This is a genomic window from Elioraea rosea (assembly GCF_007644105.1).
GTDB lineage: Bacteria > Pseudomonadota > Alphaproteobacteria > Acetobacterales > Acetobacteraceae > Elioraea_A > Elioraea_A rosea.
The window spans coordinates 55741-111682 of record NZ_VFAC01000009.1; the positions used below are offsets into that span (position 1 = coordinate 55741).

Here is a 55942-nt window from a genome sequence, read left to right on the forward strand (position 1 = left end):
AGGAGGAGGAGGTCTTCTACGCGCTGATCAAGCGCACGCTGACCGAGAAGCCGGGCTGGTTTGCGAAGCTCGCAGCCGACATCCGCGGCGTCTCGGAGGAGACGACCACAGGTGTGCACCGCCTCTACCTGATGGAGAAGGACGGCAGGCTCCTGTTCCCCGCCTTCAACGTGAACGACAGCGTCACGAAATCGAAATTCGACAACCTCTACGGCTGCCGCGAGAGCCTGGTCGACGGCATTCGCCGCGGTACTGACGTGATGATGGCCGGCAAGGTCGCGGTGGTCGCCGGGTTTGGCGATGTCGGCAAGGGCTCGGCCGCCTCGCTGCGCAACGCCGGCTGCCGTGTGATTGTGACCGAGATCGACCCGATCTGCGCGCTCCAGGCGGCGATGGAGGGCTACGAGGTGGTGACGATGGAGGAAGCGGCGCCGCGCGCCGACATCTTCGTCACCGCCACCGGCAACGTCGATGTCATCACGATCGACCACATGCGCGCGATGAAGGACCGGGCGATCGTCTGCAACATCGGCCATTTCGACAGCGAGATCCAGGTCGCGGCGCTGAAAAACTTCACATGGCACAACGTCAAGCCGCAAGTCGACGAGATCGAGTTCCCCGGCGGCAAGCGCATCATCCTGCTGTCCGAGGGGCGTCTCGTGAACCTTGGCAACGCGACCGGCCACCCGAGCTTCGTGATGTCGTCCTCCTTCTCGAACCAGACGCTGGCGCAGATCGAGCTCTGGACCAACCCGGGCAAGTACGAGCGGAAGGTCTACGTGCTGCCGAAGCGGCTCGACGAGAAGGTGGCGATGTTGCACCTCGCGAAGCTCGGCGCGAAGCTGACGGTAATGAGTAAGAAGCAGTCCGACTACATCGGCGTCCCGCAGAACGGGCCATACAAGCCGGAAACATACCGATACTGAGAATGGCCGTGGGCCTGGCGGCCGCATCAATGTTGCAGTGGCCGCGTGATGATGTCGGCATTGGACGGACTTTGTAGCGTGGTCACGGTGACAACCATTGCTGCGCTGTTTGCGACGGAGTTACTATTGGGCCTGATGGTGATGTTGCCCGTGCTTGTTGCGCCCCAAGTGTTCAAGGTGCTCGATACAGCTTCCGCTGGACGTTTCCTGCGGCAGTTTTTCCCAAGCTACTACACATACTGCGGTAGTCTCGCAGCTGCCTCCGCTCTTGCTTTGCTGCCTTTGGCTTGGGAGGCGGCGGTGGTGATGGGAACCGTCACGATGGGGTTCGTCTTCGCACGCCAAGCCCTCATGCCGCGGATCAACGCGTATCGAGACATTGAACTGGCTGGCGATAGGTCGGCCAAGAAGCCCTTTGCTCGGTTGCACGGTCTATCGGTCATCCTCAACATCGGGCAGATGCTTCTGACGGCAGCGGTTCTCGCCGGTTTCGGGTTTGGTGCCTGGTAGCCATCCCGCCCTATTCATGGGGGCTTCGTTCGGATAAGCAGGTTTGCGTCTGGCGTTATCGCCATTGACCGAATAAGGGGAACGCAAGAGATGAAGCGCCGTATCTTGTTTGCGCGCGGCGCGGCTGCCGCCGCTGCCACAACTGTCCTCGCCGCGCCTGCGGTCGCGCAAGCGACGCCGGACGTTCGTTGGCGGCTCTCGAGTGCATTCCCACGCACGTTCGATGCGCTTTTCGGGCCTGCTGATCTGATCGCCCGCCAGGTCGCGGCGATGACAGACAACAAGTTTCAGATTCGCGTCTTTCCCGCCGGAGAGATCGTTCCTCCGTTTTCGACCCTGGATGCCGCGCAGAACGGCACAGTCGAGGCGACGCACGTTCCGAATTACTACTTCATCGGCAAGGACCCGACGCTAGCGTTCGAAACGGCATTGCCATTCGGCATGACGTATAGACAGCACAACGCCTGGTACTATCACGGCGGCGGCCAGGCTCTCCTGCGTGATGTCATGAAGGAGTACAACGTCGTTTCGATCCTTGCTGGAAACACCGGCGCGCAGATGGGAGGGTTTTTCCGAAAGGAACTGCGTACGTCCGCCGACCTGCAGGGTCTCAAGTTTCGCATCGCTGGTTTGGGTGGCCAGATCATGGCCAAGCTCGGCGCCACGCCACAGCAGCTCGCTCTCGGAGAGGTCTATTCTGCGCTTGAGCGCGGAACGATCGATGCCGCCGAATTCGTCGGTCCGTACGACGATGAGCGCCTCGGTCTGGTTCGCGTCGCCCCCTACTACTATTTCCCGGGCTTCTGGGAAGCCAGCGCAGCACTCTCGCTCAACATTCATCTGCCGGCGTGGGAGGCTCTGCCCTCTGCCTACAAGGCCGCTCTTGAGAGCGCCTGCGCGCACGCGAATGCTGACATGGTGGCAAAGTACGACGCAGTGAACGCTGCTGCTTTGCGTCGTCTTGTTGCTGCCGGTGCTCAATTGCGGCCGTTCCCACGCGAGATCATGGCTGAGGCTTGGAAGGCGGCGCACGCTATCTACGATGAAACGGCCCAAGCAAACCCAAAGTTCGCCCGCGTCTATGAACACTGGAAGGCTTTCCGCGATGAACAGTTCCTCTGGTTCCGTGTGGCGGAGTTGAGCTATGCGAACTTTGCCTTCACCGCGGCGCAGACCGTTCGGTAGGCACGCATCGTCAGCCGGCAAATAACATTGCGGATAGAAGGGGCGGTCGTTCGGCCGCCCTTTTTCGATTCCGCGATCTGCTTCAGTCGAACTTGAAGGGAACTTCTTCTCCAGCAGGAGCGGATGGCACTTCGATCGAGACTGAGCCTGGATCAACGGTCGGTCCGCTCCCGATGAACGACGTCACCGTCTCCGGCCAGACGACGACGATAGCCACGAGCAGAAGCTGCAGCAGCAGGAATGGGATGGCGCCAAGATAGATTTCGCGCGTCTTCACCGAGCTCGGCGTGACGGAGCGAACGTAAAACAGCGCGAAGCCGAACGGTGGGTGCATGAATGACGTCTGCATATTCACGCAAAGCATGACACCAAACCAAATGAGGTCTATTTCCAGCGCTTTCGCAGTCGGCAAAAGAAGCGGCAATATGATGAACGCGATCTCAAAAAAATCCAGGAAGAATGCAAGTAGGAAGATGAATATATTCACGAATATGAGGAAGCCTGTTTGTCCACCGGGAAGGTCGCGGAGCAGGTCTTCGAGCCAGTGCCCGCCTTCGACGCCGGCAAAAACCAAGCTGAATACGGTTGCACCGATGAGGATGTAGACGACCATCGCCGTGATCCGCATGGTCGTCGCCATACCCTGCCAGAGCAGAGACGACGTCAAACGTCGGTTTGCTAACGCAAGTGCGATAGCTCCCACGGTACCCATCGCGCCCGCTTCGGTCGGGGTCGCGAGGCCCAGGAAGATGGTTCCCAGAACAAGAAAGATCAGGCCGAGCGATGGAATGATCGCCTGCAGGATTGTCCATCCGAGCGCGAATCCACGAAGCGTGCGGGCCGATTCCGGGAGCGGCGGCATCCTGTTCGGCGTAGTCAGCGCCACGAGCCACGTGTAGCCGAGGAAGAGCGCAGTTTGGAGGAGCGATGGTCCGATCGCGCCGAGGTACATATCGCCCACCGGCTTCCCAAGAACCTCGGCCAGGACGATCAGTACGAGTGAAGGTGGGATGACTTGAGTGATGGTCCCTGACGCCGCGATCACCCCCGTTGCATAGCGGGCGTCATAGCCTGTTCGAAGCATCGCCGGCATCGCAATCATGCCCATGGCGAGCACCGACGCAGCGACTGTCCCTGTTATTGCACCGAGGACGGCGCCGACGAGGATCACGGCGTAGCCGAGTCCGCCAGGAAGGGAACCGAAGAGCTGACCCATGCCTTCCAGCAGATCCTCCGCGAGCCCCGACCGCTCCAGGATCGCGCCCATCAATGTGAAAAAGGGAATGGCAAGCAGCAGTTCGTTCGCGAGGATCCCGAACACTCGCGGGGGTAGCCCCTGCAGGAATGCCGGCTGAAAGAAGCCGAGTTCGATGCCAATCAGCGCGAACGACAGACCGCAGGCGATCAAGCTGAACGCGACGGGAAAGCCAATGATGAGAAACACGATTAGGCCCGCGAACATGAGCGGTGCCATCAGATCGTAGGTCAGGAGGCTCGCCATGCGCGCTCTACTGAATAGGGCGATTATAGGACGTATCGAGAGTATAGGCCCCGGCAAGAGCGGCGACTCGCTTGGCCAGTTCCGCAAGCCCTTGCACAACCAGCAATGCAAAGCCGACGGGCAACAGGAACTTCACCGGCCACCGGAGAAGACCTCCCGGGTTGTTCGAGATCTCATTTCGCACCCAGCTTTCCCAGAAAAACGGCCAGGACAGCCAGGCGAGCAGGACCATGCCGGGAAGCAGGAAGAGCGCGATGCCGAAGAGATCGATCCAGATCCGCCCACGCTCGCCGGCCATTGCATACAGCAAGTCGACCCGAACGTGGCCACCTCGGCGGAGGGTTTCCGCTGCGCCGAGCAGCGCCATGACGGCGAAGAGGTACCACTGGGCTTCAAGCCAGGCATTGGACGTCAGCCCAAGAGCGTATCGGCTGGCTGCGTTGCCAGCGGAAATCAAGCAGGCAGCCAGAACCGCCGCGGTCGCCAGTGCCCCGCAGGCCGCGCTGATCCCGTCAGCAGCTCGAGCGAACGCCGTAAGGGCACGCATGCCGCCCGTGCCCGACTTCAGCTCGTCTCGCGCTCGAAGCGAGCCTTTGTCTCAGCGTTTGGTGGATAAAGGCCTGGAAGAGGCAGGCCCTTCTCCACTTCATTCATGATCCACCCTTCCAGCTTCTCCTGAGCCGCAGCTTCCCGGGTGACTTCAGCCAGGATGCCTGCTGGGACAAGGACAGCCCCGTCGTCATCCGCCACGACGACGTCATCGGGGAACACGGCCACGCCGCCGCATCCAACAGGCTCCTGCCAGTTGACAAAAGTGAGTGCTGCAACCGACGGAGGCGCCGCCTCGCCGCTGCACCAGACTGGCAGGTTGGTTCCGCGGACACCCGCCCCGTCCCGTACCGCCCCTTCCGTAATCAAGGCGGCAACGCCCCTCTTTGCCATCCTGGCGCACAGGATATCGCCGAAGATGCCCGCCTCAACGATACCTTCCGTGCCAGCGACCACGACGCATCCCTCTGGCATTGCCTCGATAGCGCCGCGCGTCGAGCGCGGAGAGGACCAGCTTTCGGGAGTCGCAAGGTCCTCGCGAGCCGGAATGAAGCGGAGCGTAAAGGCGGGCCCAACAACTCGCCTCTGGCCGGTTCGCAAGGGCCGAGGACCGCGCATCCATGTCTTGCGGAGGCCCTTCTTCAGCAGAACAGTCGTGAGCGTAGCGGTCGTCACCTGCGCCAGCGTTTCACGGATCTCGACGGTGAGGGTCATAGGGGGCTCCACGTGACGTGCTTGTGCGCGAGGCATCAGCACGTCGAGCGCCTGCTTGCAAGGCCGCTCTTGCATGGCCCGTGCGCACGCCAACCTCACAGTCATGCACCTGACCCGGCGCATGATGCCTTTCATGATCCTCGCGCCAGTGGTGGCGCGTGGCGAGGATCAGCTCTGGCGGTCGATTCGGGATGGCCAAACTGCCGTCATCATGCGCCACGCCATCGCTCCTGGAACCGGCGACCCGCCCGACTTCCAGGCCGATGACTGCTCAACGCAGCGCAACCTCAGTGATGAGGGGCGCAGCCAGGCACGGCGCGTCGGTGCCTTGTTCCGTCAGAACGGCGTTGTGTCGGCTCACGTTCTCACGAGCGCTTGGTGTAGGGTGCGCGAAACAGCCGAACTGCTCGAGATCGGTTCGGTGAAACTCGAGCCGGCCTTGGACAGCTTCTTCGCGAAACGCGATGCGGGATCAGCAAGGACGGAAGCAGTTCGCGCGATCTTGGCCCGGTGGTCCGGCAGCGCGCTGGTGCTGGTAACCCATCAGGTCAACATCACTGCGTTGACCGGCGTTTATCCCGCTTCTGGTGAGATCATTTTCGTGCGTACGCACGCGTCGGCTGAAGTGCTTGGTCGGGTCCGCACGTGACAGGGCGGCTGCCGGCTGCTACCTCGCACGCCGGCTTGCTTCGACGACACCTCAAGGACTTCGTCGCACATGGACCTGTCGCCGGCGCTTGCGGCTCTTCTGCTCGGGATCGTTGAGGGTCTGACAGAGTTCGTTCCTGTCTCCTCTACCGGGCACCTGATCCTCTTCATTGATCTGCTAGGCTTCGCTGCGCCGCCGGGTCGGAGCTTCGAGATCGTGATTCAGCTCGGAGCGGTGCTGGCAGTCATGGTCATCTACGCTCGAAAGCTCTTCGGGATCGCAGTAGGGGTTTTTGGATCAGGGCCTCCTGCGCAGGAAGCACGTGCGTACGCATCCAATGTGATCATGGCGTTCCTCCCGGCGATGGTTCTGGGCGCGACGCTTCACGGGATCATCACTGAAAGATTGTTCGACCCTTACGTCGTTTGTTTCGCACTTATCGCTGGAGGCATTGCGATAATTCTGATCGAACGTTTCCGACCGACGGCCCATGTCGAGAGTGTGTCTGCGATAGGGTGGAAGCGATCTCTACTGATCGGCTTCGCTCAGGCACTGGCGATGATACCGGGTACTTCACGATCCGGCGCGACGATCATCGGCGCTCTTCTGGTTGGCATCGCACGCCCGGCGGCAGCGGAGTTCAGCTTTGTTCTCGCCATACCCACGATGCTCGCTGCAGCCGTATACAGCCTCTATAAGACTTGGTCTGATATTTCCTTTGATGGTGCGGCGCTGATTGCGATCGGGTTCGTCTCGGCATTCGTAGTTGCGTTGATAGTGGTTCGTGTCGTGCTGGCTGTAATTGCACGGATCGGTTTCACGCCATTTGGCTATTATAGGATCGGTGTTGGCCTCGTCATGCTTGGCGTCCTGCTCACACGCTGAGTTAATGCTTTAGTTCCTCCAACGTCTTGTATAGGTCGAGTGCCTCAGGGTTCGCGAGCGCCTCAGCATTCTTCACCGGGCGTCCATGCACCACATCACGAACGGCGAGCTCGGTAATTTTCCCCGACCGAGTTCGGGGAATATCTGTGACGGCGATGATCTTCGCCGGGACATGTCGTGGCGACGCGTTACGGCGAATGATGGATCGAATGCGCTCTCGGAGAGGATCATCAAGAACGATGCCATCGTTCAGCCTGACGAACAGGATGACGCGGACATCGTTCTGCCAATCCTGGCCTATGACGAGCGCTTCAATGATCTCCGGAAGTGTTTCCACGAGCCGATAGATCTCGGCTGTCCCAATTCGAACGCCGCCCGGATTAAGGACAGCATCTGAACGCCCAGTGATGACGAGTCCAGTCGTTCCGTCCTCATGCGGGATCAGTTCGCACCAATCACCATGGTGCCAGACCCCGGGAAACCGTTCGAAATACGCCGCCCGATATCGGGTGCCATCCGGGTCGTCCCAAAAGCCGATCGGCATCGATGGGAAGGGCTTCGTGCACACCAGCTCTCCCTTCGTACCTCTTGCCGGAGCGCCGTGCTCATCAAACACCTCGACGGCGCACCCAAGCGCTCGTGTGGCGATCTCGCCTCGGCGAACCGGGCCTTCAGGATTTCCGAGCGCGAAACAGCCAACGATATCCGTTCCGCCTGAAATAGACGCAACGGAGACATCCGACTTTATATCGCGATATACATAGTCAAAATTTTCGGGGCTCAATGGGCTCCCGGTTGAAAGTATCATCCTTAGATCTACGAGAGCATGACTGTCTATCGGGCGCATGGAACGTTTGTGAATTGCATCGATATACTTGGCTGACGTGCCAAATATCGTTGCGCCCTCTCGGTCGGCGATGTCAAAAAGCGCATTCGGAGTAGGATGAAAGGGGTTCCCGTCAAACTGAAGAAGTGTTGCGCCTGCGAGCAGGCCGGAAACCTGCCAGTTCCACATCATCCATCCCATCGTCGTATAGTAGAATAATCTATCTTCTGGCTTTAGGTCGGTGTGCAGCAGATGTTCGCACGCATGCTTGATGAGGGACCGCCCAGCTCCATGAATGATGCACTTCGGCTTTCCTGTCGTGCCGGACGAATACAGGATGTAAAGCGGATGATCGAACGGAAGCTGCTCAAACGAGGGAGGCGCATTCCGGTGCGGAGAAAGCCATTCGTCCCAAGAAATGGCTCCCGGGATCGCCATCGCCTCATTGTCGCCAATGTACGGTACAATAATCAAACGCTCGACCGAACTGAGCCCGCGCACAATTTCCGTAATTTTTGGCCCATTGCGGAATTCCTTTCCGCCATAACAGTACCCGTCAGCCGCGACCAGAATGCGGGGAGCGATCTGGCCGAACCGATCCAGCACCCCCGTCGGACCGAAATCCGGGGAGCATGAGGAGAAGGTTCCACCAGCAGCATTGGTGCCGAGCAAGGCAGCTATTCCATGGGGAATATTCGGCAAGTACACTGCGACCCTATCTCCGGATCTAAGTCCGGCCGAACGCAGCGCGTCGGCGAACGCGGCGACCTCGGCCCTTAGGCGATCGCGGCTCCAAGCGATTCGGCGCCCATCTTCTCCATTGAAGACGATGGCGTCTTTCGGCCCGGTGTGTCGAAGAAGGTTTTCTGCGTACGACAGGCGGGCTTGAGGGAAGAACCGGGCGCCAGGCATGAGATGAATGTTCTCGGCAGTTACCTCTCCGCGGTCGCCGACGAGGCGCGCGAACTCCCACACGGCCGACCAGAATGCGCCGATCTCCTCGACCGACCACCGCCAGAGAGACGGATAGTCAGGCACCGAAATGCCTCGCGTCTGCAACCATGTGCGGAATGCGAACAGATTGGTTGAGGCAACCCGCTCCGCGTCCGGTCGCCAAAGAATCTCTCCCACGCGTCCAGCAGATTCGAACGCAGGATCCATCGATCTCTCCCAAGCCATATCGATCGGGCCTGTCGGCCGGTGTCTGAGTGTTGTGCTTCCTGCATGTGTCAGGCAAGGCGCTTGGCCCTTGCCGCGGTGCGCGGCAATGGCTAGAAGCGGCGTTCCCGACGGCGGGCTTCGGCTCGCGCAAAGGCATGGGGCCGTAGCTCAGTTGGGAGAGCGCGTGAATGGCATTCACGAGGTCAGGGGTTCGATTCCCCTCGGCTCCACCAAACCCTTGGTCCTCATCGACATAGGCTCTGACTGCGCAAAGCGTGCAGGTTCAAGAAACCACTCGCCATGATCATGTTTCGCACCTCCCCGTCACGGCGTCAGTCGGGCATTAACGATATACAACTTTGGGTTGCATCATGCGGGCAGTGCGGAGCGGTGAAATCAGGCTTTGGTGTCCGCGAGAATTATATCTGAGGCCTTCTCGCCGATCATGATGGCTGCGGCATTCGTATTGCCCGAGACCAGAGTGGGCATGATTGCGCAATCAGCGACTCTGAGGCCATCGACGCCGCGTACGCGAAGGCCGGAATCGACGACAGCGCGCGGGTCACTGCCCATCCGGCAGGTGCTGGTTGGGTGGTAGACGGTACTGGCCTTGGCCCTGATATGGGCCATTAACGCATCGTCGGTTACCGCATCAGGTCCAGGCTCAACTTCAGCCGCAAAGTATGGGCGCAAAGGCGGTGCATGCATGATGGCTCGTAGCCTCTTCAGTCCGGCAAGCATTGTGGCCCGGTCAGTCTCCGCCGAAAGGTAGTTCATTCGAATTTCAGGAACGGCACCGGGGTCGGACGACGTGATCCGCACCGTCCCTCGGCTCTCGGGGCGCAACTGGCATACGTGCGCCATGAATCCCGGGAACGGGTGGAGGCTGTCGCCCATCTTGTCCGTGCTGAAGGGGATGAAGTGTACCTGCACATCCGGGCTAGCGAGTCGGGCATCGGTTCGGAAGAAGGCACCAGCATGGCCCGCCGCGATCGTGAGCCAGCCGGATCGAGTCAGAAGCCATTCAAGCCCGAGCCGCACCTTGCCGATCATGCTCGTCGTCATGTCATTCAGGGTTATTGGCTTGGTGCAACGGACTACGCATCGAGCCTGCAGATGATCCTGCAAATCGGAGCCCACTCCCGGCATATCGTGGATCACCGGGATGCCGTGGCTGCTCAGCAACTCGGCGGGGCCGAGCCCTGAACGTTGCAGGATCGTGGGCGATCCGTACGCGCCGGCGGCGAGGATGATCTCGCGTCGCGCATGGACAACCTGCCTGATGCCTCCGCGCCGAAAGACGACCCCGGTCGCGCGCCCATCCGAGAGGATGACCCGATCGGTCAAGGCATCGGTGAACACCTTGAGGTTCTGGCGCTTGCGCGCCGGGTGAAGATAGGCAACGGCGGCGCTGCACCGGCGACCATTGCGCGATGTTGTTTGAAAATAGCCGACGCCCTCCTGTACCAGACCATTGAAATCCCTAGTCCGCGGAAGTCCTTCATGCTCTGCGGCAGCGATAAAGGCTTCGGTCAGCTCGTGCGTATGAGGGTCAGAGACGCCGAGCGGTCCGTCGCCTCCGTGCTGGTCGTCCGCGCCACGGATGTTCCCTTCGGCGCGGCGGAAGTAGTGCAGGACATCGTCTGCCGACCATCCCGAGTTACCAAGCTGGCGCCAATGCTCAAAATCCTCGCGCTGACCGCGGATGTAGACGAGCCCGTTGATAGATGACGATCCACCCAGGACTTTCCCTCTTGGCTGATAGACACGCCTGCCATTGAGCTCGGATTCGGGGGCGGTTTCGAACATCCAGTTTACGCGGGGGTTGCGGAACAACTTCGCGTAGCCGAGCGGAAGGTGGATCCAGAAATCGCGATCCTCCGGCCCGGCCTCGAGGACGGCGACGCTGTGGAGCCCACCTGCCGACAGGCGATTGGCCAGAACGCACCCTGCACTTCCGGCACCGACGATGACAAAGTCGAATGCGCCGGCGTCATCGAGTTCCGTGCCCTGCATGGTGCGGTTGTCCTTCCTTAGTGCTGGGGGGCTCACTCGCCCCGTGGTCGGTATTGCGCCACAGTGCTAAGGCTCGCGCCAGACACGCGAAGCTTGACGACAGCGCATGGATGGATGGGAGGACGCGGACGATATGAACGGTGCCGAGAGCCTTGTGCACACTCTGCTGGCCAGTGGCGTAGACACGTGCTTCGCCAATCCCGGTACCTCGGAAATGCACTTCGTCGCCGCGCTCGATCGCGTACCTGGCATGCGGTGCGTGCTTGGCCTGTTCGAAGGTGTCGTCACTGGTGCAGCGGACGGCTATGCCCGCATGGCGGAGAAACCAGCCGCAACGCTGCTGCACTGCGGTCCCGGTCTGGCAAACGCTCTTTCGAACATCCACAACGCGCGGCGGGCGCGCTCACCAATGGTCAACATTGTCGGAGACCACGCGACTTACCATCGCCCATGGGACGCGCCCCTCACCTCCGACGTCGAGGGTGTGGCTCGGCCGTTCAGCGACTGGCTGAGAACCGGCCTGTCGGCAAGGAACATCGCGGCTGATGGCGCCGCCGCGGTGCAGGCCGCCCGCTCGGCACCTGGTCAGATCGCAACGCTGATCCTTCCTGCGAATACGGCCTGGGAGGAAGCCGATGATCCCGTAGCGCCACTTCCTGTCGCCGCTCCCACCGCCGCGTCGCCCCAGCAAGTTGAAACCGCGGCGCGCCTCCTGCAGCGTAACGGCTCGAAAGTCGTGCTGCTGTTGGCGGGGGCTGCTCTCCGTGAGGAGGGGCAACGTGCGGCATGGCGCATCGCCTCGGCCACCGGTGCCAAGGTGATGGCCCAGATGTCGAACGCGCGCATTGAGCGTGGTCAGGGCCGCTACCCGATTGAGCGGGTCCCGTACCCCGTCGATACGGCCCTTGCAGCACTGGCGCCCTACGCGACGTGCATCCTTGTCGGAGCAAAGCATCCGGTCGCCTTCTTCGCTTACCCGGGAAAGCCTGGGTCGCTTCTCCCAGAGGGTTGCGAGGTCCACGTCTTGGCCCGACCGGATCAGGACGTCGCTGCGGCCATCGAAGACCTTGCTGATCAGGTGGCCGCCGGAACCGCGGCTCCGATGCCGAACGACGGCCCGCGCCCAACCGCCCCCGGGGGTCCGATAACTTCGGAAGGGATCGCGAGGACAGTGGCAGCTCTGATGCCTGAGAATGCGATCATCGTCGACGAGGGCGTCACAACCGGGCGCGGCTTCTTCCCGGAAACACACAACGCGCCGAAGCACGATTGGCTCCAGCTTACCGGCGGCTCGATCGGAGAGGGGCTCCCGCTCGCTCTCGGCGCATCAATCGCGTGCCCGGAGCGTAAGGTGATCGGCCTCCAGGCTGATGGGTCGGCCATGTACACCCTTCAGGCGCTTTGGACCATGGCCAGAGAAGGCTGCGACGCGACGATCATCGTGTTTTCGAATCGGAAGTATGCGATCTTGCGTCAGGAACTGATGAATGTTGGTGCCAATCCCGGCCGAACTGCACTTGATATGCTCGACTTGGGGAATCCTGATCTTGACTGGGTCAAGTTGGCTGGTGGGATGGGTGTCGAAGGCGCCGTCGCCGGAGACTTGGACAGGCTTGCGGATCTCATGCGCCAAGCGATGGCTCGACGCGGCCCCTTCCTGATCGAGCTTCTGGTCCCCTGAGCCGGGGCTTGCGTGCTTCCTGTTACCACCCACGCATTGCTGGGCCATCTGGCGTTCTGCGCCATGCTTGCCCTTGTATCGGCCATCGTCGTCCGAGGAGTGATCGCTCTTCGCCTGATGGACGTTCCGAATACAAGGAGCGCCCATGAGCGCCCGACACCCAAAGGTGGTGGCCTGGGGATCGTGGTTGCAACATTGGTTGGGCTGTCGGTGCTCTACCTTCGGGCGGACACAGCACGCATAGCCGACCCGTATTTCATCGCCGTCATCGGGGGAGGTGCGGCAATCGCGGCAGTTTCGCTGGCCGATGATGCCCTTGATTTTTCGTTCTACTGGAAACTCGTTGCCCAGCTTTTTGCTGCCGGACTGCCCATCGGCTTCGGCTTATCGCTCGATCGTCTGTTTCTGCCATTCGTTGGCGAGGTTCCCCTCGGAGGCGCGGCAATTCCCTTTACCCTGCTGTGGATCGTCTTTGTGACAAACGCAATGAACTTCATCGACGGCTTGAACGGGCTTTGTGCGGGCATGGCAGCCATTGCGGCGGGCTTCCTTGCTGTCATCGCCCTTTCTGAAGGCGGCAGCTTTGTCTATGCAGCCTCGCTTTTTCTGTGCGCCGGATGTCTTGGCTTTCTTCCGTTCAACTTCCCATCGGCACGCATCTTTCTCGGCGATGTGGGAAGCCAATTTATCGGGTACATGCTGGCGATCCTTGCGGTCGCTGCGGCGCGCTTCGAAACCACGCAAGTCAGCTTTTTCATCGTTCCGCTGCTGATTGCAATGCCGCTGTTTGATGTGGTCTTCACGCTTTTTCGCCGTGCGCTCGCAGGCGAGGGACTAATCCACGCTCATCGCGGGCATCTGTACCAAATGCTGGACCGAACGGGCTATCCGCGTGCTGGCATCTCGCTCATTCATTGGGGATTCACCGCTGCGATGGGGCTCGTCGCATTCCAGTTCCTCCGCCTGACGCCGCCGCAGAAACTGATCCTCTACCTATTGGTGTTGGCGGCGCTCACTGTGTATGCGCTGTGGGTATCTGCACGGGCACGCCGGGCCGGAATCGTGAACTGGTCGCGCACGGTCCAGCGTCCGCCCATCAATTGACAGAAAAAACATTCCGTACCTACGCTTTAGACAGGACCGTCGAATGGCGTGAATGTCGGACGCGTAAAGGCCCGCATAGATGGGTCAGGTTAAATGAGGAGGAATCGTTCGCATGACAGGCACACCGAGACCTGGAGTTCAACGTCGCGGATTGCTGGCCGCGGCCGGCGCAGCCGCATTGTCGGCTCCAGCGCTCGCCCAAGGAGCACCGCGTGTCGCCCGCGTGTGGGGCGAGCCCGGACCATATGGTGGCGTTTTCGTTCAGGGAATGAACGAATGGGCTCAGCGGAACAATGCGAATGTCCGCTTTGAAGTCGAGCAGATCCCGTGGGACGGCGTTACGGTCAAATTGACAACCGACCTCGCAGCGCGGCGGCCACCGGCTCTCATCAGCGTGGAAAGTCCCATCGCGTACCAGCTCGCCGCCGAAGGCCTGCTCGAGCCTGTCGATGATGTCTGCCAACGCATAAACGCGCGGCAGCGGCTCGTGGACGGCTTCACCCTGGAGTCGTTCGGAGCTTGGAAGGGTACTCAATACGCGGTTCCCGTTCACCACCAAGCGTGCCTCCTTGTTGTTCAGAAGAACCTCATCGACGAGCTTGGGCTTGGTGACCCGGCATCATGGAACTGGGATAGCTTTGCGAACGCTGCAAAGGCCATCGCGGAAAAGAAGCCAGGCATGGCTGGCTACACGATGGCGCTCGGGCGGAACCTGTGTGCGGATTACCACATCACGCAATTCGTCTGGCAGGCGAATGGAATGACCTGGGATCCGTCAGCCAGCTTCCGAACGGTCTTCAACGGTGGGGGGACGGTTGAAGCGTTCGACTACATCCGGCGCCTGTTCTCATATATGCCGCGTAGCGCCGTCGAGTTTTCGTTCCTGCAAGTCGTCGACCAGCACGTGACGGGACGAACCGGCATGTCCGCGTATTGGGGGCGAACCATGGGACGGGCGGCCGAGGAAGCAAAACCGATCTTCGATGGAATGGAATACTATCTGAACCCGGCGCATCCGAGCACCGGCATGCGGTGGTCATGGACCGACATCAATGGTTGGATCATTCCGCGGCGCGATAATCCTTTCGTGGCCGAGACTAAAGAAGCCGTTACTTATGTATCAAACAATGTGGATTGGATGGTTCAATATAGCCAGAGTCTCATGCCGAACGTGGGTCCAGTGTTCAAGGACGTAGCGACCGCCCCCTCCATGTTGGCCCATCCCTTCTACCAATCGAAGGGGCGCAGCCTTGACGTAATCTTCACAGAGAGTGTCCCCCATCAATGCAATACCGGCTATGAACTGAAGAAGGGCATCAACCCCCTTGCCGGGATCGCTCATGGACGCAGCGTCTGGGCGCAGGCGGTGCAACGCATGCTGCTGAACAACGAGACGCCCCGACAGGCTGCGGATTGGGGCCAGCGGCAGTTTGAGGCAATCCGTTCGGACAACGCCAGGCTGATTGCCGGCTGACAATGCCGCTTCCCGCGGCCGGCATGGAAGGCAGCGCGACACACACGCGTCGCCGTTCGCGTGTTCGGCTCACCGACACTCACGTCGGTATCCTCTTCATGTTGCCGTTCGTCGTGACGGCTTCCGCGTTCATGATATGGCCGGTGATCGAGGCCATCCGGATGGCGTTTGTTTCGTATAATCCCCTTCGTCCGGATGACGTGACATTCGTCGGCTTCAGAAACTTCGAGGTCATCCTTGATGACCCACTCTTCTACGAAAGCTTTTGGCAGGCGATCGTTTGGACGGGGTGGTCCATCATTCTCCAAACGGCATTTGGTGTCGGGCTGGCTCTCTTGCTGCATACGCAGCTTCCGGGGATGGCCGCATTCCGGGGTCTATTGCTGTTCCCTTATATCGTTCCCACCGTCGTCATTGCGCTAAACTGGCGATGGATATTCAACAGCGAGATCGGCATCATCAACTACTTCCTGCTAGAGGCGGGACTCATATCGCAAAACATTGCGTGGCTCTCTACGCCCAATATGGCGATGGCGTCCGCAATCCTTCTTAACGTCTGGAAGTATACGCCCTTCGTGATCATTTGCGTGCTCGCAAGACTGCAGACCATACCAACAGAACTCTACGATGCAGCCAAAGTTGATGGCGCCGGCAGCATCAGAAGATTCCTCGACATTACCCTCCCAATGCTCAAAGAAGTTTTGGTTGTTGTCATCGTGTTTAGAACAATATGGACGTTTAATAAGTTTGAGGAAATATACCTCCTAACGCGTGGTGGCCCCGGCACATCTACGTTCAACCTAGCGGTATATGCATTCGAGCAGGGAATGGCCAATCTTCGGCTTGGTGTGGCGGCCGCTACCGGGGTGATCATGATTGTTCTGCTGCTGGTCGGAAGTGTCATATACGTGCGGTTGTCAGGATTTGGCTCCGAGGAGAAGTCTGCATGAATCTACGAGGACTGCTCGGAAGGTTTGTGCTGTATTCCCTGCTGGTGATTGTCACGACCATAGTTTGCTTCCCACTTATATGGGCCCTCTCCACATCCTTGAAGCCGAAGAGTGAGATTTTCGCGTGGCCTCCCACGCTTTGGCCAAACGAATGGACCCTCGAGAATTACTCGGCGCTTTTTGCTGGAAAGCAGGCTTACTTTCAGGGGGGCTCGGCTTCTGCGGGAGCTGTACCACCTTCCGCATTCTTCCTCGATTGGTTCATGAATTCGGTCATTGTCGCGGTCGGCACAACTGCGATCAGTACGATTGTTTCCACGCTTGCCGCGTACTCATTGACGCGGTTTCGCTTTCCGGGTCAGCGAGTGGTCCCGTACCTGGCTCTGGTGGGATATATGGTTCCATCGATCATCTTCGTGTTCCCAATGTTCTTGGTGATGGCCGATCTGAGTCTGACGGACACTCTGCTGTCTTTGGTCCTCGGTTATGTTTGCATCACGCTGCCCTTTTGCATGTGGCTGATGTGGGCCTTCTTCAGAGGCGTTCCGGTCGAGATCGAGGAGGCCGCGCTCGTCGATGGCGCGTCCCGGTTGCGCGTTTTCGTTGAGATAGTTCTCCCAACCGCATGGCCGGGCATCGTTGCGGCTGCGATCTTCACACTGATAGTGTCATGGAACGACTATCTGTTCGGACGGGTGTTCATGAACAGCATGGAGAACCTGCCGCTTACGGTCGGTGTCATGCATTTCTTCGACGGCACCCACGTCGACTGGGGGCTGATGATGGCGAGCTCAGTGCTGATGACGGTGCCGATGGCCGTGCTGTTTGCGTTGCTGCAACGCCATCTCGTGGCTGGCTTTGGTGCTGGAGCGGTCAAAGGATAGTCGAATGGAGGTACGCCTCGAGCGATTGTCGAAGTCCTTCGGGGCTAATGCCGTCCTGAAGGCCCTTGACCTTACGTTTCCGGAAAGGAAGTTCATCACGCTGCTTGGACCGTCTGGCTGCGGAAAAACGACGCTATTGCGCCTGATCTCCGGATTGGAGCGTGCCTCAAGCGGTTCGATTCACTTTGGCAGCGAACGCGTTGATCACCTGGCTCCTGCCGACCGAAACATCGCAATGGTCTTCCAGTCCTACGCGCTTTACCCAACGATGGACGTTGCGGCCAACATTGGGTACGGCCTCAAGGTCCGAGGGGTCCCGACGTCGGAGCGTGTCGATAAGGTCGGCGCGGTCGCGAAGGTTTTGGAGATTGCTCATCTGCTCGCTCGCAAACCGCGCGCTCTGTCGGGCGGCCAACGGCAGCGCGTCGCGTTGGGGCGGGCTATGGTCCGAAAACCCGACATCTTCCTGATGGATGAGCCTTTATCCAATCTGGATGCCAAGCTACGCGCAACGATGCGTGGAGAGCTCAAGCGGTTTCATCTCGACCTGCAGACGACGTCTATCTATGTCACGCACGATCAGCTTGAAGCGATGACTATGTCGGATCTCGTCGCTGTCATGAATGAGGGCGTTGTCCAGCAATTCGCAACGCCGGAAGAAGTATACGATCGCCCCGTGAACCTGTTCGTTGCAGGATTCATCGGCAGCCCGCCCATGAACTTCTGCGATGTGATCGTGACGGAGCAAGCCGGCCGCGCGGCACTCGTGCTTGCTGGGCGATCGTTTCCTTTGCCCGATCACTTCAATCTGTCGCGTTTGGAGGAAGGACGCAGGTTGGTGTTGGGTATCCGACCCCAAGACGTCGTGCTCGCCGAACGTGACGACCCTCATGCCATTCCGGGCTCGGTGTGGATGGTGGAACTGATCGGTAGCGAACGCCTCGTCGAGGTGGAGGTCGCTCCCAAAGTTCGGGTCTGCGCTGAGGTCAAAGCCGAGGTGAGGGCGGTCCTTGATTCGCCGGCAGCGGTTGCGTTCAACCCGGCGAAGATTCACCTGTTTGATCCGAAGACCGGGCTCGCCCTTCCGCGGTCGGATGGCCCTCTCTAAATATCGAGAAGTTTGGCTATCGCCGTATGGTCGGCGCCGGGGCCCAGCGCGGCTGCGGCCTCGGCCCAGCGTGCGGCCATCTCCTGGGCAAGAGGCGCGCTCACGCCGACACCCTGAGCCAATGAGGCGGCAGCGGCGACGTCCTTCGCCATGAGCCCGATGGCGAACCCGGCAGCAAACTTCCCCGAGGTGACCTGCTGCTTGAGCTTGTGCTCCGTACTGTTGTTCTTGCCCGTCGATGCGTTCAGCACGTCGACGAGGATGTCGGGGTCCAGCCCAAACCGGCGGCCAATCGCGAGCGCCTCGACGGCCGCCACGAGGCCAGCGGCGGAGACATAGTTGTTCAGCGCCTTCATCGCATGGCCTGCACCGAGAGCACCGCACCGGAAAACCGCACTGCCCATGCAGGAAAGCAGAGGGCTGACCCGCTCGACCGCGTCAGCATCGCCGCCGACCATGATCGCGAGCGTCGCATCGAGAGCCTTCTTCACTCCGCCTGACACTGGCGCATCGACGAGACCAAGTCCGCGCCGAGCGAGCTGGGCTCCGAGTTCTCGCGTGGCCAGCGGGTCTGACGAGGACATATCGACAATCACGGTGCCCGGAGCCACATCCTGCAGCGCGTCCCCCTCGAGCAGCACGGACCGAACGGCCCGCGCATCCGGTAGCATGGTGATGACGACCGCAGCGTCAGAGACTGTCTCCCGCGCGCCGGTGCCGATCGCTACGCCGGCACTATGTCGGGCGGCTTCCGACACGTCCCATCCCAGAACACTGTAGCCCTTGGCGGCAATATGCCTGGCCATCGGCGCGCCCATCGTGCCGAGTCCGATAAAGGCGATCTTCGCGGGAGCGACGATGGGCGCCGACATCGACGATCAGATTCCGCGTTCGGCGAAGACGCTCTGCGCCACCTTGAACGCATCCAGGCTTGCGGGGACGCCACAGTAGACGAACGCCTGAAGGCACACTTCCTTGATCTCCTCTTTGGTGATGCCGTTGTTCAGCGCACCGCCGATGTGGAGCTTCAACTCGTTCGGTCTGTTCAGAGCGATGAGCATCGCCAGGTTGAGGAAGCTTCGCGTCCTGCGATCGAGCCCAGGCCTGTTCCAGATGATCCCCCAGCAGTACTCGGTCGTGAACTCCTGGAAGGCCGTCATGAAGTCGTCGGCTTTAGCCAGCGACGACTCCACGTACTCCTTGCCGAGGACCGCCTTGCGGACCTCAAGGCCTTTGTCGAACAGCGTCTGATTGAAGAACGGGTCCTGCGGCATAGCGGTCTCCCTCGTGTGCGATCAGGCCGGTGTCAGGCCAAGGTTGGCGCGAAAACGGTTCTTCAGATACGCGCCGTCACGGGTGGGCAGCGTCTTCGGAAGCGGCTCCGAACCGACGACTATTCGAATGAAGCCTGGCCCCGAACCTGCCGCAAGCTTCGGCGCAAGCGTTCGCAGCGAAGCCTCGTCGGTGGCCGTTGCCGTCCACGCGAACCCACACGCGGCAGCGACTGCGGGGAGATCCGTGCCGAGGCTCGTATGGCTCTGCTGCATCCCGGTCTCTCCGAAGTGGCCATTATCGAGAACGGCCACCGTCAGATTGGCGGGCCTCTGCGCCGCGACCGTCGAGAGCGCACCGAGGCCCATGAGAGCCTCGCCATCCCCCGTCAGCACGAGCACCGGGCGCCTTGGCTGCGCAATCGCGAGGCCCAGCCCCATCATTGCCGCTCCCCCCATGGCGCCCCACAGGTAGAAGTTTCCGTCGTGATCCCCAGCGTCAAAGAGGTCATAGGCAGGCGTGCCGAGACCCGCGATCACCAGGAGATCCTTTGGCCGGTCATTCAGCAAGGCGCGAACGGCAGGCCGTCTGGCCAGCGGCGACGCGGTCATTTCCACACCTTCCGTCCAATCAGTCGCTGCCCGAGCAGGATTGCCACTGCCTGTTCGGCGCCGAACGCCAAGTCAGCCGCGGCTGCCACGACGTCACCCACCTCCTCGGGGCGTTCGACACGGAAGCAGCGCACACCCATGGCCGTCAGCACCGTCTCGGTCGCCCGGCTCATCGGAACCTGCCATGGGTTGAATTCGGCCCATTCGCCTCGCATGGTTACGAGAAGCAGCATCGGCAGCCGGCAATTCTCGACGAGCGAGAGCATGTTGATGCAGTTGCCGACGCCGGAGGACTGCATGAGCAGGGCCGCGCGCTCGCCCCCGAGCCAGGCCCCGGCGCATGCAGCGACGCCCTCCTCCTCGGTGGTGAGGACAACCGCGCGTATGTCTGGATCCCGGTGGGCGAGTTCGATTGCGCGGGCATGGCCGGCATCGGGCACGTAGTGGATCTGCCTGACGTCCGCAGCCTTCAGCGCGGCGAACACCGCATCCTTCCAGGCTACCGCTGCCGTATCCGACCCTTGGGTCATTGCATTCATCCTGTCTCTCCTCCGCGGCCGCACCTTCGCCTGGAACACACGCCTTGCCAACCCAACGCGGCTCGAGACGTCAGGATCAGGCGCGGCGGCACGCAGTACGTGCAGGCTGCGATTGACACGCGGCCGTGTGCGCAACGATGCTATCCCGGAAGGGCTGGGGACCATCGACAAGCCAGGCACGGGAGAACCGTCACACCGTGAACCGCGAAGCTGCCCTCGCTGCCATCAAGCTCCCGTTCCAGATCGTGATGGTCGGCGTTGCGATCATCCTTGTGCTGAAGGCGGCGCAATGGATCGACGTGCCGGGCGTTGGCACGCTCGCCGCTGCGCTCGATCGCGGTGAGGGCGTGGCAAACCTCGCTGCTTTGCTCGTCTTCCTCATTGGCATCTCCGTCGGCGTGTTCATGTGGTGGCTTGCCGGAAACTTCTTCCGACTGTTGCGGGACCCGACCATCCCGCCTGACCGGCTCGCCAACCTCAAGGACCTGCCGCTGGCGTTGCCGGAGGGCACGATCCGGGCGCTGCTCGCGCTGATTGTTGGCCTGATCGGCCTGCCACTGCTTCTCTTCGCCAACGCACTGAGGCTCGACGCCGCAATCGCCGGCTACATCAACGGCATCGTGATGAGCGTGTTCGCGTTCTATTTCGGCACCCGCTCCGGAGCTGGCGACGCGCAGACAGCGAGGCAGCTGGCCGGCACGTTGTCGACCGTCCAGGGAGAGGTTCGGGCTGCCGAGGCGCGGGCCAGCGCGGCCGAAGTCAGGGTCGGCACCGCCGCCGAGGACGCGACACGACCGACCAGGCTGCAGGACGGAATCGCCAAGGTCGACCGGCATCTCGCCGCAGCCGAGGTGCTCGTCAACGTGCTCGGCCCCGCCCTGCCAAAGGGGGTGCTGCCGGAGGGTGCGAGCGACCTCATCAAGCGTGCGCGCAGCGCCGCGGAGGGCGCACGCGCGATCGCAGGCGGCGAGATCTCCGAGGCCTCGGTTGGCGCGGTGCTCAAGGCGGGACAGGATCTCCTCGGCGGCTCGCCGGTCGGCAGCCTGCTGGGCAAGGCCGCAGGCGCGCTGCCCGGCATGGGCGCGCTCGGCCCCGTGGCCGGTGTCGCGATGGTGCTCGGTCTCGGCTGGCAGCTTGGCTCGGCCGAGTATCGGCGTTGGCGTGCGCGAATCCTTGCCGCGCCATACGAAGGAACGCTGATCGATTTCGGCGTGATCACTCCGAGTTCGGCAGAGATCCGCATGGAGCGCTGCGCGATCTTCACGCGCGTATTCGCCGAGAAGCGTCACGAGCCGGGGTTCTTCGCCACGCTTCTGGATATCGTCGCGCGCGACGATGCCGCTGACCGGCTCTGGACCATGTTCGGCGGGGATGCCGCATTGTTCGAGAGCCGCGAGGAGATGCAGGCGGGGCTGGACGAGTTCCGCCGCGCGTTGCTTGCCGAACAGGCCGCCAACGACGTGAAGCCCGACACCGTTGCAACGGTTGCTGCCACGCTCGGCGTTGCGCCGCCACCGATCGAGGCTGTGAACAAGGTGCTGGATGGCGGCGTGCTCAAGGACGCGACCGACGAAGAGAGGGCTGCTCTCGAGGCGCTCGTCATGATGGTTGGCAACCTGCGCGAGAAGAAGGTGGACCCCGCCTCGGTCATCGCCGATCTGCAGCGCGCCACGGCAGCCGAGGGAAGGGCGGGGCGATGATCTGCAGGGTGATCCTCGCCGCCGTCGTGCTTCTTGCCGGATGTCAGCAAGTGGGCCGTGTGCTGGATCCGGACGTTGCGCAGCTCGAACGGTATGATGCCGCGCGGAAGGAGGGTCGGCTCCGCGACATCGCCAACGAGCCCGTCGCCGCCTCCTGCACCGCTGAGAAGCAGGCTTGCGGTCGTCTCCACGCCATCCGTGCCGAGGCCTGTCTTTCCCTGGCCTTGGCCGATCGCGCGGCGGGAGCGGCCTGTCCTGCCGCGTCGCCGTCACGGCGAGCGGATCTCGACTGCGCCGCTTCCGAATACGCCGCAGCGATGGCGTCGACCGCCTCGGGCTTCACGCCTGCCGATCAGGGCGCGCATCGGCTCGGGCGGGCGCAGGCTCTCTACTGCCGCGCGGAGCTCGATACCGTCGCCTCCGGTGTCCCGTTCGCGCGCGAGTCGGCCCAGGTCGCCGCTGGGCTGCCGCCACCGAAGCGCGAAGCGATCGGCGGCTCCGCTGCACTTTTCCTCGCCCGACCCGGTGCGGGTGCCGACGCGGTTCGCTGCGAACGCGCGCGCGAGGCAGGCCGGCTTGCCACGGCCGGGCTGGCGGCCAATCCCGATGCCGAGGACCGGGCCCTGCTCAGCCGCCTTGCGAGCGATGCCGCCACCCGCCGCGCCAGCATCCCGGGATGCGGCCCATGACATCGACGCTTGCCCGCGAGCTGTCGTGGAAGTTCCCATTGATGCGTGGAGACGATGTGCGCGAGGTCCAGCGCGCCCTGATCCGGGACGGCTCGCTGATCGGCAGTGCAGACGGCATCTTCGGCCCCGCGACGCATGACGGCGTCGTCGCCTTCCAGCGAAAGCTGCGCGCGCGCAACCCGACAATCGATGTCGACGGCATCGTAGGCCGCGACACCTGGAGTGCGCTGTTCTCTAACCGCGCCTCCGCCGATCCCGTACCCCAGATCCGCGTCCCTCCATCGGCGATCGCCGATCAAGGGGACTGGCGCGATCTCATCCGCCCCTATGTCGAGCGCCTGTCGAAGCGGCACGGGGCGCCACAGCAGGCGCCCGGCGGGCAGACCTGGCGCCTGACGTCGCAGGGCATCGTAGTCGGTGATGAGACCAAGGCGCGGCGCAGCGGCGGCGAGCCGCAGACGCTCACGCGAATCTGGCGCGACTTCCGTGCGCCCATCGAGAAGTGTGCGGCGGCCTACGGCGTTCCGCTCGAGCTCATCCTGGCCACGATTGCAACCGAGAGCGGCGGCAATCCGAACGCTCTTCGCGAGGAGCCTGGCTTCACCTCCGACGAGGCAACGCCCCATCGGGTATCGCCGGGCCTGATGCAGACCTTGATCAGCACCGCGCGCGGAACGCTGAACGACCCCTCGATCGACCGCGCCAAGCTGCTTGACCCGGAGACGTCGATCCGGGCGGGAACCGCCTATATCCGGCAGCAGGCGCGGATTACCAATTTCGATCCGCCCCTCGTTGCCTGTGCCTACAATGCGGGCAACTGCTACCCGCAGGAGGGCTCGGACAATCCATGGAGGCTTCGCCAGTACCCGATCGGCACCGGCAAGCACGCCGACCGCTTCGTCGCGTGGTTCGGGGATGCGCTCGAGGTCGTCAGGGCGAGCCCGCCGCAGGAGACGACGCCGAGCTTCGCTAGCCTCCTCTAGCCTGCGATCAGGCGGCGGCCGGCACGCCCTTGGTCGTGCTGTACTCGAAATGGAGCGCGACGTCGGGGTAGACGAGCGGGTGGATCGCGTGTGCCGCCATGGCGCATTCGGAGAAGCCCTGGAGGATCAGCTTGAGCTTGCCCGGGTAGCTTGCCACGTCACCGACGGCGAAAACCCCCGCCACGTTCGTCGCGCACGTCGCTGCGGCGACGGTGATGTGGTTCCGATCGAGCCCGAGCCCCCAATCCGCGATCGGGCCGAGTTCCATCGCAAGCCCGAAGAACGGCAGAAGGATATCGGCCGGGATGACCTGCGTCTCGCCCTTCAGGGTGGCGACCTCCACCCCGCTCAGGATGCCGTTCGCGCCATGGAGCGCGAGCAGCTGGTAGGGAACGACGAGCTGAACCCGCCCTGCCTCGGCCAGCGCCTCCATGCGCGACACCGTCTCGGGTGCTGCGCGGAACTTCGGGCGTCGATGCACGACGGCGACGGACGCGGCGACATCGGCAAGGCTGACGGCCCAGTCGACCGCCGAGTCGCCTCCGCCGGCGATCACCACCCGCTTGCCGCGGAACGCCTCGCGCCGCTGCACGGCGTAGAAGACGCTCGACCCCTCATACTGCTCCAGCCCCTCGAGCGGCGGGCGGTTGGGGCCGAACGCGCCTGCGCCTGCGGCTATGATCACGGCACGCGCAAGGATCGTGTCGCCCGCGCTCGTCGTCAGCCGTAGCCGGCCGTCGCCCTCCCGCGCCAACGTCTCCACCCTGCGCCCGAGCCGATAGTCCGGCGCGAAGGGCGCGGCCTGGGCGATCAGCCTCTCGATCAGCGCCGCGGCATCGATCGAGGGATAGGCGGGGATGTCGTAGATCGGCTTCTCGGGATAGAGCGCGATGCACTGGCCGCCGATCGCGTCGAGCGCATCGACGACGACAGACCGCATCTTGAGCATGCCGCACTGGAACACCGCGAACAGCCCGACGGGGCCCGCGCCGATGATGCATACGTCGGTTTCCGTCGCTGCCGCCATGATCGTCTCCTGCGTCGGTCCCTGGCATAGATACGCCGCTGCCCCGGTCGCGCAAGCCGGCCGGTGGTGGCAGACTGGGCGATGCGATTCGCGACAAGGCTGGCGCTGGAGAGGATGGCAGCGGCAAGCGCACTCAAGCGCAGGCTCGAGGACGAGGGGGCGACCGAACGCCTTGGCGCGGCAATCGCCGCCGTCATGCGGGCGGGGGATGCGATCCTGCTGCGCGGCTCCTACGGCGCGGGAAAGACGACGCTCGCCCGTGCTCTGGTCCGCGCCGCAAGCGGCGATCCATCCCTTGTCGTGCCGAGCCCCTCTTTCACCCTGGCACAGACGTACAGCCTTCCCTCCGGCACCACGCTCACGCACTACGATCTCTGGCGAACCGAAGCGGTGGAGGAGCTTGCCGAGCTCGGCTGGCAGGATGCGCGCGAAGGCATCGTCGTCGTCGAATGGCCCGAGCGCCTCGGGATCGCCGTGCCGCCGGATGCTCTCTCGATCACCCTCTCGCCCGTGCCTGGCGATCCGGGCGCGCGGGACGCGGTGCTCGAGGGATGGGCAGGACGTCTGGAGGACCTGCCGTGACCGTCGAAGACTTTCTCGCCAGGCACGGCTTCGCCGATGCCGCGCGCCACGCACTTCCGGGCGATGCCTCGTTCCGTCGCTACGAGCGGCTCGAGGGTGGGCCGCGTCCGGCGCTGCTGATGGTCTGCCCGCCGGGGAAGGAGACGGTCGGGCCGTTCGTGCGCGTCGCGCAGCACCTCCGGTCGCTCGGCCTCTCCGCGCCGTCCATCATCGGCGCGGACGACGCCGCGGGCCTTGCCATTGTCGAGGACCTCGGAACCGACACGTTCACGGCGCTTCTGGCCGGAGGCGAGGACGAGGCCGCGCTCTATGGGCTCGCCGTCGATGCGCTTGCGGTGCTCCACCAGGCGCCGCCGCCGGCCTGGGCCCCCGCGTGGGGGCCGGCGCAGATGACCGCCGCGGCGAAGGCAACGCTGCTCGACTGGTGGTGGCCGGCGATGTTTGGCGGCGAGCCGCGCGCGGCCGTTATCGCGTCCTTCGAGGAGGCGTGCACGGCCATGCTTGCGCCGTTCGCTGCCGATGCGCCCGTTCTTGCGTTGCGCGACTTCCATGTCGACAACCTGCTTCGCTTGCCCGGTCGCGTCGGTGCCGCCGCCTGCGGCCTTCTCGACTTCCAGGACGCGGGCATTGGCCATCGCGCCTACGATCTCGCGAGCCTGCTTGAGGATGCGCGCCGCGACGTTCCGGCCTGGCTGGCCGAGAGCATGCGTGCGCGCTATCTGGCCCATGCGTGCGGGCTCGACGCAGCGCGGTTCGACGCAGCCTTCGCGGCGCACGCGGCGATGCGCCACGCCCGCGTGGCGGCGCTCTGGACCAGGCTCGAACGCCGCGACGGCAAGCCGCATTATCTCGCGCACGCGCCCCGCACCTGGCGCCTGCTTGCCGAGACGCTCGCGCATCCTTCCTGCGCACCGCTCGCTGCGTGGTTCGATGCGCACGTCCCGCCCGCACTCCGCCGAGCACCGGAGGCGCGCGCGGCATGATTGCGCCGCCGAAACGCGCGATGGTGATGGCCGCGGGCCTCGGCACCCGCATGCGCCCGCTGACGGAGACGACGGCGAAGCCGCTGCTTCCCGTGGCTGGGCGAACCTTGCTCGATCGCGCGCTCGACCACCTCGCCGATGCCGGCGTGGACACCGTCGTCGTCAATACGCACTGGCAGCGCGACCGCGTTCTCGACGTGCTCGGCGCGCGCACCCGGCCCACCATCATCGAGAGCAACGAGCCCGTGCTTCTCGAAACGGGCGGCGGCGTGGTCAACGCCCTGCCGCGGCTGGGGCCGGAGCCATTCTTCGTCGTCAACGGCGATGCGTTCTGGCTCGACGGGGCGACGCCAGCGCTCGCCCGCCTCGCCGCGGCGTTCGAGCCGCAGGCGATGGATGCGCTCCTGCTCGTGCATCGCGCCTCGCTTCTCCCCTTCCATGTCGGCCGCGGCGACTTCGCGGTCGACCCACTCGGCGTCGTGCGCCGGCCGAAGGAGAAGGAGATCGTTCCCTATCTCTATGCCGGCGTTCAGCTTGTCTCGCCCGCGCTGTTCGAGGGCGCGCCGGAGGGGCCGTTCAGCACGAACCTGATGTGGAACCGCGCCATGGCTGCCGGGCGCCTGCACGCCGTGGTGCATGACGGGATCTGGCTGCATCTCTCGACGCCGGAGGATCTGACGGAGGCCGAGGAGCTTCTGCGCGGACGCGTCTCGGCATTCTCCTATGCCCGCTGAGGCGCAGACCACCGCAGCTCGGGCCCCGCGCCTTCTCGCCATCCCCGCCCATGTGCCGTTTCTCGATTCGCTCGCGCAAGGGCTTTGGCGTGATGCGGGCGAGGATCCCGCGGCGCTTGCGCGCATGACCGTGCTTCTGCCGACGCGCCGCGCCGCGCGTGGACTGTCGGAAGCCTTCCTGCGGTTGACCGATGGCCGCCCGCTTCTTCTGCCCCGCGTCATCGCGCTTGCCGAGGCGAATGACGAGGCCGCGGTGATCGCAGGCGTTGCGCCGCCCCCTCCGCCGGTGCCTGCGCTTCGCCGCCAGGCAGCGCTCGCCCGCCTCGTGCTCGCGATCGAACGGAGCATCGGGTCCGACGGGCTAGACCATGGCTTCCGCCTTGCCGGCGAGCTCGCGACGCTTCTCGACGAGATCGCCCGCGAGGAGGCTGACCCCGCGCGCCTCGCAGACGCTGCCGAGGCGGCCTATGCCGAGCATTGGCAGCGCACAGTGCGCTTCCTCGAGATCGTCACCGAGCATTGGCCGCGATGGCTCGCCGAGAACGGGCTGATGGACCCCGCGGCACGGCTCGTCGCCATGCTCGAGGCGCGCCGAAAGGCATGGCTCGCCGCTCCTCCCGCCACCCCGGTGTATGGCGCGGGCTCGGCCGGCAGCATTCCGGCCATCGCGCGGCTTCTCGGTACCGTCGCCCGCTTGCCGCGCGGCACCGTCGTGCTTCCCGGGCTCGACCTCGCCATGGCCGACGAGCCCTGGGAGTCGATGCTGGAATCGCACCCCCAGGCGGGGCTGAGGACGCTGCTTGCCACGATCGGCGCCACCCGCGCCGATGTGGGCGTGTGGGACCATCCTGGTGCTGGCGCGGGTGGCAGCCCCATGCGGTCCGCGGTCGTTGCGCGGGCGATGCTTCCCGCATCCGGCATGGTCGATTGGCGGCGGCAGGACAGGCTCGGCGTGCGCGAAGGCATCGGCGGGCTGTCGCGCATCGATGCGTCGGACCAGAACGAGGAAGCGCTCGCCATCGCGCTTGCGTTGCGTGCTGCGCTCGAGACGCCCGGCCGCCGCGCCGCGCTCATCACGCCGGACCGCGCGCTCGCCCAGCGCGTCGCCGCAGCGCTCGGCCGCTTCGGCGTGCGTGCCGATGACAGCGCCGGCCGCCCGCTCGGCGCGACGCCGCCAGGCGTGTTCCTGCGCCTTCTCGTGAGCGCCTGCGTGGAGAAGCTCGCGCCCATCCCGCTGCTTGCCCTTCTCAAGCACCCGCTCGCTGCCGGAGGCATGGCGCCCGGGCGGTTCCGCGCCGCGGTTCGCCTGCTCGAGGCGGCGCTGCTGCGCGGCCCGCGACCGGCCCCTGGCCTCGACGGTCTCGATCAGGCCTTTGCCCATGCCGCGTCCATTCCACCACCGTACCGGCCACGCGGTCTGGCGGCCGTCGGGCGGGTGCTCGAGGCCCTGCGTGCGGCGCTCGCACCGTTGCTTGGCGCACTCGCGATCGGGTCGGCACCGCCGGCGCGTTTCCTTGCCGCGACGCTTGCCTCTGCCGAGGCGCTGGCCGCGAGCGATGCCGAGGCCGGCGCCGATCGTCTCTGGGCGCTCGAAGCCGGCGAGGCGGCGGCCGAGCGCATGGCCGAGGCGATGGAGTCGCTCGACGGTCTGCCGCCCTGCTCTCCGGCTGAATGGCCCGGCCTGTTCGAAGCGCTGTTCGAAGGCGTCGAGGTTCGCCTTCGCCGTATCGGCTCGGCCGGGCTCGATGCGCCGCACCCGCGCCTCTTCATCTGGGGCGTGCTCGAAGCACGGCTCCAGTCGGTCGATCTTGCCGTGCTCGGCGGGCTGAACGAGGCAACCTGGCCGGCGGCGGTCGACCCCGGGCCTTGGCTGTCGCGTCCGATGCGGGTGCGGTTCGGGCTCGCCTCGCCAGAGGCAGCGATTGGCCAGGCGGCGCATGACGTGAGCCAGCTCGTCTCCTGCTGCCCCGAGGTGCTGTTGACGCGCGCACGCCGTGTCGATGGCGCACCGACCGTGCCGAGCCGCTGGCTCGTCCGCCTCGATGCGTTCCTGCGCAGCCAGCTCGGCGACGGCCAGCACCTCGCCCCGCCCGCCGACTGGCTTGCGCTCGCCCGCGCGCTCGATGCCCCGCTCGAGGTGATCCCTGAGAAGCGACCCGAACCGAAGCCGCCGCTCGTGCTGCGACCGAAACGCTTGTCGGTGACGGAGATCGAGACGTGGCTGCGCGACCCGTTCGCGATCTACGTACGCCATGTGCTCGGCCTCCGCCCTCTCGCGCCGATCGACCAGCCCGTCGATGGCGGGGACTGGGGAAGCCTGATCCACGACACCATCGCCGCCGCGCTCAGGCGCTCGGCGAAGGAGGGCTGGCCAGGCGAGGGCGCATTCCGCTCCTGGATCATCGCTGACGGCGAGAGGCGCCTCGGAGCGCTCGCCGCCCCCGCCCGCGCGGCGTTCTGGCGGCCCCGCCTCGCACGAATCGCCGGCTGGGTCGCGGCCACCGAGCGTGAGCGGCGCGAGCGCGACGGTGTCAGCGGCAGCTTCGCCGAGATCAAGGGCGAGCTCCTCCTGCCGGACGGCTTCGTTCTGCACGGCCGCGCAGACAGGATCGATCGTCTCGCAGACGGAACGCTCGCGCTGATCGACTACAAGACAGGCTCCATCCCCGAGAAGCGCGAGATCGAGGAGGCCTACGCGATCCAGCTCACGCTCGAGGCGGCGATGGCCGCACGCGGCGCCTTCGCCGACATAGGCCGCGCCGCGCCGGCCTCGCTCGCCTATTGGCGGTTGACGGGCGGTTTCGAGCCGGCGGAAGCCAAGCCGGTCAGCGGTGACGTGGGCCTGCTCGCCGCAGCCGCGTGGGAGCGATTCGAGGCATTGCGCGCACGTTATGCCGATGGCGGCACGGCCTATCACGTCCGCCCGCATCCGCATCGCGCGCCTGCCTTCTCCGACTACATTCACCTCGCGCGCATCGCCGAGTGGGGCGGCGAATGAGCACGGGCGACGCCCGCCGGGAAGCGATCGCGGCGCAGCGCCGCGCGGCCGATCCCTCCGTTTCCGCCTGGGTTAGCGCCTCGGCCGGTTCGGGCAAGACCACGCTTCTGACGGCGCGCGTGCTCAGGCTTCTGCTCGGCGGGTGCGAGCCAGGCCGTATCCTCTGCCTCACCTACACCCGGGCCGCGGCAGCGGAGATGGCGACGCGGCTGGCAACACGCCTCGGCGAATGGGCGGCCCTGCCTGACGATGCGCTCGCCGACGCGCTCGAGGGGCTTGGCGTTGCGGTCGACGAGGAAACGAGAACGCGCGCGCGCGGCCTGTTCGCGCGCGTGCTCGACCAGCCAGGCGGCCTCAGGATCGCGACCATCCACGCCTTCTGCCAGAGCCTGCTGCGCCGCTTCCCGATCGAGGCGCATGTCGCGCCGCACTTCGCGCTGATCGAGGAGCGCGACTCGCAGGACCTGCTTGCCGCCGCGCGCGACGAGGCGCTCGGGGAAGTCTCGCCGGAGATCGCCGTCGCGCTTGAGACCGTCGCGCCGCTTGCCGCGTCGGACAGCTTCTCCGGCCTCGTGACGCAGGTTCTGGGCTCGCGTGGGCGCCTCTCCCGCGCGCTCGCTGCCTCGAACGCTCCCGACGGCGTCGCGACGATGCAGCGCCGCGTGCTCTCCGTCGGCCTCGACGAGACGGAGGAGGAGCTTCTGGCCCGCGCGTGCGGCCGCGACTTCGCCATCCTTGCCCGCGCGGCCGAGGTGTTCGCAGGCTGCGGCAAGGAGGACAAGGACCGGGCCATCCTGATGCGCGCCTGGCTCGCGCGGGAGCCGGAGGCGCGCACAGCGCGGTGGGATGACTGGTGCTGCGTGTTCCTGACCGACAAGGGAGTGATCCGCTCCCGGCTCGCAACCAGGCAGGCCGTCGCGGCGATGGGCGACATCGCAAGCGCGATGGAGGCCGAAGCCGAGTTCGTGCTCGAGGTCGAGCGCCAGCGCCGTGCGCTTCGCGCGGCCACCGCCTCCTCGGCCCTGATCCGCCTCGTGTCGCCGGTGATCGCGGCCTACGAGAAGCGCAAGAATGCGCGCGCCGGCCTCGACTATGACGACCTGATCGGCAGGGCGCGCGCGCTGCTCGCAAGCACCGACACGGCGTGGGTTCAGTACAAGCTCGACGGCGGGCTCGACCATGTCCTGCTCGACGAGGCGCAGGATACCTCTGCCGCGCAATGGGAAGTCGTCGAGCGTCTCACCGAGGAGTTCTTCGCGGGCGAGGGCGCGCGCGACGGCGTCGCCCGCACGCTCTTTGCCGTCGGCGACGTGAAGCAGAGCATCTACCGCTTCCAGGGTGCGGCACCGGCGGAGTTCGCGAGGGCGCGCGAGCGCACGGCAGCGCGCGTCACTGCCGTGCACGGCGAGGATCATTTCCGCGCCGAACAGGTGGCGGTGTCGTTCCGCTCCGCCGCGCCGGTGCTCGCGCTCGTCGATGCCGTGTTCGACGATGCCGACGTCGCGCGCGGCGTGGCCCTCGATGGCGGGGCGATCGTGCATCGGCCCGTGCGCGCGGGCCAGGCGGGGCGCGTCGAGCTCTGGCCGCCCATCGCGCCCGACCCGGTTCCCGAGGCGACGGAGTGGGACCCAAATCCACGCGCCCGCGCGCGCGACGGCGAGGAGAAGCTCGCCGATGCGCTGGCCGCGCAGATCGATGCCTGGCTTCGCTCCGGCGAGGTGCTTCCCGCGCGCGGGCGCCCGATGCGCCCGGGCGACATCCTCGTGCTCGTCCGCCGCAGGCGGGCCTTCGTGAACCAGCTCGTGCGCGCACTGAAGCGGCGCGACGTCCCCGTCAGCGGCATCGACCGTCTCGCGCTGGTCGAGGAGCTCGCGGTGATGGACATCCTCGCCACCCTCGATTCGCTCCTGATGCCGGAGGACGATCTCACCTTCGCGGCAGCGCTGCGCTCGCCCCTCTTCGGCCTCGGCGATTCGTCGCTAATGGATCTTGCGGTCGGCCGCGGCCGTCTGCCGCTCCGCTTCACGCTTCGGCGCAGGGCGCATGAGCGGGAGGAATGGCGCCGTGCGGAGGAGCGGTTCTCCGCGCTCGCCGCACGTGCCGACATCGACACGCCGCATGCGCTGATCGCGCGCCTTCTCGGGCCGCAGGGCGGGCGGGCGCGGCTACTCGCCCGCCTCGGCCCCGATGCCGCCGACCCGATCGACGAGCTCCTGAACGCGACGCTCGCGCATGAGCGGTCACATCCGCCGGGGTTGCAGGGCTTCCTCGCCTGGCTTCGCGCGGGCGGCAACGAGATCAAGCGCGAGCACGAGGCCGGCGCGAACGAGGTGCGGGTGATGACGGTGCATGGCGCGAAGGGGCTCGAGAGCCCCGTCGTCATCCTCGCCGACACCACCTCCGTGTCCGACAGGCCCGACCCGCTCGTATGGGTGGCCGATCGCGCGACGCATGCCGACGTGCCGCTCTGGGCGCCGAGGAAGGAATTCCGCGCAGAGCCGATCGATGCCGCGCGGGCGGAGGAGCAGGAGCGCGAGCGCGAGGAGTACCGCAGGCTGCTGTACGTCGCTCTCACCCGCGCGGAGGACAGGCTCCTTGTCACCGGCGCGCTGAACCGCAGGAACGCGGGAAAGGAGCCCGGCTGCTGGTTTGACCTCGTCGAGGCCGGGTTCCGCCGCCTCGCGCCCCTCGGGGCGGAGGAGACCGGGTTCGACCCCGGCGCGCTTCTGGGTGACCCCGGCTGGCGCACGGGAGGCTGGCGCTACGCCACGGCACAGGAGGACGCGCCGGACAGGACGCGGGAGGTGGAGAACGCCCGGCCAGTGGTCACAGGCCCGGTTCCGGCCTGGGCGCGCGAGCCGCCGCCGGAGGAGGCTTCGCCGCCACGACCGCTTGCGCCATCGCGCGAGGAGGGCGACGAGCCGGCCGCCGCCTCCCCCGTGCGGGGCGGGGACCGTGGCGCGCGGCGCTTCCGGCGCGGCCTGCTGATCCACGCGCTTCTGCAGCACCTGCCCGACCTGCCGCCCGCACAGCGGCGAGCAGCGGCGCGCGCGCACCTCGCCGCGCCCGGCCTCGGCCTTTCCGACGGCGAGATCGAGGAGATCGCTGCCGAGACGCTCGCCATCGTCGAGGACCCTGGCTTCGCCCCGCTATTCGCCCCCGAGGCGCTCGCCGAGGCCCCCGTCGTCGGCCGCGTCGGTGACCGCGTGGTCGCCGGCCAGGTCGACCGGCTGACGGTGACGGAGACGGAGGTGTTGGTCGCCGACTTCAAGACGAACCGCCCCCCGCCCGAGAGGGTGGAGGATGTCTCGGCCGCCTATCTGCGCCAGATGGCGGCCTATCGCGACGTTCTCCGGGGCGTGTTCCCTGGGCGGCCGGTGCGCTGCGCGCTCGTCTGGACATACGCCGCGCGCATGATGGAACTGCCCGACGCGCTGTTGGACCGGCACGCTCCCGCGCCCATCTAGCGCTGACACGGGACCTGGACTAGGCCCGGGTTGCCGGGTTTCCAGCCCTGCATGCTAGAACCAATACTACCCAAGAGCGCCAGAACCAGCCCCCTGGCGACAACCCGGAGAGATGCATGAGCACGAGCACCAAGCCCGTGACGGATGCCAGCTTCGAGACGGACGTGCTGAAGGCCGACCATCCGGTGCTGGTCGATTTCTGGGCCGAATGGTGCGGGCCCTGCCGCACGATCGCGCCTGCGCTCGACGAGATTGCCGCGAACTATGCGGGCAAGCTCACCGTCGCCAAGGTGAACGTCGACGAGAACCCTGTGACGCCGAACCGCTTCGCCGTTCGCGGCATTCCTACGCTGATGATCTTCAAGGGCGGCCAGCCCGTCGCCACCAAAATGGGCGCCGACAGCAAGGGCAACCTGACCGCCTGGGTGGACGCGAACCTGTGATCGTCGCTGCCGTGCGGATCCCTCTGCGCAGGGTTTCCCGCCCGGCCTGACTGCCCCATCTCCCGGTGCGGTGCCACGCCTCCGGGAGATGACGATGCCGAAGCCCCTGCTTCTCGCCCTTCCTCTCGCTCTCGCCGTCTCGGCCGCCTCGGCCGAGACGGTCCGCAGCGAGCGGGCGACCTTCCGGGTCACGCCGGTTGCCGGTGGGCTCGAGAACCCCTGGGGCCTCGCCATCCTTCCCGATGGCCGCATGCTGGTGACGGAGCGTCCGGGACGCGTGCGCCTCGTCGGCGCCGACGGGCGCCTCTCAGACCCGCTTGCCGGCACGCCGGGCACCGTCGCCAACCGGCAGGGTGGCATGCTCGATGTCGTCCTCCATCCCCGCTTTGCCGAGAACGGCTTCGTCTATATCTGCCACGTGACGGAGGGGCAGGGCGGCACCTCGAGCACGATCACGCGGCTGAAGCTCGAGGGGGAGCGCTTCTCCGAGCCGCGGACAATCCTTTCCGTCACCCCTCGCGTGGGCAACGGCCTGCATTTCGGCTGCCGCATGGCGTTCGGCCAGGACGGCATGCTCTTCGCCGGCTTCGGCGACCGGTTCCAGATGGACCGCGCCCAGGACCTCGGCGACCTCAACGGCAAGATCATCCGCCTCGCCGATGACGGCGCCGTGCCGCAGGACAACCCCTTCGTCGGCCGCCAGGGTGCGCGGCCGGAGATCTGGTCCTGGGGTCACCGCAACATCCAGGGCCTCCTAGTGGACCCGGCCACCGGCGCGCTCTGGGCGCACGAGCACGGGCCGCAGGGCGGCGACGAGGTTAACCTGATCAGGCGCGGCGCGAACTATGGCTGGCCGCGCACGACGCATGGCGTGAACTACGGCGGCGCGACGATCACCGACAACCGCAGCCTGCCCGGCATGGAGGACGCCCTGAAGGTGTGGGTTCCCTCGATCGCTCCTTCCGGTTTCGCGGCGGTGGCGGGCGATGCCTTCCCCGCCTGGCGCGGCAACCTGCTCGTCGGCGCGCTGCGCGACCGTTCCCTCGTCCGCCTGACGCGCGAGGGTGACCGCATCACCGGCGAGGAGCGCATCTCGATGTTCGGCGAGCGGATTCGCGAGGTGCGTGTCGCCCCCGATGGCCGCGTCTACCTGCTGACCGACAGCCGCGAAGGCGCGATCTGGCGTCTCGACCCGGCCTAGGAATTGTCGCCAAGCACGACGCCGGCGAGGTAGAGGCTGCCGCAGACCAGCACGCGCGCGGGACCCTGGTTCTCGCGCGCGATCGCAGCGATCGCATCCGCCACGCGCGGGCCGATGCGCGCCACGCCGCCCGAGGCCTCGACGATCGCCACGGGCGGCTGGGCGAGATGCTGGTCGGGCTCAGCCACGGCCCAGAGGCTGGCCGCGTGCGGGATCAGCGGCACGAGGAAGCCGGCCGTCGCCTTGCCCGCCTTCATGCCGACGACGAGATGCCACGGCCGTTCGCGCTCCGCCCCGATGTGTTCGGCAAGCGCGCGCCCCGCATCCTCGTTGTGTCCGCCATCGAGCCAGAGCTCCCACCCCTCCGGCAGGAGCGAGGCGAGCGGGCCATGCGTCAGGCGCTGCAGCCGCGCGGGCCATGATGCCGTCGCAAGCCCTTGGGCGAAGGCCGCATCGGTGAAGCGCGCATCGCGCGTCGACCGCAGCGCGGCGATGGCGATGCCCGCATTGTCGTGCTGGTGGGCGCCAGGCAGGGCCGGGCGCGGAAGCGCGAGCGTGCCGGCGGTGTCCTCGTAGCGAAGCCCGCCCGCTTGCGGCGTGATGCGCCATGAGTCCTCACGCGCGAGCAACGATGCGCCTACGGAACGGGAGCGCTCCGCGAGAACGGCCATCGCCTGCGGCGACTGTAGGCCGGTGGCGCAAGGCACGCCCGGCTTCATGATCCCCGCCTTCTCGAAGGCGATCGCCCCGATCGTGTCGCCGAGGAAGTCCATGTGGTCCATCGCGATCGAGGTGATCGCGCAGGCTGCGGGGCGCTCGATGACGTTGGTGGCATCGAGCCTGCCGCCGAGGCCGACCTCGAGGACCAGGAAATCGGCAGGTATCTCTGCGAACAGAAGGAACGCCGCCGCGGTCGCGATCTCGAACACGGTGATCGGCGCCTCGCCATTGGCCTGCTCGCAGCGCTCGAGCGCCTCGGCCAGCGCTTCGTCGGTCACGAGCGCGCCGGCGAGGCGTATGCGCTCATGGAACGTCACGAGATGTGGGCTGGTATAGACATGCGTGCGCAGCCCCGCCGCTTCGGCGATGGCGCGCGCGAACGCGCAGGTCGAGCCCTTGCCGTTCGTTCCGGCCACGTGCAGGACGGGCGGCAGGCGCCGCTCCGGGTGGCCGAGGCGCGCGAGGAGCCCTTCGATCCGCCCGAGCGAGAGGTCGATCAGCTTCGGGTGAAGGCGGGCGAGCCGCGCCATCACCGCTTCCGACGGCAAGGCCGCCATGGCGCGGGGCTCAGCCCTCCGAGATGCCGGGAAGCGCGAGCACCTCGGCGCTCGGCCGCGCAGCGCGCCGGGCTGCGGGCTCGGTGAGCAGCCCGATGAGGCGTGAGAGCGTGTCGCGCAACTCCGCCCGCCTGGCGACGATGTCCACCATGCCATGCTCGTTCAGATACTCGGCGCGCTGGAAGCCTTCCGGAAGCTTCTCGCGCACGGTCTGCTCGATGACGCGTGCGCCGGCGAAGCCGATCATCGCGCCTGGCTCCGCGACATGGATGTCGCCGAGCATGGCGAAGGAGGCGGTGACGCCGCCAGTCGTCGGGTCGGTCAGCACGACGATGTAGGGAAGCCCGGCTTCCTTCACGATCTGCACCGCGATGGTGGTGCGCGGCATCTGCATCAGGCTCAGCGCGCCCTCCTGCATGCGCGCACCGCCGGAAGCGGTGATCGCGATGAGGGCGGCCTCCTGCAGCACCGCGAGCTTCGCTGCGGCGACGAGCGCCTCGCCCACGGCGGTGCCCATCGAGCCGCCCATGAAGTCGAACGCGAACACGGCGACGACGGCACGCTGCCCGCCGATCGTTCCGTGCGCGACGATGATGGCGTCATCGAGCTCGGTCTCGGCGCGGGCTGCCTTCAGACGGTCGGCGTAGCGCTTCTGGTCGCGGAAGTGCAGCGGGTCAGCCGGCACGGCGGGCAGCTCGATCGTCGCGAAGCCCTCGTCCATCAGGCTTGCAAGACGTTCCTTCGCCGGCAGCCGCATGTGGTGGCCGCAATTGGGGCAGACGCGCAGGTTCTTGGCGAGCTCGAGATGGAAGATCATCTGCTCGCAGGCCGGGCACTTGTGCCAGAGATTGTCCGGCACGTCCTTCCGCCCGAGAAGCGTGCGGATCTTCGGCCTGACGTAGTTGGTGAGCCAGTTCATCGCGTCCCTGTCCGCTGCGCTCAGGCGGCCTGGCGGCGTGCGCCCCGCACGCCGGAGGCGAGCGCGCGCACCTGCTCGAGCACCTTCTCGACCGTACCGGGCCTCGCGCGCCCCGCCTCGTCGAGGTCCCCCGCGAGCGTGTCGAGGAGGGCGGAGGCAACCACGGCCGCATCGGCGATGCGTGCCGCCGCGGCCGCCTGCTCCGGCGTCCGCACGCCGAAGCCGATGGCGATCGGCAGGTCGGTCGCGCGCCGGATGCGGGGGATCGCTTCGGCGAGGTGTTCCTCGGTCGCCGAGCGCGTGCCGGTGATGCCGGTGATCGAGACGTAGTAGACGAAGCCGCCAGACCCGGAGAGCACGACGGGAAGGCGCTTCTCGTCCGTCGTCGGCGCGACGAGGCGGATCAGCTCGAGCCGCTGCGGCGCGGTGTGGACCGTGAGCTCGTCGGCCTCCTCCGGTGGCAGGTCGACGACGATCAGGCCGTCCACGCCGGCCTCTGCGGCGTCCTTCGCGAAACGCTCCGGCCCGTAGCTGTAGATGGGGTTGTAGTAACCCATCAGGACGACGGGCGTTGCGTTGTCCTTCGCGCGGAAGCCGCGCACCATCTCGAGCGTTCCGGCAAGCGTCGCGCCCGCCTTCAGCCCGCGCTGGCCCGCACGCTGCACCGTCGGGCCATCGGCCATCGGATCGGTGAAGGGAACGCCGATCTCGACGAGGTCTGCCCCCGCGCCGGGCATGCCGGCAAGTAGGGCTTCGGAGGTCGCGCGGTCGGGGTCGAAGGCCTCGACGAAGGTGATCAGCGCGCCGCGCCCCTCGGCGCGGAGGCTTGCGAAGCGCGAAGCGATCCGGCTCGGAGCGCCGTCTGCCACGCGGTACCCGCTCACAGCTTCACCCCCAGGGCCTCGGCGACGGTGAAGATGTCCTTGTCGCCGCGGCCGCAGAGATTCATCAGGATGATCGCGTCCTTGTCCATCTCGGGCGCCATCTTCGCCACGTGCGCAAGCGCGTGGGACGGTTCGAGAGCCGGAATGATTCCCTCCGTGCGCGTGCAGAGCTGGAACGCCTCGAGCGCCTCGGTGTCGGTGACCGCGACGTACTCGACACGCCCGAGCTCGTGCAGCCAGGAATGCTCCGGCCCGACGCCGGGATAGTCGAGCCCGGCCGAGATCGAGTGCGCCTCGAGGATCTGGCCGAACTCGTCCTGCAGGAGGTAGGTGCGGTTGCCGTGCAGAACGCCAGGCCGACCCTTGGTCAGGCTCGCCGCGTGCTGGCCGCTGTCGAGCCCGTGGCCGGCCGCTTCGACGCCGATGAGCCTCACCTCGCTGTCGTCGAGGAACGGGTAGAACAGCCCCATCGCGTTCGACCCGCCGCCGATCGCGGCGACCGCGACGTCGGGCAGGCGGCCGGCGGCGCGCAGCATCTGCTGCTTCGCCTCGATGCCGATGACCGACTGGAAGTCGCGCACCATCGCCGGATACGGGTGCGGGCCGGCGACCGTTCCGATCAGGTAATAGGTGTCGGTGACGTTGGCGACCCAGTCGCGCAGCGCCTCGTTCATCGCGTCCTTCAGCGTGGCTGCGCCGGAGGTGACGGGCTTCACCTCCGCGCCGAGAAGCTTCATGCGGAACACGTTGGGCGACTGCCGCGCGACGTCGGTGGCACCCATGTAGATCGTGCAGGGAAGCCCGAACAGCGCGCAGACCGTTGCGGTCGCGACACCATGCTGGCCCGCGCCCGTCTCGGCGATGATGCGCCCCTTGCCCATGCGCCGCGCGAGCAGGATCTGGCCCATGCAGTTGTTGATCTTGTGCGCGCCGGTGTGGTTGAGCTCGTCGCGCTTGAACCAGACCTGGGCGCCGCCGAGCGCCTTGGTCAGCCGCTCGGCGAACCAGAGTGGGCTCGGGCGGCCGACATAGTCGGAGAGGTAGCGGTCGAGCTCCGCCTGGAACGAAGGGTCGGCCTTGGCGGCCTCGTAGGCTTTCTCGACCTCGAGGATCAGGGGCATCAGCGTCTCGGCGACATAGCGGCCGCCGAAGCTGCCGAAATGCCCGCGCTCGTCCGGCCCCGTCCTGAGGCTGTTCGGCAACGCTGGGGATAGGGGCTTGTTCACGTCTCGCCTCCCGTTCGGAAGGCGCGGTCCTAGCGCAAAAGCCGCCCCCGGCCTAGAGGACCGGAGGCGGCATCTGCGAGGGCGGGAGGGAGGAACCGCCCTCGGCAATCACGCGTGATCAGCCACGCGAGCCGGCCTGGGGCGCGAGCGCGAGCGGGATCACGTCGAAGCTCGGGCCAGAGGCGACGATGCGGACGTTCGGGTTCGTGCCGACGGTCGCATAGGCCTGGCCGAAGCTCGGCGCGGCGTCGCCGTTGCCGCCGACGTGCTGCGCGGCAACCAGCGGGCGCGCGGTACCCTCGACGGGCGCCTCAGCGGAGGCGAATGCGGGGGCGGCGCCGCCGACGAGCAGGGCCAGGGCGAGGGCGGTCGTGGAAAGCTTCGTCATGGTCGTTATCCTTTTGTCGATCTTTGGAACCTCGGCGGAGGCTTTCCGCGAGAGACGCGGGGCGATGGCCGCCGCATCGGATGACCAGAAGCTAATGTCCTATGTTTATCTGTTCCAACGCTTGGTCTGGATGTTCGTCATCCGCCAAACCGATTTCACGACAACGGGAGACGGGGTTGCGACCCTTCAGCCCGCCCGCGCGGCGGCGATGAAGGCGCGGATCAGGTTGGGATCCTTCACGCCGCGTGCGCGCTCGACCCCGCTCGAGACGTCCACGCCCGGGGCCCCGGCGATACGGATCGCCTCGCCGACATTCTCCGCAGTGAGGCCGCCCGCGAGGAGCCAGGGGACCGGCACGGCGGCGCCCTGCATCACCGCCCAGTCGAACGAAGCGGCGTTGCCGCCGGGAAGGGCCCCGGGCGTGCTGGGCGGCGGGGGCTTGGCGTCGAACAGCAGCCTGTCGGCCACGCTGCCGAATTCCACGATTGCCGCTGCGACCTCCTCGCGCGCCGCGACGCCCACGGCCCGCATCACCGGCAGGCCGAACCGCGCGCGGACCGCGGCTACGCGGGCGGCATCCTCCCTCCCGTGCAGCTGGATCATGTCGAGCGGGACGGCGGCGAGCGTTTCGGCGAGCGCCTCATCCGACGCATCGACGAACAGGCCGACGTGAAGCGGGCCGCCCGCGTGACGCGCCGAGAGCGCCGCCGCCGCTGCGGGAGTGACCGCACGCGGGCTCGGCGGATAGAACACGAAGCCGATCATGTCTGCGCCGGCCTCGACCGCTGCGTCGACGCCGGCCTCGTCCGAAAGCCCGCAGATCTTGACCGTGACGCTCATCCGAGCGAGGCCGCGATCGCCCTTGCCGCCTCGGCAGGGTCGGCCGCTCCGGTGATCGGCCGGCCGATGACGAGCCAGTCAGCCCCGGCAAGGACGGCCTGGCTCGGCGTCATCACGCGCTTCTGGTCTCCCGCGTCTGCCCCCGCGGGGCGGATGCCGGGAACGATGAGCGGCACGCCAGGCCCCAGTCCGGCGCGAAGCTGGGCGACCTCGTGGGCGGAGCAGACGAGCCCGTCCGCGCCGCTGTCCACTGCGAGCCGTGCAAGCCGAAGCACCTGCTGCGCGGGCCCGCCGGCGACGCCGGTCGCGGCGAGGTCGGCCGCGCCGAGGCTCGTCAGCACCGTGACGGCGAGGATCATCGGACGCCGCCCGCCCGCGCCCTCTGCGGCCTCCCGCGCGGCGGCGACCATCGCCGGGCCGCCGGCTGCGTGGATCGTCAGCATCGCGACGCCGAGGGAGGCGGCCGCACGCGTCGCCCCGGCTACGGTGTTCGGGATGTCGTGCAGCTTGAGGTCGAGGAAAATCGGTGCGCCTGCCGCAGCGACGGAGGCGACCACCCCCGGCCCCGAGGCGACGAAGAGCTCGAGCCCGATCTTGACCAGGCCGACATGCGACGCGAGCGCGGCGGCCCAGGACGCGGCGCGGCCGGCATCGGGCGTGTCGAGGGCTGCGATGATCCGTTTCTGTTGTGAATCAGGGAGGGAGAGCATAGGCTTCCTGTAACAGCCACCCCACGCTTCGCCAACCGGAGAACCGGGACCCGGAGAACAGGGAAAGGGGTGCAGGGGGAACTCAGCGGTGGCAGGCCTGCATCGAGCAGCCACGACCAAGCCCGGGGCGTCCCGCGCCGGCGCCGAGCGCTGCATCCCGATCCTCGCGAGCCGCGACCTCGATGTGATGGAGGAGTTCTATGCCGCCCTCGGTTTCACCGCCTCGGCGCGGTGGCGCGGCGGCCACGGGTACCTGATCCTGACGCGCGGCCCGCTTTAGCTTCACGCCCATGCCGATGACGGCGTCTGGCCGCCGGAGAACCCGGTTTCCTGCTATCTCCGCGTCGCCGACGCCGATGCACTGTACGCGGAGTGGGCGCACGCGCACCTGCCCGCCCGCGGCATCCCGCGGCTGACCGCGCCTGAGGACAAATGGTTCGGGATGCGGGAGTTCACGCTCGTCGACCCTGACGGCAACCACATCCGCGTCGGCACGCCGAAGAAGTAGCGGTCACCGCCTCGTCAGAAGCGCAGTCGGGGGAGGCTCGGCCGAGGGGCTGCGGGCGAGCTTGCGGCGAAGCTCGTCCACCTCGCCGCGCAGCGCGGTGGCGCTGTTCTCGAGCCGCCGCGCGCGCATCCGCGTCGGCAGCCCTGCCGTCCACACCACGAGTGCGCCGAGCAGGAACGCCACCGCCGAGACGGCCAGAACGGCCACCGAGAGAGGCAGCTCCACCGTCATGTCGAACGGCCAGAGGCCCAGCCGGACGAGCTGCGTGTTCGAGACGGCGAACAGCACGACCAGCGCGCCGAGCGGAATTGTGATGAGCCATGACGCACGCACTGTCCGCTCCCCCCGTTTGACTGCCGCCGGTCAGCGGCCGGCCGATGCCGGCTGGGCCACACGCCCGCCGCCCTGGTTCAGCCTCTCGCGCAGGTCCTTGCCGGCCTTGAAGAACGGAACGACCTTCTCCGACACCTCGACGGCCACGCCGGTGCGCGGGTTGCGGCCCGTGCGCGCGTCGCGCTTCTTCACGGAGAAGGCGCCGAAGCCGCGAAGCTCGACGCGGTTGCCTTGCGCGAGCGCGGCGACGATCTCGTCGAACACGGTGGTGATGATCGCCTCGACATCGCGCTGCATAAGGTGCGGATTGCGCCGCGCCAACTCGGCGATCAGCTCGGACCGTGTCATTCGCCTCCCCCCCGCACCCAGCCTAAGGTTGAAGGGTGCCAGACAGCCATCAGACCGTCAAGGCTAAGCCGTTCTGAAACAAGGGCTTTTCTGGCCTCCCGCAGGAGCCTTGGAATGAGCCTGTCACGATCGTCGTCAGCGACGTCGCGGAACGGCAGGCTCGCAGGCACGCCCTTCTCCGCCGCAAGCCAGCTGCGCGCCTCCGCCTCGCCGCCGATCGCGTCGACGAGGCCGGCGGCGATCGCCTGGCGGCCGGTGAACACGCGGCCATCGGCGATCGCGCGCACGCGTGCCTCGTCCATGCGGCGGCCTGAGGCGACCATCGAGACGAACTGCGCGTAGAGATCGTCCACCACCGCCTGCAGCGCCGCGCGGCCTTCGTCGGTCAGCGGCCGGAAGGGCGAGGGCTGGTCCTTCAGCGGGCCGGAGCGCAGCGCCTCGGCGCGGATGCCGAGGCTGTCGAGAAGCTCGGAGAACTCGGTCGTCTGCATCAGCACGCCGATCGAGCCGGTGACGGTCGCCTCGCGGGCGAAGATGCGTTCGGCAGGCAGCGCGATCATGTAGCCGGCCGAGGCGGCCGTGCCGCCCATCACCGCGACGACGGGCTTCCTCGCTGCAACGGAAGCGAGCGCCCGGTGCAGCGCCTCGCCGCCTGCAACCGTGCCCCCGGGGCTGTCGATCGCGACCACGAGCGCGCGCACCGACGCGTCCTCCGCCACGGAGGCGAGCGCGCGGTCACGGTCACGGTCCTCGGTGATGACGCCGGAGACGGAGAGCCGCGCGACCGACCCGCCGAGGAGGGACCGCGCCGGCCCGCTCTCGAGGCCAGCCAGGACGATCGCGCCGAGCACGGCGGCGAGCGCGATGCCGCGCCACAGCGCGATGCCGCGCTTGAGGCGGCGGCGGTCGATCAGGAGGTCGCTTTCGAGGGCCATGCGCGAGGTATGCCAAAGCCGCGCCGCCGCGTCACGCGCGGCAAGGGGGATGCGTGGCCCCGGAAAGGAAACGGGCGGCACCGTCGCCGGTGCCGCCCGCCCAAGGCCGCGCTCAGAAAGGCGGAAGCCTCATTCCTTGCCGTCGCTCGCCATCTGGTTCCGGCGACGGATCGCCGCGCCGAGGATGTCGCCGAGCGAGGCGCCGCTGTCGGAGGAGCCGAACTCGGCCATCGCCGACTTCTCCTCCTCGACCTCGCGCGCCTTGATCGAGAGTGTCAGGCGGCGCGTCTGGCGATCGACCGCGATGATCTTGGCGTCGACCTTGTCGCCCACGCCGAACCGGTCGGGCCGCTGGTCCTGCCTGTCGCGGGCGAGCTCGGCCTTGCGGATGAAGCCGGTCACGGCATCGTCCACCTTCACCTCGATGCCGTTCGCCTGCACCTGGGTGACCACGCAGGTGACGACCGAGCCCTTGATGAGCTTGTCCATCACGCCGGCGGCCGGGTCTGCCGAGAGCTGCTTCACGCCGAGGCTGATGCGCTCCTTCTCGACATCGACGTCGAGCACCTTGGCCTCGACCATGTCGCCCTTCTTGTAGTTGGCGATCGCCGTCTCGCCCGCCTCGTCCCACGACAGGTCGGAGAGGTGGACCATGCCGTCGATGTCGCCGGCGAGCCCGAGGAACAGGCCGAACTCGGTGATGTTGCGCACCTCGCCCGACACGGTCGAGCCGACCGGGTGGGTGTCGAGGAACTCCTCCCACGGGTTGCGCATGCACTGCTTGAGGCCAAGCGAGATGCGGCGCTTCACCTGGTCGACGTCGAGCACCATCACCTCGACCTCCTGGGAGGTGGAGACGATCTTGCCCGGGTGGACGTTCTTCTTCGTCCAGGACATCTCGGAGACGTGCACGAGGCCCTCGACGCCCGGCTCGAGCTCGACGAAGGCGCCGTAGTCGGTGATGTTGGTCACCCGGCCCATGTACTTCGCGCCCACCGGGTACTTGGCGGCAACGCCCTCCCACGGGTCGGCGAGAAGCTGCTTCATGCCGAGGCTGATGCGCTGGGTGTCCTGGTTGAACCGGATCACCTGCACCTTCACCGTCTGGCCGACCTGCAGCGCCTCGGACGGGTGGTTGATGCGCCGCCAGGCGATGTCGGTCACGTGCAAGAGGCCATCGACGCCGCCGAGATCGACGAACGCACCGTAGTCGGTGATGTTCTTCACCACGCCGTCGAGGATCATGCCCTCCTTCAGGCCCTGCACCAGCTCGGCCCGCTGCTCGGCGCGGGTTTCCTCGAGCACGGCGCGGCGCGAGACGACGATGTTGCCGCGCGCGCGGTCCATCTTGAGGATCTGGAAGGGCTGCGGGCTGCCCATGAGCGGCCCGACGTCACGCACGGGGCGGATGTCGACCTGGCTGCCCGGGAGGAACGCCACCGCGCCGCCGAGATCGACGGTGAAGCCGCCCTTCACCCTGCCGAAGATCACGCCGTTGCAGCGCTGCTGCGCGGCGAAGGCCTTCTCGAGGTTGGTCCAGGCCTCCTCGCGGCGGGCCTTCTCACGGGAGAGGATGATCGAGCCGTCGCGATCCTCGTAGCGGTCGACATAGACCTCGATCATGTCGCCGGGCTTCACCTCGGGCTTCTGGCCGGGCGGAGCAAATTCCTTCAGCGGGACGCGGCCTTCGGACTTGAGGCCGACATCGACGACGGCGACATCGCCGTCGAGGCGCAGCACGCGCCCGGTGATCACGCTTCCGTCGAAGCCGCTGTCCTTGCCGAGCGTCTCGTCGAGCAGGGACGCGAAATCCTCCATGACGGGAGCGGTCTGGGTATTGGCCATATGGTCGGTATCTTCCTTCGAACCCGCCGGCCGGACCCCTGTCCGGCCGCCATGCGGGGCCTGCGCACCCGCGGCCGCGCGCCCCTCGGGCATCGCTTCTGCCGCAGTCACGGCTTGCCCTGGGAACACCCGGGGCCGGTTGCACGCGGGCCGGTTCGCGGCCCGTGGCGTGGCTGCCGCCACGCAAAAGAACGCCGCGGGCAGCCCCGCGCACGTTCGTTCGCCGTCAAGAACGCCCTTGGCCGCGGAAAGTCAAGCGCGGCGGGGGCTTTGCGCGGCTCAGAGGAGCAGCCACGCGCCGAGCGCGATGCCGGCCGCCGTCAGCGCGGCCGCGTCCTCGAAAGCCTGGCCCGCAAGCCAGCGGCGGAACGGTTCCGTCGGCAGGAAGAGGAACATGTCACGCCCCCGGCTAGCGCGAGAGCCGCGCGGTCATCGGCGCAGCCGGGCGGGGACGGTCGATCAGCGCGGGGTAGCACGCTTCGGCCCAGGCAACGTACCCGGCCGCCCCGAGCGCCTCGCAGACGCTCGCCAGCCGAAGCTGCGGAGACGTCGCGCCATTGCGCACGATCGCGGGAGGCCCCTCGCCGAAGCCCAGGCCGGCGGAGAAGCGCTCGCCCGCCGCGCCGAGCTCTCGACGCGCCAGATCCTCAGAGAGCGCGGCGACGGCGGCCGGCGCGCCCGGACCGAACCCGATCCCGACGACGATGCCTGCGCCCGCGACGCGCTTCAGCGCCACCAGGGCGCGCAGCATGCCGGCAGCGAGGTCAGGCTCCGCCATCGCCTCCGGCTCTCCACCGTCCTCCGCGAGCACTGCGGGAACGAGCTCGAGTACGGCAAGCCCGTAGCTGAGCAGGGCGGCAACGATGCGGTCGCGCGGCGCGTCCCGCAGCGGCACCGTCGTCAGCAGCGCGACCGCGCCGTCTCCCGCGAGCCACCCCTGCGGCAGGTTGAGGAGCGCGCTCGATGCACAGGCTTGCGCCGTGACGCCGGACGCGGCCGGCAGGCAGAGATTGGAGAACAGCGTGTACTCCGTCGCTGGCGACGCGGTCGTGAGCGTCGCCGATGCTACGAGCCCAAGCATTGCCGTGCGAAGCATGAGGTCCCCTCCGTCGTGCAGGCGGACACCGCCGGACCGGTGCGATGCCCGAATGATTGCGTTGCCGTGGCATCATTTCATCATCCGAACGGAGGAGGCGCTGTGCCCTGCCTCACAGTCCGGCATGGCCGCTTGACTGCCCGGCTACGCGGCCGCTGATCGTCGCTACGGGGCGATCCTTCCGTGCAGGTCGTTCCGACCAGGGTGTCGGTACCCGCGCCCGGCAGAATGCGCTGCCTGCCGCGCCCAGCGGTCGCCGTTGCTGACGCGCGGCAACCTTGAGCCCGCTTGCGCGTTAGGGATGCGCACCGAGGAGGGGCGAGGAATGAACATGTCCACTGGGAACATGTCCGGTGGCGCCCCCGATGCGGGCGCGGCACGCACAGGCGACGATGAGGTCGGCTTCCTACGCCGCGTGCTGATCACGCTCGGCGTCGTCCTCGTCACCCTCATCGCCTGGCAGATCCGCGATGCGCTTCTGCTGATGTTCGGCGGCATCGTCGTGGCGGTTGGGCTGCTTGCCCTGGCGCGCCCGCTCGAGCGGCTCTCGGGTCTGTCGCGGACCTGGTCGCTTGCCGCCGTCGGCCTCGGCCTGATCGCACTGCTTGCGCTGGTCGGGTTTCTCGTCGGCGCCGAGGTCCTCGCGCAGGTGCGCGACCTGGCCGAGGAGCTTCCCGATGCGGTGGGCGAGGCGTCCGATCGCCTCGGGCTGGACATTCCGATACCGGGCCGGGACGGCGGGGGTGCCGCAGGGCAGGGGCTCGACGGCTCCATGCTCGGAAGCATCGTCGGCTATGCCGCGTCGATCGGCACGGGGGTGGCGAACGCGCTGACAGCGGTCGTCGTCGCGGTGATCGGCGGCTACTTCCTGGCCGCTGACCCGCGCCTCTATCGTCGCGGTGCCGCCAAGCTCCTGCCCCGGTCGCAGCGCGAGCGGGCGGAGGAGGCGATGGCCGCCTCGGGCGAGGCACTCCGGCTCTGGCTCGGCGCGCAGCTCATCTCGATGGCGCTGACCGGTGTCCTCGCCGGGGTCGGTACCTGGGTGATCGGCCTGCCCTCGCCGGTCGCGCTCGCCCTCTTCGCCGGCCTCGCCGGCTTCGTTCCGCTGATCGGCGCGGTCGCAGGCGCTGTGCCTGCGCTTATGCTTGCCCTGGCCGAGGGCGGTGCGACGCTTCTGTGGACGGCGGGGCTGTTCCTCGTCATCCAACAGCTCGAATCGAACATGATCGCGCCGGTGGTGCAGCGTCGCCTCGTGTCGCTTCCGCCCGCGCTCGTGCTGTTCGCCGTCGTGGCGGTCGGGCTCCTGTTCGGGCTGCCCGGCGTGATCCTCGCCGCGCCGATCACCGTCGTCGTGTTCGTCCTCGTCAAGAAGCTCTACGTGCGCGAGACGCTCGGGCACGCGACGGAGGTGCCCGGCGAGGACAAGACGGCGGACGACAAGAAGGGCGAGTAGCTCCCGCCGTCAGGGAATGCCGGCCGGAAAGACGTGCACCCCATCCGCGCCGAGCGGCAGCGGCGTGACGGAGCGCACGGCGGAGAGAGGCAGGGCTCCGTACAGATGCGGAAAGAGGCCCGGGCGCTTCCCGCCCGAGGCCGGCTCAAACTTCAGGGCCTCGCCGAGCGCGCGCACATCCGCCGCGACCAGCAGAAGGTCGGCCACGCCGGAGCGGTGCTTCGCCGCGCTCGCGCGCACCTGCGCGGCGGTCGAGAAATGCAGGAACCCGTCGCGCCGGTCATCGGCGCTGCCTTCATACCGGCCTAGGCGCTCGGCCTCGCGCCAGTCCCCCTCGCGCACAAGCGTGTAGATCGTCTCCTCCATCGGCCTCGCCTCTTCACTCGCGCCCCGCCACTCGACGGCGCATTCCGCCCGCGCGACAGTTCTGCCTCCTGCCAGGGGAGGCCGCCATCCCGACCGTGACAACCCTCGTGCGCGCCGATGCCATGCTCGAAGGCTTCGAACCCGGCGGCGCGCCGATCCTGCACCGCGACGCGGCGTTCGCGATCGCCGACGGCAGGGTCGCCGCGATCGGTGCATGGGAAACGCTGCGCGCCGCGCACGCCGATGCGGCCGTGCTTGGCGGGCCAGGCATGGTCGCGATCCCGGGCCTCGTCAACGCGCACCACCATGTCGGCACGACGCCGTTGCAGCTCGGCTCGCCCGATCATCCGCTCGAGCTCTGGTTCGCCTCGCGCCTCGGCTTCCGCGACATCGACCTCCGGCTCGACACGCTGTTCTCCGCGCTCGAGATGCTCGCCTCCGGCGTCACGACCGTGCAGCACCTTCACCCGCGCGTGCCTGGCGGTGTGGACGAGGTCGTCGCCGCAGGCGTGACGGTGACGGATGCCTATCGCGAGATCGGCATGCGCGCCTCGTACTCGACGGCGCTGCGTGATCAGAACCGTTTGGTCTATGCCGCCGACGCCGAGTTCACCGCCTCGCTCCCGCCGGAGCTCCAGCCCGCGATGGCGGCCTATTTCCGACGCTTCACCCTGCCGCTTGCCGACCAGGTGGACGTGTTCGAGGGCCTGCGCGCGGCGATTGGGGACGATCCGCTGATCAGGCTCCAGCTCGGCCCCGCCAACCTGCACTGGCTGTCGGACCAGGCGCTCGAGACGACGCGCGCGCTCTCCGAGAAGTACGCGATGCCGATGCACATGCATCTCGTGGAGACCGCCTATCAGAACGAGTACGCGCGGCGGCGCACCGGCGGGAGCGCGCTCGCCCACATCCATCGCCTCGGCCTCGCCGGCCCGCGCCTGACGATCGGCCATGGCGTCTGGCTGAGCGAGAGCGACATCGAGCTCTGCGCCCATACCGGAACGCGCGTCTGCCACAACTGCTCGAGCAACTTCCGGCTGAAGTCGGGGATCGCGCCGGTAAACCGGCTGATGCGCGCCGGCGTCGGCATCGCCCTCGGCATGGACGAGGCCGGCATCAACGATGACCGGGACATGCTCTCGGAGATGCGGCTCGTGCTGCGCACGCATCGCGAGCCGGGCATCGACGCGCCGTGCCCGACGCCCTCGGAGGTGCTGCGCATGGCAACGGAGGGCGGGGCGGCGACGACGCCGTTCGGCGACACGATCGGCCGCCTGTCGCCCGGCGCCTGGGCCGATTGCGTGCTCTTCGACTGGGACGAGGTCACGCGTCCCTGGCAGAACCCGGCCATCCCGATGCTCGACGTGCTGGTGCAGCGCGCCAAGGCAGCCGCGGTGAAGACCGTCATGGTCGCGGGCGAGGTCGTGTACGAGAACGGTCGCTTCACGCGCGTCGACCGTGACGCGATCCTCGAGTCGCTCGCGCAATGGTTCGGCCGGAAGCTCACCCAGGCCGAGAAGGACCGCTGGGCGCTCGGCGAAGCGCTGATGCCGCATGTCCGCGCCTTCTACGACGGCTACGTGAAGACGCCGCTTCCGCGCGGCGGCCCGGTTCTCGGCTGACGCAGTGGCGCGGCTCGTCGTCATCGCCGTCGGCCGCGCCCCGGCCTCCGCACCGGAGGCGATGCTGTTCGCCCGCTACGCCGCGCGACTGCGCCCCGCACTCGGGCTGGTCGAGCTCGCCGACGGCAAGGGCAGCCCGGCGGAGATAAAGCGGCGCGAAGGGGCCGCCATCCTCGCCGCCCTCCCCGCCGGCGCGGCGCTCGTGGTGCTCGACCAGGGCGGCGTGGCGGAGGCGACGGAAGGCTTCGCCGCCAGGCTCGGACGGTGGCGCGAGGCCGGCCAGGCGGTAGCTTTCGCGATCGGCGGGGCGGAGGGGCATGACCGTCCGGTGCTCGAGCAGGCCACGCATGTGATGAGCCTCGGCCCGGCGACCTGGCCGCATCTTCTCGCCCGGGCGATGCTCGCGGAGCAGATCTTCCGCGCCGACAGCATCCTGCGTGGCCACCCCTATCACCGCTCGGGCAGGCCATAGCCCCGGAAGCGATAGTCAGGCCGGATCATTCCGGGCACAGTGCATCCACAACCTATGGTGGAGTCCGCGCGATGGCCTGGAGCCTCGACAAGTTCGCCTCAACCCCCGCCGCACTGACCAAGAAGCTCGCGATCACCGTTGCGGGCTTCAATGCGAACAACGCGCCGTTCAACCAACAGTTGACGATCTGCACGGACACCTACGCGATCGTCGACTACGGCAAGGGGCCGGAGGGAACCGCGGCGGTGACGGGCGAATCTGGCCAGCAGGTGGACGTGACCTGCGCCAAGGGCATGGGCGGCAACGCCTACCTCCTCCCCTGGGCATCGAACACGATGTGCGTCTGCGAGGTGCAGCAGAAGCACGACCTGTTCTTCACCTACCGGCTGAACGCCTGCGGGATCATCATCTCCGGTGGCCGCTGCAACCCGACCGTCGTGCACTGCAACACCAAGTCCGACAGCATTCCGGTGACGTTCGACACGGCGGTGATGGGCGCGGCCTATCGCGGCATCTACGTGCGGATGGCCCAGGCGCTCGAGGCGATCGGCATCGGCGACCCGGCGAACCGGACGGTGTTCGCGCCCGGCGACCATGGCTATGTCGGCATGGCCGGGGTGTGGGGCGTCAAGTCCGGGGGGAAGTGGGATTTCTACGCCAATGTCTGGGGCACCGGCTCGGCCACGGTGGTGAAGCTCTGGCCGTGAATGAGAAAGGGGCGGCACGAGGCCGCCCCTGCTTCACAGCTCGGCGCCTGGCTCAGGCCATGGCGAGGCGGGCGTCGCTGCTCCCCGGCTCGCGCAGGATGTAGCCGCGGCCCCATACCGTCCCGATCAGGTTCGGGCTGCCGGCCGTGGCGAGCTTCTTCCGGAGCTTGCAGACGAACACGTCGACGATCTTGATCTCGGGCTCGTCCATGCCGCCGTACAGATGCGTCAGGATCGCCTCCTTCGACAGCACCATGCCCTTGCGGGTCATCATGAGCTGGAGGATCGCCTGCTCCTTGCCGGTCAGGTGCACGTGGCGGCCGTTCACCTTGCAGTCGTGGGACTTGAGGTCCATCTCGACCGGCCCGGCGCGGAGCGTCTGGTCGGCGAAACCCGAGGCGCGGCGGACGATGGCAAGCAGGCGTGCCACCAGTTCCTGCGGCTCGAAGGGTTTGGTCAGGAAGTCGTCCGCGCCGAGGGTGATGCCCTTCACGCGGGTTGCGGTGTCGCCATGGCCCGAGAGCATCAGGATGGGCGTGGTGATCCGGGCGGTGCGGACGCGGCGGACGAATTCGAGCCCGTCCATGTCCGGCAGCATCCGGTCGAGCACCACCGCGTCATAGGTATAGGTGCGGAGATGGTCGAGGCCATCCTCGCCGCTTCCGGCGATGTCGGTCGTGATCCGATGCCCGCTGAGAAGCGCGGCAACCGAGCGTGCAACAACCAGTTCGTCTTCAACGAGCAGGATACGCATCTACCCCTCCAGCTACCTGCCTCACCAGGTGCCCGCTACCTTAGGTAGCATATACCGACACGCTTCTGCCCAGGATTGTTTTGGCCAGGACCACGCATCCGCATTGGGCGCTTAAGGAGCTTTTCAGGGAAACCTTAACGCATGGTTGAGAGACCCCCATGCACGCATGCATTTTCACGCTGCGGCGTGGATGCGGCTCAGGCCGGCCTCATGCCATGCTCTCCGCCGCATGCTCCCGTACGATGCCTTCTCAACCTTCCTCCTCGTGTTTCCGGCGCTGTTCAGCATCGTCAACCCCGTGGCGGGCGCCTTCCTGTTCCACGAGGCGACGAAATGGCGCCCCGTCGCCGAGCAGGCGCGGCTCGCCCGAACCGTGGCGCTGTACAGCCTCATCGTCATGCTGGTCGCGATGTGGGGCGGCTCGCTGGTGCTGAACCTATTCGGCATCTCGATCGCCGCGCTCAGGATCGCCGGCGGGCTCGTCGTGTCGCTCTGGGCCTGGTCGATCCTCTCGGCCCCGGAGGCGCGGGAGGAGCGCAAGCGGGGCGAGGCGGCCCCGGCCGCGGAGGGGGAGGACGTGGCCTTCTTCCCGCTGACCCTTCCCTTCACCACCGGGCCGGGAACGATCGCGGTCGCCATCGCGCTCGGCTCCTCCCGACCCGCCGGGGCGGACGCGCTGACGGCCTACGTTCTCGGCGCGACGGCCGCGACGCTCGCGATGGCCGCCTCGATCTGGCTCGGCTACCTCTATGCGGGGCGGATCGCGGGCATGCTCGGCCGCTCGGGCAGCCGAACGCTGACGCGTCTCTCTGCCTTCCTTCTTCTCGCCGTCGGCGTGCAGATCACGATCGCCGGGGTGACGGACGTGCTCGGCCCGCTTCTCGCGGCGCGGCGCTGAAAAAGCGAAGGGCGCGCCGCGGCCTGGAGCAGCGCCCGATCTGATGGTTCCATCAGATCGGGGCGTGCTCTGGCGGACGCGCCCTCCCGGATCTGCCGCGGCGTCAGCCTTCGGCGCGGATGTCGTACTTCTTCACGATCGCCGCCCAGCGCTCGGCTTCGGCATCGACGAACTGCTGAAGCTCCTGCGGCGAACCGGCCACCACGTCTGCCGCCTGTTCGCCGATGCGCCGGGTGATCTCCGGATCGCGCAGGACGGTCGTGACCTTCTCGTGCATAGCCTTCACGATCGGCTCCGGCGTGCCCTTCGGCCCGAATACCGCCCACCAGGTATAGGCCTCGAAGCCCGGCGCGACCGTCTCCGACAGCGTCGGCACGTCTGGCAGGTCGCGCCAGCGCTCCTTGCTCGTCACGGCGAGGATGCGCATCCGACCCGCCCGGATGTGCGGCATCGGCAGGAAGAGGTTGGTCATGTAAGAGGGCACGTGGCCGGCGAGCGCGTCCTGCATCGCCGGTCCGCCGCCGCGATACGGCACGTGCGTCACCTTGAAGCCCGCGGCGTCGGCGAGCTGCGTCATCGCGAGATGCGCGAGCGTGCCAGCGCCCGAGGTCGCGTAGTTGATGCTTTCGGGGTCCTTCTTCGCGGCCGCGACATAATCCTGGATCGTCTGCCACGGCGTGGAGGGGTGGACGACGAGCGCCATCGGCCCACGCGCGACGAGGGTGACGGGTGCGAAATCCTTGATCCCGTCATAGGGCAGGCGCATCAGCGCGGGGTTCACCGCGTGCGTGTCGAAGGCCAGGAGCCACGTGTAGCCATCGGCCGGGGCGCGGGCGACCTCGCCGGCGCCGATCGAGCCGGAGGCGCCGCCCCGGTTCTCGATGACGAGCGGGCGGCCGAGCGCGTCGTTCAGCTTCTGCTGGATGATCCGCGCGATGCCGTCGGTCGAGCCGCCGGGCGGCCAGCCGACGATGAGGCGCACCGGGCGGTCGGGCCAGGCGCCCTGGGCACGGGCCCCGGCAATCGGCAGCGAGGATGCGGCACCGACGCCGGCAAGCAGCGTACGACGAGAGATGCTCATTCGGACAAACCTCCCTGCGGCGGCCATTCGCGGCCCCGCTTCGACACCGGCACATAATGCGGAATGCGAATGCGGCCAAGAGTGCTCGGCTCGGCTCAGCTTCCGAGCAGTGCCTTGGCCAGTGCCGTGCCGCTGTCCCAGGCGTGTTCGGCCCGGCTGCCGAGGCACCAGTCGCCGCACGCGCCGATGCCGGCGGCCGCGTCCGCGAGGCAGGGAGCGCCGAGAGGCGCTTCCACGAGCGCGTAGCGCCATCGATGGGCCGCCCCGTGCAGCACCGCCGGAAGTGGCCCGGTGAGCGCGCCGAGTTCGGCGAGCAGGAGCGATGCGACCTCGTCCGGCTTCCGCTCGAGGTGGGCGCGCGACCAGTCGGGCCCGGCATGGACCACCCAGCATTCCGCTTCGGCCGAGCGGCCGGGCTTGGCCGAATCGCGGGCAGCCCAGGCAATCGCGCCCGAGGCGGGGCGAAGCGTGTCCGGTGCCGCGAGCCGCTCGGCGAAGGCCGCGAGAAGTGCCCAGCACGGCGCGACGCGGACCGAAGCGAGCCTGGCGGAGAGCTCGGCTGGAAGGAGCGGCACGGCCTGAGGATGCGGCACCGCGACGGCGATGGCATCGAACGGCCCCGCGCGCTCGGGCGGGCTCTCTGGTGCCGGGGCGCGCGCGAGATCGCCCGCGTGGTGGGCGACGTGCCAGCCATCGTTGTCGCGCGAGAGACCGATGACGCTTCTCGAGGCCGCGACATCGAGCCCGGCAGCGAGCGCCCGAGGCAGCGCCGACATCCCCGGCGCGCCGACATGCGCCCCCTCCCGGTCTGCCACCTCCGGCCATTGCACGGCATGCGCGGCGAGCACAGCGCCGAAGCCGTCGCCACGCGCCGTCAGGTATTGCGCGCCGTGATCGAAGCCGAGGCGCCTCCCTTCCGCTTCCACCCGGCGCGTCGCGAGCCGCCCGCCGGGCGAGCGCCCCTTGTCGAACACGCGCACGGCAACGCCCGCCTCGGCGAGCGCGCGGGCGCAGGCGAGGCCGGCCAGCCCCGCGCCGACGACGGCGGCACTGCGGATCGGCACGCGCTCAGGACTTGCGGAGCACGCGGCCGAGATAGATGAGGATCACCGCCCCGAGCGTCGCGGTGATGATCTCGCCGATGAAGCCAACGGCGGCGAACCCAACGATGCGGAGCGTGAAGCCGCCGACGAAGGCGCCAACGACGCCAAGCACGAGGTTGCCGAGCAGGCCGAACCCCTCGCCCTTCATCAGCCAACCGGCAAGCCAGCCGGCCAGCAGGCCGACGATCAGGAACCCGATCATCCGGTGATTACCCCTTCTCGGTATTGCGACCTCGTTCGCGGCAGGGATCGTGGGTGCAGCCGGCGTCTTCCGCAAGGCACCGCCTCGCGGCCCCGCGCCTCACTCCTCGGACAGGAGCAGCCGCCGCGCGGTTTCGAGGTCGGCCTTCGCCGCCTCGCTCAGCACGGGGAAGCGCAGGTCGAGGTCATCGAGCGCGGCTGCCACGGCGGCGCAGACGACGAGCCTCGTGAACCACTTGTTGTCGGCCGGCACAACGTACCAGGGCGCATGCGGCGCGGCGGTGGCGCGGATCGCCTGCTCGTAGGCTGCCTGGTAGTCGTTCCAGTGCGCACGCTCCGCGACGTCGCCCATCGAGAACTTCCAGTTCTTCTCCGGTTCGTCGATGCGTTCGAGGAAGCGCTTGCGCTGTTCCTCCTTCGAGACGTGCAGGAAGAACTTCAGCACCACCATCCCCTGGTTGAAGAGGTAGCGCTCATAGGCCGCGATGTCGGCCAGCCGCTGGTCCCAGATGCGCTTGCCGAGCCGTTCCTGCGGCAGTTTCTGCGCGGTGAGGATCTTCGGGTGCACGCGGACCACCAGAACTTCCTCGTACCAGGAGCGGTTGTGGATACCGATGCGCCCGC

General features: G+C 67.0%; 55 protein-coding genes and 1 tRNA gene (2 of these 56 running past the window's edge). 28 read left to right on the forward strand and 28 right to left on the reverse strand.

Annotation, left to right across the window (positions count from 1 at the left end; translation table 11 throughout):
• From ahcY to FIF60_RS08375, 3 genes are all read left to right on the forward strand, one after another.
• Positions 1-926, forward strand: the 3' portion of a protein-coding gene (gene ahcY, locus FIF60_RS08365) for an adenosylhomocysteinase (RefSeq protein ID WP_144185664.1). 469 nt of this gene lie to the left of the window's left edge; only the last 926 of its 1395 coding nucleotides appear in the window; the start codon falls outside the window, past its left edge; it ends in the stop codon at positions 924-926.
• A 78-nt stretch (positions 927-1004) separates the two neighbouring features.
• Entirely contained in the window at positions 1005-1436 is a 432-nt protein-coding gene (locus FIF60_RS08370; protein WP_144185614.1) for a DUF4149 domain-containing protein, read from the forward strand.
• Between the two features lie 90 nt (positions 1437-1526).
• The gene (locus tag FIF60_RS08375; RefSeq protein ID WP_144185615.1) at positions 1527-2621 is read left to right on the forward strand and encodes a TRAP transporter substrate-binding protein; all 1095 of its coding nucleotides are present in this window, start codon (positions 1527-1529) and stop codon (positions 2619-2621) included.
• A gap of 82 nt (positions 2622-2703) precedes the next feature.
• Here FIF60_RS08375 and FIF60_RS08380 read toward each other — a convergent pair whose 3' ends face one another.
• Genes FIF60_RS08380 through FIF60_RS08390 form a run of 3 tightly spaced genes read right to left on the reverse strand, consistent with a single transcriptional unit; the run spans position 2704 to position 5385 of the window.
• Complete coding sequence (locus tag FIF60_RS08380) at positions 2704-4122, reverse strand: TRAP transporter large permease (protein WP_204251137.1); 1419 nt, start codon at positions 4120-4122, stop codon at positions 2704-2706.
• Between the two features lie 7 nt (positions 4123-4129).
• Entirely contained in the window at positions 4130-4669 is a 540-nt protein-coding gene (locus tag FIF60_RS08385) for a TRAP transporter small permease subunit (protein WP_144185616.1), read from the reverse strand.
• Between the two features lie 17 nt (positions 4670-4686).
• The gene (locus FIF60_RS08390) at positions 4687-5385 is read right to left on the reverse strand and encodes a ribonuclease activity regulator RraA (RefSeq protein WP_144185617.1); all 699 of its coding nucleotides are present in this window, start codon (positions 5383-5385) and stop codon (positions 4687-4689) included.
• A 73-nt stretch (positions 5386-5458) separates the two neighbouring features.
• On the opposite strand from FIF60_RS08390, the gene FIF60_RS08395 reads away from it, so the two are divergent.
• On the forward strand, positions 5459-6034 hold the full coding sequence (locus tag FIF60_RS08395) for a histidine phosphatase family protein (protein WP_239451553.1): 576 nt from the start codon (positions 5459-5461) through the stop codon (positions 6032-6034).
• 69 nt (positions 6035-6103) lie between these two features.
• Positions 6104-6919, forward strand: a complete 816-nt coding sequence (locus FIF60_RS08400; RefSeq protein ID WP_144185618.1) for an undecaprenyl-diphosphate phosphatase — start codon at positions 6104-6106, stop codon at positions 6917-6919.
• Position 6920: 1 nt separating this feature from the next.
• Here FIF60_RS08400 and FIF60_RS08405 read toward each other — a convergent pair whose 3' ends face one another.
• On the reverse strand, positions 6921-8906 hold the full coding sequence (locus tag FIF60_RS08405) for an acetoacetate--CoA ligase (protein ID WP_239451554.1): 1986 nt from the start codon (positions 8904-8906) through the stop codon (positions 6921-6923).
• Between the two features lie 157 nt (positions 8907-9063).
• Between FIF60_RS08405 and FIF60_RS08410 the strand changes: the two genes are divergently transcribed.
• Positions 9064-9139 (forward strand) — tRNA-Ala (locus FIF60_RS08410).
• A 163-nt stretch (positions 9140-9302) separates the two neighbouring features.
• Here the strand turns inward: FIF60_RS08410 and FIF60_RS08415 are convergent.
• Complete coding sequence (locus tag FIF60_RS08415; protein ID WP_144185619.1) at positions 9303-10922, reverse strand: GMC family oxidoreductase; 1620 nt, start codon at positions 10920-10922, stop codon at positions 9303-9305.
• A gap of 133 nt (positions 10923-11055) precedes the next feature.
• Between FIF60_RS08415 and FIF60_RS08420 the strand changes: the two genes are divergently transcribed.
• The 6 genes from FIF60_RS08420 to FIF60_RS08445 all read left to right on the forward strand — a co-directional run bounded on the left by FIF60_RS08420 (position 11056) and on the right by FIF60_RS08445 (position 18123).
• Complete coding sequence (locus tag FIF60_RS08420) at positions 11056-12603, forward strand: acetolactate synthase large subunit (protein WP_144185620.1); 1548 nt, start codon at positions 11056-11058, stop codon at positions 12601-12603.
• 12 nt (positions 12604-12615) lie between these two features.
• The gene (locus tag FIF60_RS08425; protein WP_239451555.1) at positions 12616-13707 is read left to right on the forward strand and encodes a glycosyltransferase family 4 protein; all 1092 of its coding nucleotides are present in this window, start codon (positions 12616-12618) and stop codon (positions 13705-13707) included.
• Between the two features lie 112 nt (positions 13708-13819).
• Positions 13820-15181: an ABC transporter substrate-binding protein gene (locus FIF60_RS08430; RefSeq protein ID WP_144185621.1), complete on the forward strand. Its 1362-nt coding sequence runs from the start codon at positions 13820-13822 to the stop codon at positions 15179-15181.
• Positions 15182-15324: 143 nt separating this feature from the next.
• The gene (locus FIF60_RS08435) at positions 15325-16131 is read left to right on the forward strand and encodes a carbohydrate ABC transporter permease (protein ID WP_239451556.1); all 807 of its coding nucleotides are present in this window, start codon (positions 15325-15327) and stop codon (positions 16129-16131) included.
• The gene (locus FIF60_RS08440) at positions 16128-17015 is read left to right on the forward strand and encodes a carbohydrate ABC transporter permease (RefSeq protein ID WP_144185622.1); all 888 of its coding nucleotides are present in this window, start codon (positions 16128-16130) and stop codon (positions 17013-17015) included. The genes FIF60_RS08435 and FIF60_RS08440 overlap by 4 nt, the downstream gene beginning before the upstream one ends.
• 4 nt (positions 17016-17019) lie before the next feature.
• A complete protein-coding gene (locus tag FIF60_RS08445) occupies positions 17020-18123 on the forward strand; it encodes an ABC transporter ATP-binding protein (protein WP_144185623.1) in 1104 nt (367 codons plus the stop codon).
• Here the strand turns inward: FIF60_RS08445 and FIF60_RS08450 are convergent.
• The 4 genes from FIF60_RS08450 to FIF60_RS08465 form a co-directional block, all read right to left on the reverse strand.
• The gene (locus tag FIF60_RS08450) at positions 18120-18995 is read right to left on the reverse strand and encodes an NAD(P)-dependent oxidoreductase (protein ID WP_144185624.1); all 876 of its coding nucleotides are present in this window, start codon (positions 18993-18995) and stop codon (positions 18120-18122) included. The genes FIF60_RS08445 and FIF60_RS08450 overlap by 4 nt on opposite strands.
• A 6-nt stretch (positions 18996-19001) precedes the next feature.
• Positions 19002-19397 (reverse strand): carboxymuconolactone decarboxylase family protein, encoded by a 396-nt coding sequence (locus FIF60_RS08455; RefSeq protein WP_144185625.1) that lies wholly within the window; start codon positions 19395-19397, stop codon positions 19002-19004.
• A 21-nt stretch (positions 19398-19418) separates the two neighbouring features.
• Complete coding sequence (locus FIF60_RS08460; protein ID WP_239451557.1) at positions 19419-19934, reverse strand: thiamine pyrophosphate-dependent enzyme; 516 nt, start codon at positions 19932-19934, stop codon at positions 19419-19421.
• 68 nt (positions 19935-20002) lie between these two features.
• Positions 20003-20545, reverse strand: coding sequence for a thiamine pyrophosphate-binding protein (locus FIF60_RS08465; protein ID WP_239451558.1), 543 nt, complete (start codon positions 20543-20545; stop codon positions 20003-20005).
• A gap of 197 nt (positions 20546-20742) precedes the next feature.
• On the opposite strand from FIF60_RS08465, the gene FIF60_RS08470 reads away from it, so the two are divergent.
• From FIF60_RS08470 to FIF60_RS08480, 3 genes are read left to right on the forward strand one after another with little or no spacing between them, the layout of a single operon-like run.
• Positions 20743-22245 carry a hypothetical protein gene (locus FIF60_RS08470; protein ID WP_144185627.1) on the forward strand — a complete coding sequence of 501 codons (1503 nt, stop codon included), beginning with the start codon at positions 20743-20745 and terminating at the stop codon, positions 22243-22245.
• Entirely contained in the window at positions 22242-22934 is a 693-nt protein-coding gene (locus FIF60_RS08475; RefSeq protein WP_144185628.1) for a hypothetical protein, read from the forward strand. The genes FIF60_RS08470 and FIF60_RS08475 overlap by 4 nt, the downstream gene beginning before the upstream one ends.
• On the forward strand, positions 22931-23917 hold the full coding sequence (locus tag FIF60_RS08480) for a transglycosylase SLT domain-containing protein (protein WP_158639122.1): 987 nt from the start codon (positions 22931-22933) through the stop codon (positions 23915-23917). The genes FIF60_RS08475 and FIF60_RS08480 overlap by 4 nt, the downstream gene beginning before the upstream one ends.
• A 7-nt stretch (positions 23918-23924) precedes the next feature.
• On the opposite strand, the gene FIF60_RS08485 is transcribed toward FIF60_RS08480, so the two are convergent.
• Positions 23925-24944, reverse strand: a complete 1020-nt coding sequence (locus FIF60_RS08485) for an NAD(P)/FAD-dependent oxidoreductase (RefSeq protein ID WP_144185630.1) — start codon at positions 24942-24944, stop codon at positions 23925-23927.
• Positions 24945-25058: 114 nt separating this feature from the next.
• On the opposite strand from FIF60_RS08485, the gene tsaE reads away from it, so the two are divergent.
• The 7 genes from tsaE (at position 25059) to FIF60_RS08520 (ending at position 35352) form a co-directional block, all read left to right on the forward strand.
• Positions 25059-25526, forward strand: a complete 468-nt coding sequence (tsaE, locus tag FIF60_RS08490) for a tRNA (adenosine(37)-N6)-threonylcarbamoyltransferase complex ATPase subunit type 1 TsaE (protein ID WP_144185671.1) — start codon at positions 25059-25061, stop codon at positions 25524-25526.
• Positions 25523-26509, forward strand: coding sequence for an aminoglycoside phosphotransferase family protein (locus tag FIF60_RS08495; protein ID WP_239451559.1), 987 nt, complete (start codon positions 25523-25525; stop codon positions 26507-26509). Before tsaE ends, FIF60_RS08495 begins: the two co-directional genes overlap by 4 nt.
• Entirely contained in the window at positions 26506-27243 is a 738-nt protein-coding gene (locus tag FIF60_RS08500; RefSeq protein ID WP_144185632.1) for a nucleotidyltransferase family protein, read from the forward strand. The genes FIF60_RS08495 and FIF60_RS08500 overlap by 4 nt, the downstream gene beginning before the upstream one ends.
• Positions 27233-30241: a double-strand break repair protein AddB gene (addB, locus tag FIF60_RS08505; RefSeq protein WP_144185633.1), complete on the forward strand. Its 3009-nt coding sequence runs from the start codon at positions 27233-27235 to the stop codon at positions 30239-30241. Before FIF60_RS08500 ends, addB begins: the two co-directional genes overlap by 11 nt.
• Positions 30238-33708, forward strand: coding sequence for a double-strand break repair helicase AddA (addA, locus tag FIF60_RS08510; RefSeq protein WP_144185634.1), 3471 nt, complete (start codon positions 30238-30240; stop codon positions 33706-33708). Before addB ends, addA begins: the two co-directional genes overlap by 4 nt.
• A 116-nt stretch (positions 33709-33824) precedes the next feature.
• On the forward strand, positions 33825-34151 hold the full coding sequence (trxA, locus tag FIF60_RS08515; protein ID WP_144185635.1) for a thioredoxin TrxA: 327 nt from the start codon (positions 33825-33827) through the stop codon (positions 34149-34151).
• Between the two features lie 94 nt (positions 34152-34245).
• On the forward strand, positions 34246-35352 hold the full coding sequence (locus tag FIF60_RS08520; protein ID WP_144185636.1) for a PQQ-dependent sugar dehydrogenase: 1107 nt from the start codon (positions 34246-34248) through the stop codon (positions 35350-35352).
• Here the strand turns inward: FIF60_RS08520 and FIF60_RS08525 are convergent.
• The 7 genes from FIF60_RS08525 to pyrF form a co-directional block, all read right to left on the reverse strand.
• A complete protein-coding gene (locus tag FIF60_RS08525; protein ID WP_144185637.1) occupies positions 35349-36629 on the reverse strand; it encodes a bifunctional folylpolyglutamate synthase/dihydrofolate synthase in 1281 nt (426 codons plus the stop codon). The genes FIF60_RS08520 and FIF60_RS08525 overlap by 4 nt on opposite strands.
• 10 nt (positions 36630-36639) lie before the next feature.
• Positions 36640-37548 (reverse strand): acetyl-CoA carboxylase, carboxyltransferase subunit beta, encoded by a 909-nt coding sequence (gene accD, locus FIF60_RS08530; RefSeq protein ID WP_144185638.1) that lies wholly within the window; start codon positions 37546-37548, stop codon positions 36640-36642.
• 20 nt (positions 37549-37568) lie between these two features.
• Positions 37569-38417: a tryptophan synthase subunit alpha gene (trpA, locus tag FIF60_RS08535; RefSeq protein WP_144185639.1), complete on the reverse strand. Its 849-nt coding sequence runs from the start codon at positions 38415-38417 to the stop codon at positions 37569-37571.
• 11 nt (positions 38418-38428) lie between these two features.
• Positions 38429-39658, reverse strand: a complete 1230-nt coding sequence (gene trpB, locus FIF60_RS08540; RefSeq protein ID WP_144185640.1) for a tryptophan synthase subunit beta — start codon at positions 39656-39658, stop codon at positions 38429-38431.
• Between the two features lie 118 nt (positions 39659-39776).
• Positions 39777-40046, reverse strand: coding sequence for a hypothetical protein (locus FIF60_RS08545; protein WP_144185641.1), 270 nt, complete (start codon positions 40044-40046; stop codon positions 39777-39779).
• A gap of 186 nt (positions 40047-40232) precedes the next feature.
• Entirely contained in the window at positions 40233-40886 is a 654-nt protein-coding gene (locus FIF60_RS08550) for a phosphoribosylanthranilate isomerase (protein WP_144185642.1), read from the reverse strand.
• Positions 40883-41596: an orotidine-5'-phosphate decarboxylase gene (gene pyrF / locus FIF60_RS08555; protein ID WP_144185643.1), complete on the reverse strand. Its 714-nt coding sequence runs from the start codon at positions 41594-41596 to the stop codon at positions 40883-40885. The genes FIF60_RS08550 and pyrF overlap by 4 nt, the downstream gene beginning before the upstream one ends.
• Positions 41597-41684: 88 nt before the next feature.
• Here pyrF and FIF60_RS08560 point away from each other — a divergent pair, with 88 nt between their 5' ends.
• Positions 41685-41876 carry a VOC family protein gene (locus FIF60_RS08560; protein ID WP_144185644.1) on the forward strand — a complete coding sequence of 64 codons (192 nt, stop codon included), beginning with the start codon at positions 41685-41687 and terminating at the stop codon, positions 41874-41876.
• Between the two features lie 231 nt (positions 41877-42107).
• Here the strand turns inward: FIF60_RS08560 and FIF60_RS08565 are convergent, their stop codons facing one another.
• The 5 genes from FIF60_RS08565 to FIF60_RS08585 form a co-directional block, all read right to left on the reverse strand.
• A complete protein-coding gene (locus tag FIF60_RS08565) occupies positions 42108-42437 on the reverse strand; it encodes a lipopolysaccharide assembly protein LapA domain-containing protein (RefSeq protein ID WP_239451560.1) in 330 nt (109 codons plus the stop codon).
• 30 nt (positions 42438-42467) lie between these two features.
• Positions 42468-42785 (reverse strand): integration host factor subunit beta, encoded by a 318-nt coding sequence (gene ihfB, locus FIF60_RS08570; protein ID WP_144185645.1) that lies wholly within the window; start codon positions 42783-42785, stop codon positions 42468-42470.
• A complete protein-coding gene (sppA, locus tag FIF60_RS08575) occupies positions 42782-43720 on the reverse strand; it encodes a signal peptide peptidase SppA (RefSeq protein ID WP_144185646.1) in 939 nt (312 codons plus the stop codon). The genes ihfB and sppA overlap by 4 nt, the downstream gene beginning before the upstream one ends.
• Positions 43721-43849: 129 nt before the next feature.
• Complete coding sequence (gene rpsA, locus FIF60_RS08580) at positions 43850-45565, reverse strand: 30S ribosomal protein S1 (RefSeq protein WP_144185647.1); 1716 nt, start codon at positions 45563-45565, stop codon at positions 43850-43852.
• A gap of 409 nt (positions 45566-45974) precedes the next feature.
• Entirely contained in the window at positions 45975-46661 is a 687-nt protein-coding gene (locus tag FIF60_RS08585) for a hypothetical protein (RefSeq protein WP_144185648.1), read from the reverse strand.
• Positions 46662-46992: 331 nt separating this feature from the next.
• Between FIF60_RS08585 and FIF60_RS08590 the strand changes: the two genes are divergently transcribed.
• A complete protein-coding gene (locus FIF60_RS08590; RefSeq protein ID WP_158639123.1) occupies positions 46993-48114 on the forward strand; it encodes an AI-2E family transporter in 1122 nt (373 codons plus the stop codon).
• A gap of 9 nt (positions 48115-48123) precedes the next feature.
• Here FIF60_RS08590 and FIF60_RS08595 read toward each other — a convergent pair whose 3' ends face one another.
• Positions 48124-48480, reverse strand: coding sequence for a DUF952 domain-containing protein (locus FIF60_RS08595; protein WP_144185650.1), 357 nt, complete (start codon positions 48478-48480; stop codon positions 48124-48126).
• 95 nt (positions 48481-48575) lie between these two features.
• On the opposite strand from FIF60_RS08595, the gene FIF60_RS08600 reads away from it, so the two are divergent.
• The 3 genes from FIF60_RS08600 (at position 48576) to FIF60_RS08610 (ending at position 51281) form a co-directional block, all read left to right on the forward strand.
• Complete coding sequence (locus FIF60_RS08600) at positions 48576-50102, forward strand: amidohydrolase family protein (RefSeq protein WP_204251138.1); 1527 nt, start codon at positions 48576-48578, stop codon at positions 50100-50102.
• Positions 50103-50106: 4 nt separating this feature from the next.
• Complete coding sequence (locus FIF60_RS08605) at positions 50107-50574, forward strand: 23S rRNA (pseudouridine(1915)-N(3))-methyltransferase RlmH (RefSeq protein WP_144185651.1); 468 nt, start codon at positions 50107-50109, stop codon at positions 50572-50574.
• Positions 50575-50645: 71 nt separating this feature from the next.
• Positions 50646-51281, forward strand: coding sequence for a hypothetical protein (locus FIF60_RS08610; protein WP_144185652.1), 636 nt, complete (start codon positions 50646-50648; stop codon positions 51279-51281).
• A 52-nt stretch (positions 51282-51333) separates the two neighbouring features.
• On the opposite strand, the gene FIF60_RS08615 is transcribed toward FIF60_RS08610, so the two are convergent.
• Positions 51334-52035 carry a response regulator transcription factor gene (locus FIF60_RS08615; protein WP_144185653.1) on the reverse strand — a complete coding sequence of 234 codons (702 nt, stop codon included), beginning with the start codon at positions 52033-52035 and terminating at the stop codon, positions 51334-51336.
• Between the two features lie 229 nt (positions 52036-52264).
• On the opposite strand from FIF60_RS08615, the gene FIF60_RS08620 reads away from it, so the two are divergent.
• Positions 52265-52933 carry a MarC family protein gene (locus FIF60_RS08620; RefSeq protein WP_144185654.1) on the forward strand — a complete coding sequence of 223 codons (669 nt, stop codon included), beginning with the start codon at positions 52265-52267 and terminating at the stop codon, positions 52931-52933.
• A gap of 103 nt (positions 52934-53036) precedes the next feature.
• Here FIF60_RS08620 and FIF60_RS08625 read toward each other — a convergent pair whose 3' ends face one another.
• The 4 genes from FIF60_RS08625 to FIF60_RS08640 all read right to left on the reverse strand — a co-directional run.
• On the reverse strand, positions 53037-54014 hold the full coding sequence (locus FIF60_RS08625) for a Bug family tripartite tricarboxylate transporter substrate binding protein (protein ID WP_144185655.1): 978 nt from the start codon (positions 54012-54014) through the stop codon (positions 53037-53039).
• A gap of 95 nt (positions 54015-54109) precedes the next feature.
• Positions 54110-55078: an NAD(P)/FAD-dependent oxidoreductase gene (locus FIF60_RS08630; RefSeq protein ID WP_204251139.1), complete on the reverse strand. Its 969-nt coding sequence runs from the start codon at positions 55076-55078 to the stop codon at positions 54110-54112.
• Positions 55079-55082: 4 nt separating this feature from the next.
• Complete coding sequence (locus tag FIF60_RS08635) at positions 55083-55319, reverse strand: GlsB/YeaQ/YmgE family stress response membrane protein (RefSeq protein WP_144185656.1); 237 nt, start codon at positions 55317-55319, stop codon at positions 55083-55085.
• A 99-nt stretch (positions 55320-55418) separates the two neighbouring features.
• Positions 55419-55942: the 3' portion of a PPK2 family polyphosphate kinase gene (locus FIF60_RS08640; protein WP_144185657.1), read on the reverse strand. The gene runs 376 nt beyond the window's last position; only the last 524 of its 900 coding nucleotides appear in the window; its start codon lies beyond the right edge, outside the window; it ends in the stop codon at positions 55419-55421.

Coding starts and splice junctions, on each gene's coding strand:
- FIF60_RS08375 (WP_144185615.1), top strand. CDS start 1,527: ATGAAGCGCCGTATCTTGTTTGCGCGCGGCGCGGCTGCCGCCGCTGCC.
- FIF60_RS08380 (WP_204251137.1), bottom strand. CDS start 4,122: ATGGCGAGCCTCCTGACCTACGATCTGATGGCACCGCTCATGTTCGCG.
- FIF60_RS08385 (WP_144185616.1), bottom strand. CDS start 4,669: ATGCGTGCCCTTACGGCGTTCGCTCGAGCTGCTGACGGGATCAGCGCG.
- FIF60_RS08390 (WP_144185617.1), bottom strand. CDS start 5,385: ATGACCCTCACCGTCGAGATCCGTGAAACGCTGGCGCAGGTGACGACC.
- FIF60_RS08395 (WP_239451553.1), top strand. CDS start 5,459: ATGGCCCGTGCGCACGCCAACCTCACAGTCATGCACCTGACCCGGCGC.
- FIF60_RS08400 (WP_144185618.1), top strand. CDS start 6,104: ATGGACCTGTCGCCGGCGCTTGCGGCTCTTCTGCTCGGGATCGTTGAG.
- FIF60_RS08405 (WP_239451554.1), bottom strand. CDS start 8,906: ATGGATCCTGCGTTCGAATCTGCTGGACGCGTGGGAGAGATTCTTTGG.
- FIF60_RS08415 (WP_144185619.1), bottom strand. CDS start 10,922: ATGCAGGGCACGGAACTCGATGACGCCGGCGCATTCGACTTTGTCATC.
- FIF60_RS08420 (WP_144185620.1), top strand. CDS start 11,056: ATGAACGGTGCCGAGAGCCTTGTGCACACTCTGCTGGCCAGTGGCGTA.
- FIF60_RS08430 (WP_144185621.1), top strand. CDS start 13,820: ATGACAGGCACACCGAGACCTGGAGTTCAACGTCGCGGATTGCTGGCC.
- FIF60_RS08440 (WP_144185622.1), top strand. CDS start 16,128: ATGAATCTACGAGGACTGCTCGGAAGGTTTGTGCTGTATTCCCTGCTG.
- FIF60_RS08445 (WP_144185623.1), top strand. CDS start 17,020: ATGGAGGTACGCCTCGAGCGATTGTCGAAGTCCTTCGGGGCTAATGCC.
- FIF60_RS08450 (WP_144185624.1), bottom strand. CDS start 18,995: ATGTCGGCGCCCATCGTCGCTCCCGCGAAGATCGCCTTTATCGGACTC.
- FIF60_RS08455 (WP_144185625.1), bottom strand. CDS start 19,397: ATGCCGCAGGACCCGTTCTTCAATCAGACGCTGTTCGACAAAGGCCTT.
- FIF60_RS08465 (WP_239451558.1), bottom strand. CDS start 20,545: ATGAATGCAATGACCCAAGGGTCGGATACGGCAGCGGTAGCCTGGAAG.
- FIF60_RS08475 (WP_144185628.1), top strand. CDS start 22,242: ATGATCTGCAGGGTGATCCTCGCCGCCGTCGTGCTTCTTGCCGGATGT.
- FIF60_RS08480 (WP_158639122.1), top strand. CDS start 22,931: ATGACATCGACGCTTGCCCGCGAGCTGTCGTGGAAGTTCCCATTGATG.
- FIF60_RS08485 (WP_144185630.1), bottom strand. CDS start 24,944: ATGGCGGCAGCGACGGAAACCGACGTATGCATCATCGGCGCGGGCCCC.
- tsaE (WP_144185671.1), top strand. CDS start 25,059: ATGGCAGCGGCAAGCGCACTCAAGCGCAGGCTCGAGGACGAGGGGGCG.
- FIF60_RS08500 (WP_144185632.1), top strand. CDS start 26,506: ATGATTGCGCCGCCGAAACGCGCGATGGTGATGGCCGCGGGCCTCGGC.
- addB (WP_144185633.1), top strand. CDS start 27,233: ATGCCCGCTGAGGCGCAGACCACCGCAGCTCGGGCCCCGCGCCTTCTC.
- addA (WP_144185634.1), top strand. CDS start 30,238: ATGAGCACGGGCGACGCCCGCCGGGAAGCGATCGCGGCGCAGCGCCGC.
- trxA (WP_144185635.1), top strand. CDS start 33,825: ATGAGCACGAGCACCAAGCCCGTGACGGATGCCAGCTTCGAGACGGAC.
- FIF60_RS08520 (WP_144185636.1), top strand. CDS start 34,246: ATGCCGAAGCCCCTGCTTCTCGCCCTTCCTCTCGCTCTCGCCGTCTCG.
- FIF60_RS08525 (WP_144185637.1), bottom strand. CDS start 36,629: ATGGCGGCCTTGCCGTCGGAAGCGGTGATGGCGCGGCTCGCCCGCCTT.
- accD (WP_144185638.1), bottom strand. CDS start 37,548: ATGAACTGGCTCACCAACTACGTCAGGCCGAAGATCCGCACGCTTCTC.
- FIF60_RS08545 (WP_144185641.1), bottom strand. CDS start 40,046: ATGACGAAGCTTTCCACGACCGCCCTCGCCCTGGCCCTGCTCGTCGGC.
- FIF60_RS08550 (WP_144185642.1), bottom strand. CDS start 40,886: ATGAGCGTCACGGTCAAGATCTGCGGGCTTTCGGACGAGGCCGGCGTC.
- pyrF (WP_144185643.1), bottom strand. CDS start 41,596: ATGCTCTCCCTCCCTGATTCACAACAGAAACGGATCATCGCAGCCCTC.
- ihfB (WP_144185645.1), bottom strand. CDS start 42,785: ATGACACGGTCCGAGCTGATCGCCGAGTTGGCGCGGCGCAATCCGCAC.
- sppA (WP_144185646.1), bottom strand. CDS start 43,720: ATGGCCCTCGAAAGCGACCTCCTGATCGACCGCCGCCGCCTCAAGCGC.
- rpsA (WP_144185647.1), bottom strand. CDS start 45,565: ATGGCCAATACCCAGACCGCTCCCGTCATGGAGGATTTCGCGTCCCTG.
- FIF60_RS08585 (WP_144185648.1), bottom strand. CDS start 46,661: ATGCTTCGCACGGCAATGCTTGGGCTCGTAGCATCGGCGACGCTCACG.
- FIF60_RS08590 (WP_158639123.1), top strand. CDS start 46,993: ATGTCCACTGGGAACATGTCCGGTGGCGCCCCCGATGCGGGCGCGGCA.
- FIF60_RS08595 (WP_144185650.1), bottom strand. CDS start 48,480: ATGGAGGAGACGATCTACACGCTTGTGCGCGAGGGGGACTGGCGCGAG.
- FIF60_RS08610 (WP_144185652.1), top strand. CDS start 50,646: ATGGCCTGGAGCCTCGACAAGTTCGCCTCAACCCCCGCCGCACTGACC.
- FIF60_RS08615 (WP_144185653.1), bottom strand. CDS start 52,035: ATGCGTATCCTGCTCGTTGAAGACGAACTGGTTGTTGCACGCTCGGTT.
- FIF60_RS08620 (WP_144185654.1), top strand. CDS start 52,265: ATGCTCCCGTACGATGCCTTCTCAACCTTCCTCCTCGTGTTTCCGGCG.
- FIF60_RS08625 (WP_144185655.1), bottom strand. CDS start 54,014: ATGAGCATCTCTCGTCGTACGCTGCTTGCCGGCGTCGGTGCCGCATCC.
- FIF60_RS08635 (WP_144185656.1), bottom strand. CDS start 55,319: ATGATCGGGTTCCTGATCGTCGGCCTGCTGGCCGGCTGGCTTGCCGGT.